Origin of the sequence: Roseateles sp., from assembly GCF_047654805.1 — a bacterium.
Lineage (GTDB): Bacteria > Pseudomonadota > Gammaproteobacteria > Burkholderiales > Burkholderiaceae_C > Pelomonas.
Genome location: NZ_JASGIV010000001.1, coordinates 2846903 through 2901615, shown reverse-complemented (window position 1 = coordinate 2901615; position 54713 = coordinate 2846903). Strand labels below are relative to the sequence as shown.

The following is a 54713-nucleotide window of genomic DNA, read 5'->3' as shown; positions in this document are numbered from 1 at the left end:
CTGCAGCACGGTGAACTCGCGCGACAACTCCTCCAGGTCGCGGTACTGGATCACGCAGACGGAGGAGTCTTCCAGCGCGACGGCGTCACAGTGGTGGTGGTCGCTGCTGATGCCGTCCAGCCCCAGCAGTTCGCCGGCCATCTGGAAGCCGGTGACCTGGTCGCGGCCATCCTCGCTGCCGACGCAGGTCTTGAAGAAGCCGGTGCGCACCGCGTACAGCGCTTCAAAGCGGTCGCCGTTGCGAAACAGGTGGTCGCCACGCGGCACGCTGCGGCGCTTCTCCACCAGTCCGTCCAGCCTCTGCAGTTCGCCAGGGTTCAGGCCCACGGGCAGGCAGAGTTCGCGCAGGTTGCAGCTGGCGCATGCCACGCGCAGCGGCTCGAGCGTGGCGGAACTGGGTTGCCCCGGCATGTCGGGAGTGATCGGCACGCTCATGGCACGAGGCAGTGTGGTCAGCATGAAATGCATTGTTTGCGGCGGCACGCGCAGCGGCCTTGACCTGGATCAACGCCCGGCCCTGTTCGCGCCGGCAAAGTGGCAGCATGCCCGCTGTCACAGACCGCCCCATCGATGCCGACCTGCTGCGCCGCCACGACGTGGCCGGGCCGCGCTACACGTCCTATCCCACGGCCGATCGTTTCGTCGAGGCCCACCAGGCGCCCCAGCACCTCCAGGCGCTGCGCCAGCGCGGCACGGTGCAGCCGCTGTCGATCTACGTGCACATCCCATTCTGCGAGCAGCTCTGCTACTACTGCGCTTGCAACAAGATCATCACCAAGCACCATGAGCGGGCCGCGCCCTACCTGGCGGCGCTGGAAGTGGAGATGGATCTGGTTGCCGAGGCCGTGGGGGGGCCGGCGCCGGTGTCGCAGCTGCACCTGGGGGGCGGCTCGCCGACCTTCCTGTCGGACGCGGAGCTGACGCAGCTGATGGATGCGCTGCGCCGTCGCTTCAAGCTGCTGCCTGGCGCCGAGCTGTCCATCGAGGTGGACCCGCGCACGGTGGACGCCGGGAGGCTGGCGCATCTGCGCGGCCTGGGCTTCAACCGCCTGTCCTTCGGCGTGCAGGACTTCGACCCCGCCGTGCAAAAGGCCGTGCACCGCGTGCAGCCGCTGGAATCCGTTGCGGCGCTGATGAGCGCGGCGCGCGAGCTGGGCTTCGCGTCCATCAGCGTGGACCTCATCTACGGCCTGCCGCTGCAGACGCCGGCTTCATTCGCGCGCACCATCGCCCAGGTCGCCGAGCTGCGGCCGGACCGCGTCGCGATGTACGCCTACGCCCACCTGCCGCAGCGTTTCAAGCCGCAGCGCCGTATCGTGGCCGAACTGCTGCCGCCAGCGGGCGACAAGCTGGCCATGCTGTCAGGCGCGATCAGCGCGCTGCTCGGCGAGGGCTACGCCTACATCGGCATGGACCATTTCGCGCTGCCCGACGACCCGCTGGCCGTCGCCAAGCGCCAGGGGTTGCTGCACCGCAACTTCCAGGGCTATTCCACCCAGCCCGACTGCGACCTCGTGGGCCTGGGTGTGTCGGCCATCAGCCGCGTAGGCCCGACCTATGCGCAGAACGCCAAGACGCTGATCGAGTACGACGACGCGCTGCGCCAGCGCCAGTTGCCCATCCAGCGCGGCCTCGCGCTGACGCGCGACGACCTGCTGCGCCGCGCGGTCATCATGGCGCTGATGTGCCAGGGGCGACTTGAATTCGAGTCCATCGCGGCGTCCTACCTCGTCGACGTCCCCCGCTACTTCGCGGCCGAGCTGGAGCGACTTGTTCCGCTCGCGGAGCAGGGCCTCGTCGTCATCGAGCCGGGCGCCATCCAGCTTACGCCGCTGGGCTGGTATTTCGTCCGCGCCGTGGCGATGGTGTTCGACCGCTACTGCCAGACCGACGCCAGCCGCGAGCGCTTCTCAAAGATCCTCTGAGGGTCGCCGGGTGGATGCCGCGCTGATCGCCTCCGCCGCGCTGATGGGCCTGGCCGGCATGCCGCACTGCGCGGCAATGTGCAGTGCGCCCTGCGCACTGGCCGGTGGCAAGCGGCCGGTGAAGCTGCTCGCCGGGCGGGTGCTCGGCTATACGGCTGGCGGCGCCATCGTGGCGGCATCGGCCGAGGCACTGGCCCGGGCTTCGCAGAGCGCTGCGCTATTGCAGCCAGCCTGGGCGCTGCTGCAGGCGGCCTTGCTGCTGCTGGGGCTGACGCTGCTCGTGCGCGGCCGCATGCCGGTCTGGCTGGGTGCCGTGACCTGGCGCCCCAAGCCGAGCCATGCCTTCGCCACCGGCATGGCCTGGGTCATCATGCCCTGCGGGCTGCTGCACGCGGCGCTGCTGCTGGCGGGCCTGTCCGGCTCGGTGGCCGGGGGGGCGGCGACCATGGCCGGCTTCGCGCTGGCCAGCACCCCGGGCCTGGTCGTGGCGCCGCTGTGGCGGGCGCGGCTGCTCAGGCGTGGCGCGCGTGGAGAGATGCTGGCCCTGCGACTGGCCGGCCTGGCGCTGGTGCTGGGGGCGGCCTGGGCCTTGGGCCATGGGGTTTGGCAGAAGGTCATGCTGGCCTGCTGACGCGGCAAAATCGCCGCGTTTCGTTTTCCCTCTCTCGTCTCTTTGTGAAAGCCCCCAGCCATGTACCAACACATCACGGTGCCCGAAGGCGGCCAGAAGATCACGGTCAATGCCGACTTCTCGCTCAACGTGCCCGATCAGCCGATCATTCCCTACATCGAAGGGGACGGCACCGGCCTGGACATCACGCCGGTCATGCTGAAGGTGGTGGATGCGGCCGTGGCCAAGTCCTATGGCGGCCGGCGCAAGATCCACTGGATGGAGATATTCGCCGGCGAGAAGAGCACGAGGGTCTACGGCCCCGATGTCTGGCTGCCTGCGGAGACGCTGCAGGTGCTCAAGGAGTACGTGGTCTCCATCAAGGGGCCGCTGACCACGCCAGTGGGCGGGGGCATCCGCTCGCTCAACGTCGCGCTGCGCCAGGAGCTGGATCTCTACGTCTGCCTGCGCCCGGTGCAGTACTTTGACGGCGTGCCCAGCCCCGTGAAGGAGCCGCACAAGGTCGACATGGTCATCTTCCGCGAGAACTCGGAGGACATCTACGCCGGCATCGAGTACGAGGCCGAGAGCGACAAGGCGAAGAAGCTCATCGAGTTCCTGCAGCGGGAGATGGGCGTCACGAAGATCCGCTTCCCCGAGACCTCCGGCATTGGCGTCAAGCCCGTCTCGCGCGAGGGCACCGAGCGCCTGGTGCGCAAGGCTATCCAGTACGCGATCGACAACAACAAGCCCAGCGTAACCATCGTGCACAAGGGCAACATCATGAAGTTCACGGAAGGCGCCTTTCGTGACTGGGCCTATGCGCTGGCGCAGAAGGAATTCGGCGCCGAGCCCATCGATGGCGGTCCTTGGTGCCGGTTCAAGAACCCGAAGACGGGCAAGGACATCACCATCAAGGACAGCATCGCCGACGCCTTCCTGCAGCAGATCATCCTGCGTCCTGCCGAGTACAGCGTCATCGCGACGCTGAACCTCAACGGCGACTACGTCTCCGACGCGCTGGCCGCGCAGGTGGGTGGCATCGGCATTGCGCCGGGCGCCAACATGAGTGATTCCATCGCCATGTTCGAGGCCACGCACGGCACTGCACCGAAGTACGCCGGCAAGGACTACGTGAACCCCGGCTCCGAGATCCTGTCGGCCGAGATGATGCTGCGCCACATGGGCTGGACCGAGGCGGCCGACCTCATCATCTCCAGCATGGAAAAGGCCATCCTGAGCAAGAAGGTCACCTACGATTTCGCACGGCTGATGGACGGTGCGACGCAGGTGTCGTGCTCCGGCTTTGGCCAGGTCATGATCGACTGCATGTGAGGCCGCTGCGCCGGCCTCGCGCGATCACTGCGCGTTGCGCCGGCGCCAGCAGATGAACAGCAGCCCCAGGGCCAGCAGGGCCGGCACCGTCGGCTCCGGCACGGGGGCGGCCTGCACCGACCAGGATACCGTGCCGTAGCCGGAGCCAATGCCGGCATGCACGCCATCGTTCAACGGGCCGCCGCTGGATGCCGAGAGCATGAAGTCGGCTTCGGCTCCCGCGCTGTATACGCAGCCATAGCGCAGCAGTCCGCAGGTCGGGGCGCTGTAGCGCCCCCCCAGCGTCCAGTCGACCAGTTGACCCTGCGCGAAGCGCAGGGTGGCGATGCTGGCATTGCCTGCGTCGAACTGCGTGCCAAACCACTCGAAGCTCAGGGCCTGCGTGGGCAAGCCCATGACCAGATTGCCGACCTGGCCTGTGCCGCCTGCCGGCATCAGGGTGTCGTCGAAGCTGAAGCTTCCGTGGCCCGTGGTGCCGATGGTGTAGAAGTCAGCGCTTGCGTTGGTGCTGGTGATGCTGAAGTTCACCGTCACCGTGGCCGCGTCGGCAGTGGTGGGCGTGGCCAGGGAGGCGATCAGCAGGCCGGCCGTCAGGGCGAGGGTGGCCAGCTGTTGGAAGGGACGGGTCATCGAGATGCTCCTAGGGCATTGGTTTCACGGATGCACCCGCGGCGCCTGTGCTCGCGGTGCGAGGCGGCCTCGACGACCGCGGACTCGCAGTCTCCTGAAACTCGGCGCCCCCGCCATCGCCCGAAAGCACCACGGCCGGACCGGCGAAGAGCCACCCGCAGGATTCGCGGGCCAGTGGCCGGCGGCGCGGCGGCTGGCCCGCTGCCCGCGAGCAACAAAAAGGGGCGCCTGAGCGCCCCCGTGTGCTTGCGGTGACGGACTTCGTCAGGCCAGCGACGCCAGTGCGGCGTTGAAGGTCGCGCTCGGGCGCATCACCTTGTCCAGCTTGGCCACGTCCGGCAGGAAGTAGCCACCGATGTCGGTGGGCTTGCCCTGCACGGCCTTGAGCTCGTCAGCGATCTTGGCTTCGCTGCCGGTCAGTGCGGCGGCCACCGGCTTGAAGCGTGCGGCCAGCTCGGCGTCCTCGGTCTGCGCGGCCAGCTCCTGGGCCCAGTACAGCGTCAGGTAGAAGTGGCTGCCACGGTTGTCGATCTCGCCGGTCTTGGGGCTGGGGCCCTTGCCGTTGTCCAGCAGCTTGCCGGTGGCGGCATCCAGCGTCTTGGCCAGCACCTTGGCCTTGGCGTTGTTGTTCTTGAGTCCCAGGTCCTCCAGGCTCACGGCCAGGGCCAGGAATTCGCCCAGCGAATCCCAGCGCAGGTGGTTCTCCTCCACCAACTGCTGCACATGCTTGGGCGCCGAGCCGCCGGCACCCGTCTCGTACATGCCGCCACCCGCCATCAGAGGCACGATGGACAGCATCTTGGCCGAGGTGCCCAGCTCCATGATGGGGAAGAGGTCCGTCAGGTAGTCGCGCAGGATGTTGCCCGTGGCGCTGATGGTGTCCAGGCCGCGGATGACGCGTTCCAGCGTGTAGCGCATCGCGCGCACCTGGCTCATGATCTGGATGTCCAGGCCGTTGGTGTCATGCTCGTGCAGGTACATCTTGACCTTGCGGATCAGCTGCGCCTCGTGCGGGCGGTAGCTGTCGAGCCAGAAGACCACCGGCATGCCGGAGTTGCGGGCACGGTTGACGGCCAGCTTCACCCAGTCGCGGATGGCGGCGTCCTTGACCTGGCACATGCGCCAGATGTCGCCCTGCTCGACGTTCTGGCTCAGCAACACTTCGCCCGTTTCAAGGTCGGTGATGTTGGCCACGCCGTCTTCGGTGATCTCGAAGGTCTTGTCGTGCGAGCCATATTCCTCGGCCTGCTGGGCCATCAGGCCGACGTTGGGCACCGTACCCATGGTGCGCGGGTCGAACGCGCCGTGCCACTTGCAGAAGTTGATCATCTCCTGGTAGATGCGGGCGAAGGTCGACTCGGGCATCACCGCCTTCACGTCCTTGAGGCGGCCATCGGCACCGTACATCTTGCCGCCGCTGCGGATCATGGCCGGCATGGAGGCGTCGACGATGATGTCGTTGGGCGAGTGGAAGTTGGTGATTCCCTTGGCCGAGTCCACCATGGCGAGCTCCGGGCGATGCTCGTGGCAGGCGTGCAGGTCGCGCTTGATCTCTTCTTGCTTGGACGCGGGCAGGGTGGCGATCTTGGTGTAGAGGTCCACCATGCCGTTGTTGACATTGACGCCCAGCTCGTCGAACAGCTTGGCGTGCTTCTCGAAGGCCTCCTTGTAGAAGATCTTCACGCAGTGGCCGAACACGATGGGGTGGGACACCTTCATCATCGTGGCCTTGACGTGCAGCGAGAACATCACCCCGGTCTTGCGCGCGTCCTCGATCTCCTTTTCGTAGAAGGCCAGCAGGGCCTTCTTGCTCATGAACATGGAGTCGATGACCTCACGGTCCAGCAGCGAGACCTTGGGCTTGAGCACGACGGTCTTGCCGCTCTTGGTGATGAGTTCCATCTTCACGTCGCGGGCGCGGTCCAGCGTCAGCGACTTTTCACCGTGATAGAAGTCGCCCGCGTGCATGTGTGAGACGTGCGAGCGCGAGGCCTGGCTCCACTCGTCCATGCGGTGCGGGTTCTTGCGGGCGTATTCCTTGACGGCCTTGGGCGCGCGGCGGTCGGAGTTGCCTTCACGCAGCACCGGGTTGACGGCCGAGCCGATGCACTTGTTGTAGCGGGCGCGGATGTCCTTTTGCTCGTCGGTCTCGGGCTTCTCGGGGAAGTCGGGGATCTTGTAGCCCTTGTCCTGCAGTTCCTTGATGGCTGCCTTCAGTTGGGCCACCGAGGCGCTGATGTTGGGCAGCTTGATGATGTTGGCCTCGGGCTTGAGCGTCAGCTTGCCCAGGGCTGCGAGGTTGTCCGTCACACGCTGCCCTTCGCTCAGCAGCTCCGGGAACTGGCCCAGGATGCGGCCGGCCACCGAGATGTCGCTGGTGACGACATCGATCCCAGCCTGCGCCGCGAAGGCCTTGACGACGGGCAGAAGCGAGGCCGTGGCCAGGCGAGGCGCTTCATCGGTCAGGGTGTAAACGATCTGGGTCTTGTCGGCAGTCATGAAATCTTCCGGTAAAGGTGCAATCCGTGCGGCGCAAAGCGGCAGCGCGCCGGCACGCAGGGCATGAACTCTAGCAAGCCGCTCCAGCAGTTTGCTGACGAGGTGTCGCCGGGGGCGGCCCGACGCCTGCCGGGCGCGCAAGACAAAGCCCCGTGGCCGGCTGGCTCACGGGGCTGGTGGGTGGCGTATCTCAGGAGGCCAGTGGCTGCTGCTGCTCGGCGGCGCGGGCGGCGGCCTCCATGGGGGTGATGTTCTGCGCCAGTTGGCCTTTGGGGCCTTGCACCAGCTCGAACTGCACCTGGCTGCCCTGCTTCAGCGTCCGGAAGCCTTCCATCTGGATCGCCGAGAAGTGGGCGAAAACATCATCGCCGCCGGCGTCCGGCTCGATGAACCCAAAGCCCTTGGCATCGTTGAACCACTTGACTTTGCCCAGTGCCATCGTTTTGTCTCCATTGTTGTGGCACCTCCCGGTGGAGGCGGACACGGATTTTGGTAGCGCAAAAATCAGCGTCAATTCGGGACCTTCCCGCCCGGGTTCACCCTGGGGCGGCTTGCAAAAACGGCCATCGCCGCCAACTGCCCGCGGTCGGCGGGGAGATAACCCCCGTCGATAGAATCGATCCATGCCTGTGCTGTCCGTTTTTTCACCGCGAAACCAGTCGGTCCCGCCTCCGCCCACGCCGCCCCTGAAGCCGGGCCGGGATGAGGGCGAGGGTGCGGTCGTCGTCGAGCGTCAGACGCAGAAGACCGAGCCCCCGCGGCTCTATCAGGTCCTGCTGTTGAACGACGATTTCACGCCGATGGAGTTTGTAGTCATGGTTCTGCAGGAATTTTTCCGGCACGACCTCGATACGGCGACGCAGATCATGCTCAAAATCCACCACGAGGGTCGCGGGGTCTGCGGTGTCTTCACCAAGGACGTCGCCGCGACCAAGGTGGAGCTGGTTTCGGCCGCCTCCCGGCGAGCTGGCCACCCCCTGCAGTGCATTATGGAGGCCGCATGATTGCGCAAGAGCTTGAAGTCAGTTTGCACATGGCGTTCGTCGAGGCGCGCCAGCAGCGGCACGAATTCATCACCGTCGAGCACCTGCTGCTCGCGTTGCTCGACAACCCCAGCGCCGCGGAGGTGCTGCGTGCCTGCGCCGCCAACCTGGATGACCTGCGCAAGAGCCTGACGCAGTTCATCAAGGAAAACACGCCCATGGTGGGCGGCAGTGACGAGGTGGATACCCAGCCCACGCTGGGCTTCCAGCGCGTCATCCAGCGCGCCATCATGCACGTGCAGAGCACCGGCAGCGGCAAGAAGGAGGTGACCGGCGCGAACGTGCTGGTGGCCATCTTCGGCGAGAAGGACTCGCACGCCGTCTACTACCTGCACCAGCAAGGCGTCACGCGCCTGGACGTCGTCAACTTCATCGCCCATGGCATCAAGAAGACCGACCCCGAGCCGCCGAAGAATCCCGAGGGCCAGGGGCCTGGCGCTCAGGAGGGCGAGCGCGAGGAGGGCGAGGGCGGTGCCGCCAAGGCATCGCCGCTGGAGCAGTTCACCCAGAACCTGAACCAGCAGGCCAAGGACGGCAAGATCGACCCGTTGATCGGTCGCGAGGCCGAGGTCGAACGCGTGGTGCAGGTGCTGTGCCGCCGCCGCAAGAACAACCCGCTGCTGGTGGGCGAGGCTGGAGTCGGCAAGACCGCCATTGCCGAGGGCCTGGCTTGGCGCATCACCGAGGGCGAGGTTCCCGAAGTGCTGGCTGACGCCATCGTCTACTCGCTGGACATGGGTGCGCTGCTGGCTGGTACCAAGTACCGCGGCGATTTCGAGCAACGCCTCAAGGCGGTGCTCAAGGCGCTCAAGGAACAGCCCAACGCCGTCCTCTTCATCGACGAGATCCACACGCTGATCGGTGCCGGAGCGGCGTCGGGCGGGACGCTGGACGCGAGCAACCTGCTCAAGCCGGCCCTGTCTAGCGGCGCGATGAAGTGCATCGGTGCGACGACGTTCACCGAGTACCGCGGTATCTTCGAGAAGGATGCGGCGCTGTCCCGCCGGTTCCAGAAGGTGGATGTGGCCGAGCCCTCGGTCGAGCAGACCATTGAGATCCTGAAAGGCCTGAAGAGTCGCTTTGAGGAGCACCACTCCGTGAAGTACGCGCTGGGCGCGCTGCAGGCGGCGGCCGAGCTGTCGGCCAAGTACATCAACGACCGCCATCTGCCCGACAAGGCCATCGACGTCATTGACGAGGCCGGCGCCGCGCAGCGCATCCTGCCCAAGAGCAAGCAGAAGAAGACCATCACCCGTGCCGAGGTGGAGGACATCGTCGCCAAGATCGCGCGCATCCCGCCTGCCTCGGTCAACAGCGACGACCGCAGCAAGCTCAAAACCCTGGACCGCGACCTGAAGAGCGTCGTGTTCGGACAGGATCCCGCCATCGATGCCCTGGCTGCCGCCATCAAGATGGCGCGCTCCGGCCTGGGGCGGCCGGACAAGCCCATCGGCAGCTTCCTGTTCAGTGGCCCCACGGGCGTCGGCAAGACCGAAGTCGCCAAGCAACTCGCCTACATCCTGGGCATCGAGCTGATCCGCTTCGACATGTCGGAGTACATGGAGCGTCACGCCGTGAGCCGCCTGATCGGCGCGCCTCCGGGCTACGTGGGCTTCGACCAGGGCGGCCTGCTGACCGAGGCCGTCACGAAGAAGCCGCACGCCGTGCTGCTGCTGGACGAGATCGAGAAGGCCCACCCTGACGTCTTCAACGTGCTGCTGCAGGTCATGGACCACGGTACGCTGACCGACAACAACGGGCGCAAGGCCGACTTCCGCAACGTCATCATCATCATGACGACGAACGCTGGCGCGGAGGCGCTGAACAAGTCCACCATCGGCTTCACGACCCAGCGCCAGCAGGGCGACGAGATGGCCGACATCAAGCGCCTGTTCACGCCGGAGTTCCGCAATCGCCTGGATGCCATCGTGTCCTTCCGCCCGCTGGACGAGGAGATCATCCTGCGCGTGGTCGACAAGTTCCTGCTGCAGCTGGAAAGCCAGTTGCAGGAGAAGAAGGTCGAAGTCAGCTTCTCCGACGCGTTGCGCAAGCAACTCGCCAAGAAAGGCTTCGATCCGCTGATGGGCGCGCGGCCGATGCAGCGCCTGATCCAGGACACCATCCGCCGCGCCCTGGCGGACGAACTGCTGTTCGGCCGCCTGGTGGACGGTGGCCGCCTCAGCGTGGATGTGGACGACAAGGGCGAGACGGTGCTGGACATCCAGCCCAACGCGAAGCCCAGCAGGGATGGCAAGCCCAAGGCCGAGCCCGCGACGGCCTGAACCTCCGGTGAACTAGTAAAGAAAGCGGCCCACGGGCCGCTTCTTCGTTGGGGATGATTCACTGGGTGGAAATGAAGTGGAAACGCTAGGATGCTTGGCACCCTAATTCCAGAAATTTTCAAGGCTATGGCTTCGCAAACCTCCGGTCCTTCACATGCGCACGAACTGAAATCGGGCGACCGCTACGAGTTCGGCGCCAACTGGGCCAGATTCCTGAAAACTCTCGATGAAAAGAAGATTCAGGAAGCGGAAGATAGTTTGAAGAAGATGCTCGGGGTTTCGGATCTGAGCGGGCGGACATTCCTCGATATAGGAAGCGGCAGTGGGCTTTTCTCCCTCGCGGCGCGGCGCCTGGGGGCTGTGGTTACTTCGTTTGACTACGACCCGCAATCCGTGGCCTGTACGCAGGAGCTGAAGAACAGGTTCTTTGCAGATGATGCGCAGTGGCGGGTCGAGACGGGGTCGATCCTGGATGCGGACTATGTTCGCGGCCTTGGCAAGTTCGACATCGTCTACTCCTGGGGGGTGCTGCATCACACCGGCCATATGTGGCGGGCGCTCGAGAATGCGACGCTGCCGACCCGGCAGGGGAGCACCTTCTTCATCGCCCTCTACAATTACCAGCCCTTTGCGACGACTTACTGGACCAGCATCAAGCGGGCCTACAACAAGCTGAAGATCACCCGGCCGCTGATCTTCGCCGTCCATGCCATCTACCCGATGCTGCCTAGCGTGCTGCTCAGGCTGCTGCGTGGCCAGCGCTATGGACGAGGCATGAACCCCTGGCACGATCTGCGCGACTGGCTGGGAGGCTTTCCCTTCGAGGTGGCCAAGCCGGAAGAGATCTTCGACTTCTACAAGCAGCGGGACTTTCAGCTGGAGAGGTTGCGCACCGTCGGCGGGCGGCTGGGGTGCAATGAATTTGTTTTCAAGAGACTCTGATTCCGAATGGAAATGATAATTGCTTAGAGTTGCTGCATTTACCGGAGGTTCGAGAGTCCCTGGTGCACGCTTCAGAATCCGGCAGCATATTGCCGCGCTGCGTGCTGTCGATGTCGATCTGACGGAGTTCCCCGCTCCGTTGGGGATGTACCCGCCCCGAAGCAAGCTGGTGCGGCCGCTTTGGGGTATGGCGACGTTGGCGTCCCGCTTGCCGGCCATCGCGCAGTCGCATCGGTTTGATGTCACGCTGCTGCAGCGGGAAATGCTTTCCAAATTCGTCACGCTGGAGCCGCTGACCCGGCGTCCACGGGTGCTTGATGTGGATGACGCCATCTGGCTCTATCGTCAGGGCCGATTCGCACCCAGACTGGCCCGGCTGTGTTCCGGCATCATCTGCGGCAATACCTATATTGCCGAGGCGTTTGGCCAGTGGAACCCGAACGTCACCATCATCCCCACGGCGGTCGATACTCGAAGATTCGTGCCGGCGGCGCCCGTCGAGGACTTGGTGATCGGCTGGTCCGGCACGAGTGGTGGCTACGAGTACTTCCTGCCGATCGAGTCGGCCTTCGCGGCCGTGCTGCAGCGATTCCCACGCGCGCGCCTGCGGATCGTGTCCGACAGGCCGCCCGCATTCCGGGGCATTCCCGCTGACCGCATCGAGTTCATCCCCTGGTCGCCGGACAACGAGGTGAGTGCTATCCAGGGCATGAGCGTGGGCATCATGCCGTTGATGGACACGCCCTGGGACCGCGGCAAATGCAGCTTCAAGATGCTGACCTACATGGCCTGCGGCATTCCCGTGGTGGCCACGCCAGTCGGGATGAATGCCGATGTGCTCGCTGCTGGCGAGTGCGGCCTGGGGGCCAGCAGCGTGGACGACTGGGTTGATGCCCTCACGACGCTACTGGAGAGTCCCGGCCTTGCCCAGGCTAGCGGCCGCAGGGGACGGGAGATCGTCGTCGAGCGCTATTCCTCGGATGTCATCGTGCCCGCGCTCAAGCAGGCGCTGACGCGATTCGCAGCGAACTGAGTCAGCTCGCTGCCGGGTCCTGCCCGAAGAAGCCGGCGAGCAACTCATACATCGCCGGCTCCTCGGTTCGCATCGTGGCCGGCGCAACGAAAAAGGCCTCGACGGCGACGGCGAAGAACTCCTCGACGGCTTCGGCGCCGTAAGGGTCGATCAGCGTGGCCTCGCCCGCGTCGACGCGCGCGCAAAAGCGCTCCCATTCGGCGTCGATCACCGCAATCCAGCGGTCGCGCTCCTGTGCACCGCCCAGCGGCGGCACCCCGTCGGCCAAGCCGTCGCGCATGTCGATGACGTGGGCGAACTCGTGGATGACGACGTTGAAGACCTCGTCGACGCCAAACTGCGCCGGGTCGTTGCTGACGGCGATCGCGTTCCAGCTGAGCATCAGCGGGCCGCCTTCCATCGCCTCGCCGGCCAGTTCCTCGTCGTACTCGTGGACGACGCCGTCCTCATCCTCAAAGCGTCGTTGTGCGACCACCTCGCCCGCGTGCATGACGATGCCGACGAAGCCTTCGTACCAGCCCAGGCCCAGCCTCAGCACCGGCAGGCAGGCCTGGGCCGCGACGGCCACCGCGACTTCGTCCGTCACTTCGAAGCCGTCGACACCATGGAATTCCTTGGTCGACAGGAAGAGGCTGCACAGGCGGCGCAGCTCGGCGAGATCGTCAGCGCTGCGTGCCGACAGGAACGGATAGCGCAGCAGCGTGAGCTGCCACAGCTCGTCGGGGATGGCATGGCGGCGGGTGGCGCGCCGCTCGCGCCATCGGCTCAGGGCTTTCAGGATCACGGTGACAGGCGCTCGAGGCCGGCGGCCGACAGGCGGACGACGTCGCCGCGCGGCGGCGTCGTGTCGAAGTCCCAGTCGGACAGCACGATGCGCTCCATGCCGTCGCCCAGGTCGTGCTCGGCGGGGCGGTGAGTGTGGCCATGGATCATCGTCGTCGCGCCCGCCTCGCGCAGCAGCGCGCGGCAGGCCTCGGTGTCGAGGTCCGTGGCCATCAGTTGCGCGGCCTGTGCGGCGCGGCTGCCCGCACGCATCTGGCGCCCCAGCGCCTGGCGAGCCTGCAGCGGCTGCGCCAGCACCTGGGCCTGCCATTCGGGAGAGCGCACCTGGCGGCGAAAGGCCTGGTATGCCGTGTCATCGAGGCATTGGGCGTCCCCGTGCACGAGCAGCCAGTGCCGGCCGAAGGCGTCGAGCACGGTGGGGTCGGGTAGGGCGGTCATGCCGCAGGCGGCCATCATGTCGGCGCTGACGAGGAAATCGCGGTTGCCGTGCATGAAGAAGAGATCAAGCCGCTCGGATGCGGCGTGCAACATCGCCGCAACACCCGCCTCGAAGGGTTCGAAGCGGGCATCGTCGCCCACCCAGACCTCGAAGATGTCACCGAGCAGCAGCACCGCGTGCGCGGAAGTACCGGCCAGGTGCCGCTCAAGCCGGGCCAGCGTGCCCGGCGTGTCCGGCCCGAGGTGCAGGTCGGACAGCAGGTCGATCTGCTGCCAGTGCGCCGGCGCCGCGAGGCGTGGAATCAAACTTCCGCGGCTTTCTCGATCACGACCGCTTCGACCGGCACGTCGGCATGGCCGCCGGAGCGGCCGGTGCGCACCTTCTCGATCTTGTCGACGATGTCCTGACCCTCGATGACCTTGCCGAAGACTGCATAGCCCCAGCCCGAGGGCGACTCGGACTTGAAGTCCAGGAAGCCGTTGTCGACCGTGTTGATGAAGAACTGGGCCGTGGCGGAATGCGGTGCGTTCGTCCGCGCCATGGCCAGTGTGTACTTGGCGTTCTTCAAGCCGTTGTTGGCCTCGTTCTGGATCGCGGCCTCGGTGGGCTTTTGGCTCATGCCGGCATCGAAGCCCCCACCCTGGATCATGAAGCCCTTGATGACGCGGTGGAAGATCGTGCCATCGTAGTGGCCGTTGCGAACGTAGTTCAGGAAATTGGCGGCGGACAGGGGGGCCTTGGCGGCATCCAGCTCGATGAGGATGTCGCCGTGGTTGGTGGTGAACTTGACTTGGCTCATTTTTTGACGGGCTCGACGAGAGCCTTGGTGATGAAGATGGGTTTGACGGGCAGGTTCTGGTGGACGCCCTGGGCCTTCGTGTCGACGGCGCGAATCTTGTCGACGACGTCCATGCCCTCGACGACCTGGCCGAAGACGGCATAGCCGGTGCCGATGCGGCCGACATCGGCGTCGAGGAGGATGTTGTCGACGACGTTGATGAAGAACTGCGACGTGGCCGAGTTCGGGTCGTTGGTGCGCGCCATCGCGACCGTGCCGCGCAGATTGGACAGGCCGTTGTCTGACTCCAGCGGGATGGGCGGCTTGGTTGGCCGCTGGTTCAGCTTGGCGTCATAGCCGCCGGTCTGGATCATGAAGTTCTGGATCACGCGGTGGAAGATGACGCCGTTGTAGTGGCCGGCCTTCACGTACTGCAGGAAGTTGGCGACTGACTTCGGCGCCTTCTCGGCATTGAGCTCGATGCGGATGTCGCCTTCGGTGGTCTGCAGCTTCACGGTCTGCGCCGAAGCGCCGGTAGCGGCCAGCAGGGCGGTGAGCAGCGTGGCGTGCAAAAAGACGGTCTTGGTCATGCGGGCTTAGCGGGGCTTGGTGAGATCGTTGGTCAGCGCCAACGTGCGGCTGATCTTGCTGGCCAGGGCGTCGCTGGGCGCCAGTGCCGCCTTCTGCGCGCGCTGGTAGGCGCGCAGGGCCAGGCGGGTCAGCACGTCGCCGAGGTTCTCCTGGGCCTGGGCATGGTCGGGCTGCAGGCGCAGCGCCTGCTCCAGGGCCGTCTTGGCTTCGTCGAGCTCGCCGGCAGCGGCGTGCAGGACGGCGAGGTTGTTGTAGGGGTCGGCCAGGTCGGGGAAGTCCTGGGTCAATCGCATGAAGATGGCCAGTGCCTTGGCGCGGTCGCCCAGTTCCATACGCATCACGCCGAGGGCGAAGCGCAGTTGGAGATCGTCCGGCGTGCGGGTGAGGGCCTGCTCGACCTGCTCGACGGCTTGGGTCTTCTGGCCGGCCAGCCACAGGCGCTGGGCGCTGGCGAGGTCATCGGCGCGGGCCGGCACGGCGGCCAGCGCTGCGAGCAGCGCTAGGGTGGGGAGAAGCAGGCGCATGAGGGTTGTAGCTGGAGGCGGCGTCAGGGGCGGCCGCTATACTGATTTCATTCTATGAGCCCCGCCTGGCCGAACCCGGTGCGGGGCTTCTTGTTGGTGGCTGTTGCCCCTGGTTTCCGTCTCATGCCCCTGCGCGTCCACAACTCCCTCAGCCGCACCCTCGAAGACTTTCAGCCGCTCGTGCCTGGCCAGGTGCGCATGTATGTGTGCGGCATCACGGTCTACGACTTGTGCCACATGGGGCACCTGCGCATGAACATGGCGTTCGACGTCATCTACCGCTGGCTGCGCGCGAGCGGCTATGCCGTCACCTATGTGCGCAACATCACCGACATCGACGACAAGATCATCAAGCGTGCCGTCGAACGCGGCATCACCATCCGCCAGCTGACGCAGGAGATGTCCGCAGCGATGCACGAGGACTTCGCCGCCGTGGGCCTGCTGCGCCCCGACCACGAGCCGCGTGCGACCGAATACGTGCCGCAGATGCTGTCGCTGATCGAACGCCTGGAAGGTCGGGGGCTGGCCTACCGCGCCGAAGGCGGCGACGTGAACTATGCGGTGCGCAAGTTCGAGGGCTACGGCAAGCTCAGCGGCAAGAGCGTCGACGACCTGCGGGCTGGCGAACGGGTGGCGGTGGACGACGGCAAGCTCGACCCGCTGGACTTCGTGCTGTGGAAAGCCGCCAAGGCCGACGAGCCGGTCGACGCGAAGTGGGCCGCGCCCTTCGGCGAGGGGCGCCCCGGCTGGCATATCGAGTGCTCGGCGATGAGCTGCGCGCTGCTGGGCGAGAGCTTCGATATCCACGGTGGTGGCGCCGACCTGCAGTTTCCCCATCACGAGAACGAGATCGCCCAGAGCCAGGGCGCCGGCTACGACTTTGCCAAGTACTGGCTGCACAACGGCTTTCTCAACGTCGACGGCGAGAAGATGTCCAAGAGCCTGGGCAACTTCTTCACCATCCGCGATGTGCTGCAGAAGTTCGACGGCGAGACGCTGCGCTTCTTCATGCTGCGCACGCACTATCGCAGGCCCTTCAACTTCAGCGATTCGCACCTGGAGGACGCCCGCACGGCACTGACGCGGCTCTACACGGCGCTGGACGCCGTGCCGCCGGCAGTCGTCGACATCGACTGGAGCGAGCCCAGCGCCGCGGCCTTCAAGACGGCCATGGACGAGGACTTCGGCACGCCCGGCGCCGTGGCCGTGCTGTTCGATCTCGTCAACGAGGTCAACCGCGACCGCTCGCCGCAGCGGGCTGGCCTGCTCAAGGCCCTGGCCGGCGTGCTGGGCATCCTGCAGCAGGATCCGCGCGCCTATCTGCAGGGGGGCTCCGGTGACGATGCGGCTTGGATCGAGGAACGCATCGCCGCGCGTGCTGCAGCCAAGGCGGCCAGGGACTTTGCTGGCGCCGACGCGATCCGGGCCGAGCTGTCGGCCAAGGGCATCACGTTGAAGGATGGCGCCGGCGGAACGACCTGGGTGAAGAGCTGATGGCGTTGAAGCCCCCTGTCGAGGTCACGCCGGGCTATTGGGATGAGGCCTGCAAGCACCTGGTCAAGCGCGACCGGGTCATGAGGAAGCTCATCCCGCAGTTCGGTGAGGCACGCCTGCAGAGCCGCGGTGATGCCTTCGCGACGCTGGCCCGCTCCATCGTCGGCCAGCAGATCTCGGTCAAGGCGGCGCAATCGGTCTGGAACCGCTGGGTCGCGCTGGCGCCGAAGTTCCAGCCGGCGGCCGTGCTGGCCCTGGGCGTGGACGAGCAGCGCGCGGCCGGCCTGTCGGCCCGCAAGGTCGAGTACCTGCGCGACTTGGCCGAACATTTCGACTCTGGCCAGGTACATGTGCGCCAATGGGCGCAAATGGACGACGAAGCCATCATCGAAGAGCTGGTTGCCATCCGTGGCATCGGTCGCTGGACGGCCGAGATGTTCTTGATTTTTCACCTGATGCGCCCCAATGTCATGCCGCTGGACGACATCGGTTTGCTGAAGGGCATCAGCGTGAACTACTTTTCCGGCGAGCCCGTGTCACGAGCCGAGGCCCGCGAAGTCGGCGACGCCTGGGCGCCTTTCCGCTCGGTAGCGGTTTGGTACATTTGGCGCAGCCTGGATCCCCTACCGGTGGATTACTGATGAGCAAAAAACATTTTCTGGAATTCGAGCAACCTATCGCGGAGCTCGAGACCAAGATCGAAGAGCTGCGCTATGTGCAGAGCGAGTCGGCCGTCGACATCTCCGAGGAGATCGATCGCCTCTCCAAGAAGAGCCTGCAGCTGACCAAAGAGGTCTATTCCAACGTCGCGCCCTGGCAGGTCTACCAGATCGCCCGCCATCCGCAGCGGCCGCAGACGCTGGACTACTGTTCGGAAGTCTTCACCGAGTTCCAGGAACTGCATGGTGATCGCCACTTCGCGGACGATGCGGCCATCGTGGGAGGCATCGCGCGCTTCAACGGCCAAGCCTGCATGGTCATCGGCCACCAGCGTGGCAGCGATGCCAAGGAACGCACGCTGCGCAACTTCGGCATGCCGCGCCCCGAGGGCTACCGCAAGGCGCTGCGGCTGATGAAGCTGGCGGAGAAGTTCGGCCTGCCCGTCTTCACCTTCATCGACACCATGGGGGCCTATCCGGGCATCGGTGCCGAGGAGCGAAGCCAGAGCGAGGCCATCGGCCGCAACATCCTCGAGATGGCCCAGCTTGAAGTTCCCATCATCGCCACCGTCATCGGCGAAGGCGGCTCCGGCGGTGCGCTGGCCATAGGCGTGGCCGACCAGGTGCTGATGCTGCAGTTCGCGGCCTACTCGGTCATCTCGCCCGAGGGTTGTGCCTCCATCCTGTGGAAGAGCAGCGAACGGGCCTCCGATGCCGCCGAGGCGTTGGGCATCACGGCCCACAGGCTCAAGGCCCTGGGCCTGATCGACAAGATCGTCAACGAACCCGTGGGCGGCGCCCACCGGGACGCCAAGCAGATGGCCTCCAACCTGAAGCGGGCGCTGTCCGACGCGCTGCGCCAGGTCAGCGACCTGAGGACCGGCGAGCTGCTGGACCGTCGCTACGAGCGCCTGCAGGCCTATGGCCGATTCGGCGACACCAAGAACCGTTGATCCCACCCGCGATGCCGTAGCGGTCGCCTTCAGCGGCGGCATGGATTCCACGGCGCTGCTGCACGCCGCCACCCGTGCGGCCACGGGGCAGCGTGTCGTGGCGCTGCACGTTCACCATGGCCTTCAGGCACAGGCCGACGACTGGGCGACGCATTGCGAGAGCATGGCCCGGGACCTGGGGGCCGGGTTCGTGTGCACCTGCCTGGGTGGCAAGCCTGGGGCGGGCGAGAGCATCGAGGCCTGGGCCCGAGGGGGGCGCCATCGCGCCTTGCACGACATGGCGATGGAGGCGGGGGCGGATCTGCTGCTGCTGGCTCATCATCGTCGCGACCAGGCCGAGACCTTTTTGCTGCAGGCCCTGCGGGGCGCCGGCAGCGCCGGCCTTTCCGGCATGCCCAGGACCCAGTGGCGGGCCGGGCTGTGCTGGGCCCGTCCCTGGCTGGACCATCCGCGCGAAGCCATCCACGCTTATGCCGTGCAGCATGGTCTGCAGTGGATCGAGGATCCCAGCAACGACGACATGCGCTTTGCCCGCAACCGGCTGCGCCAGGCCCTTTGGCCGGCGTTCGCGTCGGCCGAGGCGGGGCTGGCTCAGGCTGCGCGTTGGGCGCAACAGGCCGATGCGCTGTCCATCGAAGTCGCGGCACAGGACCTGGCGTGGCTGGCAACTGCGGAGCGCCTGGACCTGGCTGCATTGGCGGGCCTGTCGCCCGCGCGCGCCAGCAATGCGCTGCGCGCCTGGCTGTCGGCGCACACCGCTGCGCCTGCCAGCCTCGTCCAGCGCCTGCTGACCGAATGGCGGCCTGGGGCCACGTTGTCCTGGCCGGCGCCTCACGGCGAGTTGCATGCGTGGCGTGATGGGTTGTTCTGGGCGCCGTTGCCGCCCGAGCCAGCCGCTCGGTCCGAAGTCGACTTCAGCCGCCCGGGCTGCTATCCCCAGGCGGCCTGGCGTGGTGCCTGGCTCGTCGAGCCGGCGCAACAGGGCATCGCTCCGCAGCGCCTCGCCCGGTTGATCCAGCAAGGGCGCAGCGGTGCGGAGCAGTTCCAGCGTGCGCCGGCTTCCGTTCCCCGCAGCCTGAAGAAGGCCTGCCAGGAAGCTGGCCTGCCGCCGTGGCGGCGTGGAGGGCCGCTGCTGCTCGATGCGCAGCAGCGCTTGCTCGCCGTCGCCGGCCTGGGCATGGATGCGCGTGCCTTCGCCAATCAAGATGAGCCCAAGCTTGCTTTGCGCTGGCTGGAGGACGCAGCCTTGCCGCAGAGCGAAGGCGAGGGCGGGGCGGCCGCATAAAATCAGGGGTTTGCGAGCATGCCGTCCTGGCAGCTCCGTCCTCAGCCTTCGCTCAAACACATGGCTCTGATCGTCCACAAGTACGGCGGCACCTCGATGGGGTCCACCGATCGCATCCGCAACGTGGCCAAGCGCGTCGCCAAATGGGTGCGCGCCGGCCACCAGATGGTGGTCGTGCCCTCGGCGATGAGCGGCGAAACCAACCGGCTGCTCGGCCTGGCCAAGGAGTTGTCGCCGGCCAGCATGAGCCCTGAAGTCAACCGCGAGCTGGACATGATCGCCGCCACCGGCGAACAGGTCTCGGTAGGCCTGCTGGCCATCGCGCTGCAGGCTGAAGGCGTGGCTTCGGTCAGCTACACGGGCTGGCAGGTGCCGGTGGCCACCGACTCGTCCTACACCAAGGCCCGCATCGAGAGCATCGACGACAAGCGCGTGCGCGAGGATCTTGCGGCCGGCAAGGTCGTCGTCATCGCGGGCTTCCAGGGCATCGATGCCGACAACAACATCACGACGCTGGGTCGCGGTGGCTCCGACACCTCGGCCGTGGCGATCGCCGCCGCGATGAAGGCCGACGAGTGCCTGATCTATACGGACGTCGACGGCGTCTACACCACCGACCCGCGCATCGTTCCCGAGGCGCGCAGGCTGCACACCATCAGCTTCGAAGAGATGCTGGAGATGGCGTCGCTGGGCTCCAAGATCCTGCAGATCCGCTCGGTGGAATTCGCCGGCAAGTACAAGGTGCCGCTGCGCGTGCTGTCCAGCTTCACGCCCTGGGACATCGACATCAACGAAGAAGCCAAGTCCGGCACCCTGATCAGTTTTGAAGAGGACGAAAACATGGAACAAGCCGTCGTTTCGGGCATTGCCTTCAACCGTGACGAGGCCAAGGTGACGCTGCTCGGCGTGCCCGACAAGCCCGGCATCGCCTTCCAGATCCTGGGCCCGGTTGCCGAGGCCAACATCGACATCGACGTCATCATCCAGAACGTCTCGCAGGACGGCAAGACCGACTTCTCCTTCACCGTGCACCGCAACGACTATGCGCGCACGATGGATCTGCTGCAGAACACCGTCGGCCCGGCCACCAACGCGGCCAAGGTTGCCGGTGATCCGAAGATCTGCAAGGTTTCCATCGTCGGCATCGGCATGCGCTCGCACGTGGGTGTGGCCAGCAAGATGTTCCGCGCGCTGAGCGAAGAGGGCATCAACATCCAGATGATCTCCACCAGCGAGATCAAGACCAGCGTCGTCATCGACGAGAAGTACATGGAACTGGCTGTGCGCGCGCTGCACAAGGCTTTCGATCTGGACCAGGAAGCGGCTGCCGCCTGATTTATCTCCGAGAGTGCTCCGCGTTGGTATAGAATGCGCGGCTGTGCTGGAGTCGTGACCGAGTGGCCGAAGGTGCTCCCCTGCTAAGGGAGTATGTGGGCAAAACCTGCATCGAGGGTTCGAATCCCTCCGACTCCGCCAAAGATCAGTTCCGGGACGTCTTTTGAAGTCCCATAAAGAACTAGAAAAAGCCCGTTTTCCCTAGTGGAGACGGGTTTTTTTGCTTCCTGGCGTCCAACGACGTCCGTTGACTGAGGTTGCCCCAGAAAACCGGAGTGCATAGCCCGATCATCAAGCGGCAGATTTGCGCTGCCGTGGCCCACAAGCTATCGAGGTCGGGCCAACGCCGCCTCACCGTCAGCGTGATGGCTATCGACGTCGATCCGCCCGCATCCGCCCACAGCCGCGGCAGTACGTCCAACAGCGTGGCAACGCCTTTGGGGCAGCGGCTGCAGGCCCGAGACAGTACTGCTGCCTCCGGCAGCGTACTTCGCCAGTTGAGTTCGAAGGACGCTATGCCCAATTGGCTCACGGGCGTACAGGACATCCGGGTCGACCGCGGTGGGCCTCCGGGTCGCACGGTGCAGGTGCAGGTGCAGGGGAATCGGATGCATAACCGCGGCGTGCAGAGCATCGACCGTGGTGTGAGCCTGAACCGTGCGACGTGGATGCTTGCGGAGGGCATGCGCGAACTGAAGCGCTGAGCCGACTTGCTGCGCTGGACTCTGCCGCGAGGCCAGCGCACTGTCTCGTCGCTCGTGTTGAACCAGGGGGGGGGCACGCAGCCCCGGGTCTTCTGAGGGTGCGGCGGCCGGAGATCGCTCGTGGCCACGCCGCGGCATGGCCAGATGCAGCGCATCCCGAGGGTGTCTACAATGCATCGCAATTGCAACGCAAACCGGCTCCGCCATGAAATCAGCGTCCCTGCCATCCCTGCGTGTCGACCCTGAGTTGCGCGAGGCCGCCGAGAGCGTCCTCGCCGAGGGAGAGTCGCTGTCGAGCTTCATCGAGGGAGCAGTCCGCGAGACCATCGAGCGACGCCGTGTGAGAACGGAGTTCATCGCCCGCGGGTTGGCTTCCCGTGACGAAGCGAAGCGGACGGGGGTCTACGTAAGCGCTGAGGCCGTGCTGGCGGAACTGGGCGGAAAGCTGGACAAGGCCAAGGCCGCGCTGGCTGGGAAGGCGCCGAGGAAAGCACGCGCGTGAGCTTCGAGGTCCGGTTCACCGCGCAGGCGCGGGACGATCTGTGGCGCATGTATGAGCATCTGCTGGAGCGCGCCACGGTGCTGGAGGACCTCGCGCAGGCGGATCGTGCACTTGCAGCCATTACCGACGCGCTGGAGAACCTGAAGCGCTCGCCGTTCATCTATCGCAAGGCCGAGGCTGATCCGTTCCTGCGCGAGATGATCATTCCCTTTGCAGGCAGTGGCTACGTGGCGCTGTTTGAAGTTGAGAATGCCGGAACGGTGACCGTGTTGGCCGTCCGCCATCAGCTCGAAGACGACTATCACTAGGGACGTGCTGATCTATGGGCGAGATCATGCGCCTCGATCGCGGTTCTTGGCACTTTGACGGCGCCTGAGCGCCGATTGGCGCGCAAGACGTCTCGGCGCGGCGTCTTGAGCCCCTTTCGGGGCCGTTTTGCCCGTTCAGGACGCACCTGGGCTTGCATCGCGGCGTGGGTCGGAATTGATCGTGTGTTGCCCTCCAGCGCGATCAGCAAGGGATTGATGCGCGCCTCGCGACGGTCGAAAAGGTCGATGAAGTCGGCTGCCAGTCCTGCCGGTCGTCCGCGTTTGAAGCGGCCTCTAGGCTCGCTCAGGGGGACACCGATTTGGGAACCGAAGCCCCGCCGTCGCGGATGGCCAAGCCAGCAGGCAGCCAACCGCCTGGCAACAGCGCGAGGTGCAACGTGGTCATGCGGGGCATGATTTCAGCGGACATCCGGACCTGTGATCCGTGAGCGTCTGGCGCCGCCACCTCGACCTGGCCCGGACGCGCAGCTGCACGACCGTTGCAGTAGATCCGACGAAGGCGATGCACTGCACGAGGTTGAGCGTGGCAAGCGCCAGATACTCCTCAGCCGCGGTACGGACAGCCATGACGCAGCCCCTCCTCATTCGACGGCCGCGGGCTCGTTTTCCGAATGCCTGTCGGGCTCTGTGGTGCGGAGGATCTCGTTCAGAACGGAAGTGGCGTAGTTTCCGGCGGGCAAGGAGAACGTGAGGACCAGTTGATCGGCTTGCTGCCATTCCCATGACATTTCCGCCGGGCTTGCCACAAGGGAGCGGCGCTCCTGATCCAGTCCGGCGTGTTCCATGCCGTCGCACAAGGCCGCATGACGTTCAGCCACTCCGTTTTCCAGGGCCCTCGCTTGATCGGTCGTGATCACGCGGCCCCGTCCCCAGAGTGGTCCCGTGGGCCGGCCGGCCTCGTCCATCACGTCGCCGGCCAGTGTCTTGCCCCAGAGGCCCTGATGAATGCGCAGCGCCAGCACCTCGTTGAAGACGAAAGAGCGTACCGCCGACAGGTAGATGCCCTTTTTCTTCGGGTTGCGCACGCGGATTTCGCGCGCCAGCATGGCTCGACCCTGCTCGACGTTGCCGCCGTCGTGGCCGAAGCGCTGGGCGCCGAAGTAGTTGGGCACGCCATGTGACGCAACGGCCTTGAGATTGGCCTCAATGGTGTCGCGGTCGCCCGTCACGTCACGCAGCACGATGCGGAATCGGTTGCCCTGCAGATCTCCGGGGCGCAGCTTCTTCACGTGGCGGCTCTGACGCAGCACGCTGAATTCCGGGTGCCGGAGCAGGGTCAGGTCGGGCGTCTCACCCTTCGGCAGATAGATGCTGAACCACTGACGGGTGATGGCGTGGCGGTCCTTGAGGCCGGCATAGCCAACGTCCCTTTCATTCACGTTGGTGGCTTCGGCCAGTTGTTGGGCGACGAATGCGGTGTTGGCACCGTTTTTCTCGATGTCCAGCCAGATGTGTTCGCCCTCGCCGGAGGGGAGCTGCAGGGGCAGTTCGGTCACGATGAAGTCCTCGTTGAGGAGTTTCAGGGTGGCACCGGCACCGCTGGCCGGATATGCGTTGGGCCATTGCGGCAAGGTCGTGTATCGAGTGTCGGTCATGGGCATCTGCCGGCCCCAGCTGCAGATCGGGACAGGCTGTCTCGCCGACCCAGGGGCGGTCTGGGCAGCGATTCTCTCCCCACCTACTGCCCCAATGGACCCATGTCAGAAGTGACTTCAGAACGGGGACCCAAGCGCAGGCGGACTTGCCGCCTTGCATCGACGGCTCAACCCCAAAGATTGCCGGCGGATGTGGGGCATCCGGTCCCAGGAGCGTCCTGGCAGTGGCGCGACTGGAGGTGGGGGCGCAGGCAGCCAGACGACACGTTGCAGCCGATGACAATGCCTGTGTCGCGCCAACGGTAGTGAAGTCGCCCCCGGCCAAACCAAGCGGGCGCTGCTGGTGCTGAGGGCGCTGCATGAGCTGCTGTGTTCGGCCACGCTGCCCCTTCTTCGCCGGCGGTGCCAAACGTGAGTGGCAGACGGCAGAAGCCGTCGGCCGGTTCGTCAACGAGGGCGAGGTCGTCAACCATTGGGTTGGCCTGCCAGCAGCCTCTTGGTGGAAGATGGCAGTTTCACCTGATCACAGCAGCCCAATGTCCGCCGTCACTGACAGCGTCAGCACTCCCCAGGTCCAGGCCCTGGTGTCCTATCTGGAGCATGAGGCCCAGCCCATGATCGTGCTGGACCCGGACTACAACATCCTTGCCGCCAACACTGCCTACCAGCGCCAGTTCGGCACCGCCGATCGGCCCTATCTGGGCCACAAGTGCTACCGCGTGTCGCACCGCTACGAGCTGCCTTGCGACCAGGCCGGCGAGCACTGCCCCATGAAGCGCGCCTTCGAGCTCAAAGGCCCCGACCGCGTGCTGCACATCCACCACACGCCGCGCGGCCCCGAGCACGTGGATGTGGAGCTGCGCCCCATCCTCGATGGCGACGGCCATGCGGTGGCCTATGTCGAGCGGCTGGCAACGGTAAAGCATGCCTCCGCCCGCGCCAGCCAGGACGGTCTGGTCGGCCGCTCGGCGACCTTCAACACCGCGCTGGAGGCAGTACAACGTGTGGCCCGGTCCCGCCTGCCCGTACTGCTGCTCGGCGAGTCCGGCACTGGCAAGGAGTTGTTTGCTCGTGCCGTGCACGAGGTCAGCGACCGCCACGACGGCCCCTTCGTCGTCGTCGACTGCTCGGGCCTGCCCGAGACCCTGTTCGAGAGCGAGCTGTTCGGCTACGAGAAGGGGGCGTTCACGGGCGCCCAGCACCGCAAGCCGGGACTGGTGGAGACGGCCGCGGGCGGCACGCTCTTCCTCGATGAGATCGGCGACGTGCCGCTGGGCATGCAGGTCAAGCTGCTGCGGCTGATCGAGTCCGGGACCTTCCGGCGCGTCGGCGCCACCGACACGCAACAGGCCGACTTCCGCCTCGTTGCAGCGACGCACAAGCCGCTGCAGCAGATGGTTGCGGAAGGGAAATTCCGCCAGGACCTCTATTACCGCATCGCCACTTTCCCCATCGTCCTGCCGCCGCTGCGCCAGCGGGCGAGCGACATCCCGTTGCTGGTCGACACATTCCTGCAGCGCGGCGCCAAGGGTGCACAGCGGATCGTCGTCCAGCCCGCGGCGATGGCGCGACTGCAGGCGCATGACTGGCCCGGCAACATCAGGGAGCTGCGCAATGTGCTGGAGCGTGCCAGGCTGTTCGCCGACGACGGTGTCGTGCGACCCGAGCACCTGCCCGAGTGGCTGCAGGGGCTGCAACCGCTTGCGCAGCCTGCACCGGCCGTGTCATCCCAGCAGCTCAGCTCAGACCAGGATGGTGAGATTCGTCGTCTCGTCGCGGACGGCCGGCTGAGTCGGCGCGAGATGGCCGCGCAGTTGGGCCTGAGTGAACGAACCTTCTATCGGCGACTCAAGGCGCTCGGTCTGAGCTGACGTCAGGGCAGGGCGCTATCGATCCAGGCGCTGAGCTGGGCGGCTGACATCGCCCCGCTCTGGCGAGCGACTTCGCGTCCGCCAACGAACAGCAGCGTCGTCGGGATGCTGCGGATTTGCAGCGAGGCACTACTGCGCGGGGCAGCGTCGCTGTCCACCTTCACGAAGCGCAGCTCGGGCCGCGCCGCTGCGAGTTGTTCGAAATGCGGCGCGTAGGAGCGGCAAGGGCCGCACCAGGTCGCCCAGAAGTCGACGACCACCGGCGCTTCGGTGCCTTGCAGGTAGGGGCCGAGGTCGGCGTCGCTCAGCGCGGCAGGCCTGTGCGGGGCGACGGGCTGGCCGCAGTGGCCACAGCTCGGGTCTTCAGCGAGACGTTCGTCGGGGACGCGGTTGCGGGTGCCGCAGTGGGGGCAGACGAGCAGCATGCAGAGGGCTCCGGTTGAGTCTGTTCCCGCATATCGGGCGGCGTCGCCGAACTTAAAGGGCTGGCCGAGCTGGCAGCGGGACTGCCAGGCACGACTGCCACGCTGCCAATGGCAGCCTGCTCCGCCAGGCCGTGGCTGCGCATGTGACGCTGCTGAAGCGGCAAATCTCCTGATGCGACAGGTGGTTAGCGTCGAACGTCGTGCCGCGGGGGCGCAGGCATGGTTCTTGGGATGAATGGGCCATGACACATGACGAACGCCGACTGGTCCGCCACATGGTCTGGGTGGCCGTCATCAAGCTGTTGGTGCTGACGGGACTGTGGTGGGGATTCGTGCGCGGTCAGCGCGTCAGTCCTGACGCTGACGCCACTGCTCAACATCTCGCAGTGCCCGCACCCGACAAAGGAGGATCCCGTTGATCTCGGAACACGTCGTCGACCTGTCGAGGCTGCAGTTCGCAGCCACGGCCATGTACCACTTTCTCTTCGTGCCGCTGACCCTGGGCATGGTCTGGCTGCTCGTCATCATGGAGACGGTCTACGTGATGAGCGGCAAGACGGTCTGGAAGGACATGACCCGTTTCTGGGGCAAGCTCTTCGGCATCAACTTCGCGTTGGGCGTGACCACGGGCATCACCCTGGAGTTCCAGTTCGGCACGAACTGGGCCTATTACTCCCACTACGTGGGAGACATCTTTGGCGCGCCGCTCGCTATCGAGGGCCTGATGGCCTTCTTCCTCGAATCGACCTTCATCGGTCTGTTCTTCTTCGGCTGGGACCGCCTGAGCCGTCCGCAGCACCTTCTGGTGACATTGCTGATGGCCATCGGCACCAACCTGTCGGCGCTCTGGATTCTCATCGCCAACGGCTGGATGCAAAACCCGGTAGGCGCCGAATTCAGCTACCAGACCATGCGCATGGAGATGAGCGACTTCTGGGCCGTGGTTTTCAACCCCGATGCGCAGGCCAAGTTTGTGCACACGGTGTCGGCTGGCTACGTGACCGGCGCCATGTTCGTGCTGTCCATCAGCAGCTGGTACCTGCTCAAGGGCCGGGACGTGGAGTTCGCCAAGCGGAGCTTTCGCGTCGCATCGGCCTTCGGCCTGGCCAGTGTACTGAGCGTCATCGTGCTCGGTGACGAGTCGGGCTACACGGTGGGCGAAGCGCAGCAGACCAAGATGGCCGCCATCGAGGCCATGTGGGAGACCGAGGCGGCGCCGGCCAGCTTCAACGTCGTTGCCTGGCCCAATGAGGCCGCGCAGAAGAACGACTGGTCGGTGGAGATCCCCTACGTGATGGGCTTGATCGGCACGCGCAGCGTCAGCAAGGAGATTCCCGGCATCCGGGACATCAAGGCGAAGAACCGCGAGCGCATCCAGCGCGGCATCGTTGCCGTTACGGCGCTGGAGGCCTTGCGCACCCATCGCGACGATCCAGTCGCGCTACAGGTCTTCGAGCGACACAAGGCCGACTTGGGCTTTGGCCTGCTGCTGAAGAAGTACGTGATCGACGTGCGTCAGGCCACGCCCGAGATCATCGAGCGCGCCGTGCATGACACCGTGCCGCGCGTGGCACCGATGTTCTGGAGCTTCCGCGCCATGGTGGGCCTTGGAATGCTGATGCTGGCGCTCTTCGCGTTGTCGTTCTGGTCCACGCTGAAGGGCGACTGCGCACGCAGGCCCTGGCTGCTGAAGTGGGCACTGTGGATGCTACCCGCTCCATGGATCGCCTGTGAGCTGGGCTGGTTCGTCGCCGAGTACGGTCGCCAGCCCTGGACGATCTACGGTGTGCTGCCCACGCACATGAGTGTCTCCACGATCAGCGCAGAGAGCCTGTACGGCTCCCTGGCCGGCTTTGTGGGCTTTTACACGGTGCTGCTCATCGTTGAGGTCTACCTGATGCAGAAGTTCGCCCGCCAGGGGCCGGGATCCTTGGGAACCGGCCGCTACGACCTCGAACCTGTCCATGCCTGAGGAGAAGTCGTGATCGACTATGCAACCCTGAAGATCATCTGGTGGCTGCTTGTGGGCGTGCTGCTCGTCGGCTTTGCCATCATGGACGGCCATGACATGGGCGTTGGCACGCTGCTGCCTTTCGCCGGCCGCAATGACGAGGAGCGCCGCGTCGTCATCAACACCGTCGGTCCGCACTGGGACGGCAACCAAGTCTGGTTCATCACGGCCGGCGGTGCCATCTTCGCAGCCTGGCCCCTGGTCTACGCGACGGCCTTCAGCGGCTTCTACTGGGCGATGCTCGCCGTGCTCTGGGCGCTGTTCTTCCGGCCTGTCGGATTTGACTACCGGAGCAAGATCCACGACCCGCGCTGGCGAAGTACCTGGGATTGGGGCTTGTTCTTGGGTGGGGCCGTGCCGCCGTTGATCTTCGGCGTGGCATTCGGCAACCTGCTGCAGGGTGTGCCCTTCCAGTTCGACGACTACCTCGTCAGCACTTACTCGGGGAGTTTCTGGCAGTTGCTCAACCCCTTCGCGCTGCTCGCCGGCGTGGTAAGCAGCGCCATGATCACGATGCATGGGGGCGTCTACCTGGCGCACCGCACCGAGGGTGTCATCCAGACACGGGCGGTCGCGGCTGCGCGCGTTGCGGCGTTGGTCGCCGTGCTGTCTTTCGTGGCGGCGGGTCTGTGGCTGCGCTTCGGTGGCATCGACGGCTTTGCGATGGCGCAGGCGCCAGATCCCAATGCGATGCCCGACCCGCTGGCCAAGGTCGTTGTGCGCAGCGCTGATGGCTGGTGGTCGAACTACCGTCTTGTCCCGGCGCTGTGGGTGCTGCCCGGGCTCGCTATCGTCGGCGCGCTGCTGGCGGCTCTGCTGGCTGGTGCCCGTCACACACTGTCGGCGTTTGTCGCGTCGTCGCTCGCGTTGTTGGGCATCATCGGTACGGCCGGTGCTGCGATGTTCCCGTTCGTGATGCCATCGTCCAGCATGCCCAGTGCGAGCCTGACGGTCTGGGACAGTGTCTCCAGCCCAATGACGCTGGCGCTGATGCTGGGCGCGACGGTCCTTTTTATGCCGCTGATCGTGTTCTACACCGGCTGGGCCTATCGCGTCATGCGCGGCAAGGTCACCGTGGAGCAGATCCGCGCCAACGAACACACTGCCTACTGAAGGGGTCTGCCATGTGGTATTTCGCCTGGATCCTCGGCGTCGGCTTTGCCGTGCTGCTGGCCGTCATGAACGCGATGTGGGGCGAGATGGCCGACGAGCGTCGCGCCTCGCGCGGCCGGGCTGACGAGTTGTGACCCCTCAGGCCTCGACTCGCGTGCATTGGCCGTGCCTCCTCGCGGCGGGCGCGCTGATGCTGGCTGCCACGGTCTATCCACTGGTCTTTGCGCGTGTGGATGGACGTGCTGACCATGGCCTGGCGATGTTGGTCTTCTGGGCGATGAGCGCCGGTTTCGTGCGCGGCGTGGGATTCGTGCCGCAGCATCGCGTTTGGCGAGTCTTGTTCTCTGGTTGGGCCTGCCTGGGGGCGCTGGGGCTGGCTGGCGTCGCGCTCTACGCCAGGCCCTGACGACAGGACTTTGCCGGATCGCCAGCGGCCCATCGCATCGGTAGCGTAGTCCTGCTGCCCCGGGGAGGGGCGCAGCTACCTGAGGCAGGCGTGGAGTCCGTGCGGTCATAGGGCCCCTGGACCTCGGTCACCAAGGGCTGCGTCGAGGTCCCGACTTCGTCCAGGGGCCGAGTTCGCCCCCACGAGAGGTTGGCGATGATGCGCCACTCTCGAATAGCGCGAGCTCAGCCATTCATCGGTGTTCAGGTCAACGGTCGTTGGTCGTTGCTGGAGCGGCGTTCGTCTTCGCGCATATGCCGCAGGAAGTAGCGGATGAAGAAGCCGCCCATGCCGAGCATGAATGTGAGTACGGCCAAGCTCATCAGGCCAGAGTCGCTGCTCAGAAGATCCTTGAAGACGGACATGACGTTCTCCTTCGTCAGTGGTGATGAGGCCTATTGCAGGACGGCGTCAGCGCCGCCGCCTTGATCTGCCGCAAGCTCCCATCGGTCGACGTGGTTACGCTTGATCGGCCAGCGAAACTGCACCATGACCCACCGCCAGGAAGCGACTGAGGCCCCTCACGATCCATTGGAGCTTGCCGCGGGATTGTTCAAGGCGCTTGGCAATCGGGATCGCCTCTGTCTGTTGACGGCGTTGCAGCGTGAAGAACTCTGCGTGGGTGAGTTGGAGCGGCAGTTGTGCATCCTTCAGCCAACACTGTCCCAGCAACTGACCGTGCTGCGTCGATACGGGCTTGTGGCCACAAGGCGGGCCGGCAAGCGCGTCTACTACCACCTGGCAGACCGCCACGCCCGGTTCTTGATGACGGCGCTGCAGGGTTTAGCTGAGGCGCGTTGAGTCGGGGGAGTGGCGCTGAGCGGCACCAGGCAAGCCGCTCAGCCGGAGCGGCGGGCGGTCTTGCTGCCCTTCAGAAAGCTGCTGCGCTGGGCTGCTGCCCGTTCCATATGCCGGCCTATGTTGCCGCAGACAAGGTCGCACAGCGCATAGACGGAGTCATCGCCGATGCTGTAGTAAACCGCCGAGCCGCGCGCCTCGCGCGAGACCAGTCCTTGCTGCATGAGCACTGCAAGGTGGCGTGAGATGTTGGCTGATGTGAAGCCGCAGGCCTGCGCGAGTTCGCCCACGTTGAGTTCGCCCTGGCGCAGCAGGTTGAGGATTTGCAGCCGCGTGGGTTCGGACAGCGCCTGGAAATAGGCCGCCACCTGATGCAGCGCTTCTTCGGGTAGATCCTTCATCACGGGGCAGCCTGGAACGTCAACGGCGCCATCATGCCCGATCGTGGAGGGCGCTTCAGTGTTGCTCACCATCGTCGTTGACTTGTTAGCTATGTAGCTAAATAATAGAATAACGATATACAGAAGTCACACACAGGAATGAACATGTCCCGTTGGACCACCTTCCCGCCTATCGCCGCGATGGCGATCCTTATCGGGCTGAACCCCCAATCGGCCCTTGCCGCCGGCGAGCTGTCCACCTGGACCGTCTCGTCTGGCGCCACATTGCCCACGGGAGCGCAGGACGGTACGGTTGAAGCCGTACGGCAGACGGTCGTGTCGGCCCAGGTTCCCGGTGCGGTTCTCGCGTTGTTGGTGAAGGTGGGCGACCATGTGCGGGCCGGCCAGCTGTTGGCGCGTCTTGACGCGCGAGCTGCCGAGCAGCAGGCCGGTGCCGCGGCCGCGCAGGTACAGGCCGCGCGTGCCGCGCAGGAGGCGGCGACGCTGGAGTTCCAGCGTCAACAGCAACTGGCCGAGCGCCGCTACATCAGCCAGGCCGCGCTGGAGCGCGCTGAAGCGCAGTACAAGACCGCCACAGCCCAAGCCCAGGCCCAGCAGGCCGCTGCGCTGGCTGCCCGCACCGAGACGAGCTACTTCCTCATCAAGGCGCCATATGACGCCATCGTCAGCGAAGTCAGCGTGATGCCCGGCGACATGGCCATGCCCGGTCGTCCGTTGCTCACGCTGTATGACCCCGCCGCGCTTCGCGTGGCGGTGGCCGTCCCGGAGTCTGGCGTGACGCGCTTGCGCGCGGCCCAGGCAGAGGCGGTGAGCCTGGAGGTCGGTGGTCAGCGGCTGGCCGCGGCCCGTTGGGAGGTGCTGCCTGCTGCCGACCCAGCCACACATACGGTGACCGTGCGCATCGCGCTGCCGGCTGGCAGCGTGGCCGCTCCCGGCAGCTTCGCCCGCGCCTGGCTACCTGGCGCCGACGCCGCGGCCGCTCGGCTGCTGATACCCAGCAAGGCGCTGGTGCAGCGAGCGGAGCTGAAGGCGGTCTACGTGGTGGGCTCTGACGGCCGGGCACTGCTGCGCCAGGTGCGCGTCGGGCCTGTTGTCGGGGAGCAGACCGAGGTGCTCTCGGGCCTCACCCGCGGTGAGCGCATTGCGCTGGATCCGCAGGCCGCCGCACGGAGGCCGTGATGGAGCTCGGCATCTCAGGCCGCATAGCCCGCTTCTTCCAGTCGGCGCAGATCACGCCGCTGCTGGCCTTGGTTGCACTGCTGCTTGGCGCGTTCGCCGTGCTCGTGACGCCGCGCGAAGAGGAGCCGCAGATCAACGTCACGATGGCCAACGTCATCGTGGGCTTTCCCGGTGCCAGCGTTCGGGATGTGGAGCAGATGGTGGCCACGCCCGCGGAGCAGGTGCTGTCGCAGATGGCCGGCGTGGAGCACGTGATGAGCGTGTCCCGCCCCGGGGTGGCGGTTTTGACGGTGCAGTTCAAGGTGGGGGTTCCGCGCACAGAGGCATTGGTGCGGCTGCACGACACGGTGCGCGCGAACGCGGACTGGCTGCCCACCAATCTGGGCGTGGCCGCACCGTTGATCAAGCCCAAGGGCATTGACGATGTGCCCATCGTGACGCTGGCGCTGCACGCGCAGGACCTACAGATCGGTGCCTTTGATTTGGAGCGCATCGCCCACAGCTTGGAGGCGGACCTCAAGCGTGTGCCGGGCACGCGAGAGGTGGCCACGCTCGGCGGACCGGGACGTGCCATCCGCGTGGAGCTGGATCCTGCGCGCCTGGCCGTGGCAGGCATCGGCGTGGCGGAGCTGCGGCAAGCACTGCAGTCGACCAATGCTGGCGCGTCGGCCGGCCAACTGCTCCAGGGCGACCGCGCCATTGACGTGGAGGCCGGTCCGTTTCTGAATGACGCCCGCGAGCTGGCGCAACTGGTGGTCGGGGTCCGAAACGCACGCCCGGTGTTCCTGGGCGACGTGGCCCAGGTCGTGGATGGCCCGCTGCCCGCGCAGCGCTACGTGTGGTACGGCACGGCTGGCACAAATGCCACCGAGCAGGCGGCCGTCACCATCGCCATCACGAAGAAACCCGGCGAGAACGCCATCGAAGTGGCCGATGCGGTGCTACGCCGCGTAGGAGAACTGCGCAATACGCTGATTCCGCAAGGCGTTGACGTGACCGAGACGCGCAACTACGGTGCCACTGCCAATGACAAGGCGATGAAGCTGATCCAGAAGCTGGCGTTTGCGACGGCCTCCGTCGTGGCGCTGGTGTTTCTGGCGTTGGGCCGGCGCGAGGCAGCCATCGTCGGCAGTGCGGTCGTCTTGACGCTGACCGTCACGCTGTTCGCGTCTTGGGCCTGGGGCTTTACGCTGAACCGTGTGTCACTGTTCGCGTTGATCTTCTCCATCGGCATCCTGGTGGATGACGCCATCGTCGTCGTCGAGAACATCCATCGTCACATGGCGCTCCATCCGAGCAAGTCGCTGCGCGAGCTCATTCCTGGTGCGGTCGACGAGGTGGGTGGACCCACCATCCTGGCCACGCTGACCGTCAGCGCGGCGTTGCTGCCCATGGCCTTCGTCTCGGGCCTGATGGGCCCCTACATGAGTCCCATCCCCATCAATGCCAGCATGGGCATGCTGCTGTCGCTGGCCATTGCGTTCATCGTCACGCCCTGGCTGGCGCGGTTGTGGCTCAAGCGTACGGGCCACGCAGCCAAGGTAGGGTACGGCCTGGGTGCGAAGCTGGGACCGCTGTTCGAGCGCGTGTTCCGGCCACTGCTGGACGATGCCACCGGGGATCGCCATCGCCGCTGGCTGGCGGCCGGCGTGGCTGGGCTTATCGCCCTGTCGTTGGCGCTGCCGGCCATCGGCCTCGTGGTGCTGAAGATGCTGCCTTTCGACAACAAGTCGGAGTTCCAGGTCATCGTTGACATGCCTGCCGGCACGCCGCTTGAGCGCACGGCCGCCGTACTGCGCGAGCTGGGTGCCTACGTGGCCCAGCAGCCCGAAGTGATCGACTACCAAGCCTATGCCGGCACGGCTGCGCCGATCAACTTCAACGGCCTGGTGCGGCAGTACTACCTGCGCGCCGGAGGCGAGGTGGGCGACCTTCAGGTCAACTTGGTGGACAAGCACCGCCGCAGCGCGCAGAGCCACGCCATCGCTACGCGGCTGCGGCCGGCGCTGCAGGAGATTGGCCGCCGTCACGGCGCCAATGTGAAGGTGGTGGAAGTGCCGCCGGGGCCACCGGTGCTGGCGCCGCTGGTGGCAGAGATCTACGGCCCGGACGCCGACGGCCGTCGCCAGGTGGCCGCCGATGTGCGGCGCGTGTTTGAGCGCACGCCCGGCGTCGTCGATGTGGATGATTCCGGCATTGCCACCGCACCCAAGAAGCTGCTGCGCGTGGACCGCAGCAAGGCCGCACTGCTCGGCGTACCGCAGTCGGCTATCGTGGCCACACTGGCCGCTGGCTTGGGCGGGGAGGCCACCACCTGGCTGCACGATGGCAGCAAGTATCCGGCCAGCGCCTGGCTGCAACTGCCAGCGGAGCGGCACGGCGACCTGGGTGCATTGCTGCAACTGGGTGTGCGAAGCGCTGCCGGCGTACTGGTGCCGCTGCGGGAGTTGGTCACGGTGAGTGATGGCCTGCGCGAGCAGCCGATTCATCACAAGGATGGGCTGCCGGTGCACTTCGTCGTTGGTGACATGGCCGGCGCGCTGGATAGCCCGCTGTACGGCATGTTCAAGATGCGCGCAGAGCTCATGCGCCTGGCCACGCCCGGCGGCGGCACGCTGCAGGAAGCCTTCATCCAGCCGCCCAGCGATGGCTGGCGCGAATACACGCTGAAGTGGGACGGCGAATGGCAGGTGACCTATGAGACCTTCCGCGACATGGGCGCCGCCTACGCGGTTGGACTGGTGCTGATCTACTTGTTGGTCGTCGCGCAGTTCGGTTCGTACCTCACGCCGCTCATCATCATGGCGCCGATCCCACTGACGCTGGTGGGGGTGATGCCAGGGCACGCGCTGCTGGGGGCGCAGTTCACCGCCACCAGCATGATCGGGATGATCGCGCTGGCCGGCATCATCGTGCGCAATTCAATCTTGCTGGTGGACTTCATCCGGCTGGAGATCTCGCAAGGCCGGCCGCTGAAGCAAGCCGTGGTGCACTCCGCCGCCACGCGTGCCCAACCGATCGTGCTCACGGGCCTGGCCGCCATGCTGGGGGCCTTCTTCATCCTTGACGACCCGATCTTCAACGGACTGGCCATCTCACTGATCTTCGGCATCCTGGTCAGCACGTTGCTGACATTGGTCGTCATTCCCCTGCTGTACTTCGTGGCGTATCGCCACCAGCCTCCCTCATCCACGCCATCCGAAGCAAGGAGTGCACCATGAGTTCCTGGCAAGTCGTCCGTCTGTTCGCAGGCAGTTTCATCCTGGTTTCCCTGCTGTTGGGCGTGCCTGGCAGCCCCGTCTTCGTCAGCACTTGGTGGCTGGCGTTCACGGCCTTCGTGGGCGCGAACCTGCTACAGAGCGCCATCACACGTTGGTGCCCTCTGGAGATCATCCTGCGCAAGCTGGGTGTCAAGGGCGGTTGCTGATCCGCAGGCGCGACGCCTGCCCCTGTGCCAGATTCGCCGCCGTACCGACCTCGTGCTCGCGTGCCTCTTGGGGCCACGCTGCCGTGCCGCCGGGCGGAGCAGTCCGCATGTCTACGGCTGGTTCCGCCGTTGTCTGGATTGAGCCGCCACGTGCTTGCGAGCCTACTGCCGGCGGTGTTTGGGCTGGTTATGCTCGCCAAGCCACAGCTCAGGCGTTTTCCCTTCGGCTGGGATAGCGCATGGGCCATCCAATCAGGCAGGAATCATCTGTGTCGACACGTTCCACCGCAATCTGCGTCTTGCTCGCAGCCCTGGCCATTCCATCCGTCTCGCAAGCTGGCGTGTACGGCGACACCCTCGGAAGGTGTCTTGTCAGTTCGTCAACGGACGACGACAAACGCAAACTTGTCGAGTGGATTTTTGCGGCGAACGCCCTCTGCGCCGTCCAAGTGACGCAAGTCTCATAGCCATCGACACGCGCCAGAAGTGCGGCGTGTTCGCCCCCTCTCATGCGGAGCTGACAAGCGCTTCAACCAGGACACGTGCCGCTGCAGACTGATGCCGATGAGGGGCGTACACAAGCGAGAACGGCCTTGTGCGCCCACCCAGTTGAGGCAGGAGTTCGACCAGACTTCCTCGATTCAGGTGCTCATGCACGATGAAGTCATAGGTTTGGCAGATGCCAATTCCCTGCTCAGCCAATGAGACCGTTCCAAGGACGTCATCCGAAACCTCAAGGACTGAGCTCGGCTGCCATTCGATGTCCTCCCCGCCTGAGCGGAACGACCAGAGCCCATGCTTGCCCGTGCGCGGGAGAACAAAGGGTAGGCAGACATGCCTACTCAAATCGTCAAGGGTCTGCGGGGTCCCGGCGCGTTTGAGATAGTCAGGCGAAGCGACGAGCCGAAGTTCGGCATCCTCCAGCTTCCGCGCGACAAGTCCGCTGTCGGGCAATTGGCCGAGGCGGATGGCCATATCGAACCCCTCTGCCACCAGATCGACATTCCGATTAGGGCCTGTTAACACTAATTGCACCAAAGCAATTGGGCTGCGACAGTGAGTGCATGGAGATCACAGCAGCCCAATTCGCGCAGATCGAGCACTGCTTGCCGCTGCAACGCGGCAACGTCAGCCTGTCGAATCTGCAGGTGTTGAATGCCATCCTTTACGTTGCTGAGCACGGCTGCAAATGGCGCGGCTTGCCCAAGCGCTTCGGCAACTGGCATACGATCTACACGCGCATGAGCCGCTGGGCAAAGTCGGGCGTTTTGGACCGGACCTTCGAGCAATTGCAGCAGGCGCAGATCGTGCAGATCAAGATTGAAGCGGTGTCGCTGGACAGCACCAGCGTCAAGGTGCACCCCGATGGCACCGGCGCGCCAAAAAAAACGGTCCGCAAGCTATCGGCAAATCCCGTGGTGGGTGGAACACCAAAATCCATCTCGTCGCGGCGGACGCGCGCACGGCCATAACCTTCTCGCTGTCACCAGGGCAGGCGCACGATGCTCCCGAGGGGCGAGCTCTGCTGAAGCGGCTCGGTGCGCCCAATCGGCCTTTGCATCTGTTGATGGATCGCGCCTACGAGGGCAACGAAACTCGGCAGCTCGCACTCGACCTGGGGTTCATCCCTGTCGTGCCGCCCCTGAGCACGCGCATCGAGCCCTGGGAGTACGACCGCGAGATGTACAAGCGCCGCAATGAAGTCGAGCGCCTGTTCCGCCGCCTCAAGGGCTATCGCCGAATCTTCTCCCGCTTCGAGAAGCTCGACATCATGTTCACCGCCTTCATCAGCTTCGCTCTGATCGCTGACGGATTGCGTTTGTGTTAACAGGCCCTAGTGATGTTCAGCTCCAGGCGTACCTGTGGGTGCTGCAGCAGGAAGGGCCTCAGCAACGCCGGTATGCGGAAGTGGCCAAACGTCGTCGGTGCGCTGATGCGCACGCGGCCGCTCAGAGCCGCGCTTCGAGACTGGGCCTCTTGCTCCGCATCCTTCAGGAGCTCGAAAGCGCCCCGCGCTTGGTCCAGATAGCGCCGCCCGGCCTCTGTCAGACCAATGCGCCGAGTCGTCCGGCGCATCAGCTGCTGCCCAAGCCGCGCCTCCAAACGTGCCACCGCTCGACTAAGCACTGACGCCGTCGTCGCCAGCGCCGCCGCGGCCGCAGAGAACGACCCATGCTCCATCACGGCCAGGAAGACCTCGACGTCGCCCAGATATTCAAAGTTGCGCGCCATTTAATCCTCTAGAGAACTAATCATTTTCTTGACAGCAAGTTTATCTCCTTATAAGGCATTAATAGAGTGGAGGCACTGAACTTCAAGCGAGAGCCGCCAGATGACCACCGCAAAGCCCACTCCGATCAAGCCCGTGCTGTTTGTGCTCACGAGCCACGGCGTCAAAGGAAGCACCGGTGAGCCCACCGGCTACTACCTCGGCGAAGTCACCCACCCGCTGGCAGAGCTGGACAAGGCCCAACTGCCGGTCGAATTCGCGTCCATCCAGGGCGGTGAGCCGCCCGTCGATGGGCTGGATCTCAACGACGCCATCAATGCTCGTTACTGGAACGACGCGGCGTTTCGGGCCAAGGTCGCCCATACCAAGCGCCTGGCAGACGTCGAGCCGACGAACTACTCGGCCATCTTCTTCGCCGGCGGCCACGGCGCGATGTGGGACTTCCCCTTCGATGAAGCCGTCCCCAAGACCATCCGCTCGATCTACGAAGCCGGTGGCGTCGTCTCAGCCGTGTGCCACGGTCCCGCGGCACTCGTGAACGCGACACTCAGCGACGGCACGCCGCTCGTCGCAGGCAAGAAGATCGCCGCATTCACCGACAGCGAAGAGCACGCCGTCAAGCTCGGGAAGGTGGTGCCGTTCCTGTTGGCCAGCACGCTCACCGAGCGCGGCGCACTCCATCAGCCCGCCGCAGACTGGACCGCAAACGTCGTTGTCGACGGGCGCCTCGTGACGGGCCAGAACCCGCAGTCGGCAGGTGGCGTCGGCGCGGCCGTGCGCGAGCTGCTCACCGTGGCCTGACAGGCGCTCAGCGCCGCTCCGAACTCCCCAAGTCACACTGGCCAGCCCACCGCCCGGTGGGTGGGCCATCACACGAAAGCCATCTATGGACCTTCAATTGCAAGGCAAGTCAGCCCTGGTCACGGGCGCAACCGCCGGTATTGGACTTGCCATCGCACGCACGCTCGCTGAAGAGGGTGTCGCTGTCACCATGACCGGACGAACGCAGGACAAGCTCGACTTGGCGATGGCGAGCATCCGTGCGGTCGCCCCACAAGCTTTGCTGCGTGGGATCTGCGTCGACCTTGCCCAGGCCGGCGGCGCTGCGCAGCTTGTGTCGACTTTGCCCGACACCGACATCCTGGTGAACAACCTCGGCTTCTACGAAGCGAAGGCCTTCGCCGACATCACGGATGAGGACTGGGCCGCGATGCTCGATGTCAACGTGATGTCCGGCGTTCGGCTCTCCCGCCACTATTTCCCGCGAATGCTGTCGTGCAACTGGGGGCGCGTCATCTTTGTTTCCAGCGAAGTCGCTGCCTTCACGCCGCCGGACATGATCCATTACGGCGTCAGCAAGTCTGCGCAACTTGCTGTGGCTCGCGGCCTTGCCGAGCTGACCAAGGGCACCCGAGTGACCGTCAACAGCGTGCTGCCGGCAGCAACCCGCTCGGAAGGGATCGTCGATTTCCTGCGCCAGACAGCACCGCAGGCGGGCATGAGTGACGCGGAGATCGAGGCGCACTTCTTTGCCGAGCACCGGTCCAGCTCGCTGATCGCCCGAATGATCGAGGCCGACGAAATCGCCGCCATGGTGGCTTTGCTCGCGAGTCCTCTGGGCGCTGCATCCAACGGCGCAGCCGTGCGTGTTGAAGGCGGTAGCTACCGCTCAATTCTCTGATCGCTGATGTTCAACCTCACACCCCCAAAGAAGCTCATGAACACCTTCCGAACGACGAAGCGCGCGCTGGTCGCCGCATCCATGGCTGTCGCCCTGGTTCAATCCGCCTGGAGCGCGGAGAACGCGACTCTCGAACGCTGGCGCAGCTATGCCGGCGTGACCTGGAATACGGACACTGCCGCACAAAGGCCATTCGCTAACTCCGCGAATGCACCCATCGCCGGCATTCATTTCGATGCCAAGGGACGCGCCTTCGTGAGCACGCCTCGATTGATCGCAGCCGATGCGCCGGCCACCTTGAGCATCCTCGACACGACAAGCGCCGATGGTCCTGCTCGCCTCACAGCCTTTCCTTCCGAGCCTGGCAATTCCGTAGTCGCATCGCCGGAAACCAGCCTGCGCAACGTGCTGGGCTTCTACGTCGATCACCGAAACGGTTGGCTTTGGGCCCTGGACATGGGCTTTGTCGCAGGCGAGGCCGAAGCACCTGTCGGTGGGCAGAAGATCGTCATCTATGAGCTGAGCAGCGGTCGTGTCGTCAAGCGCATCCCGCTGGACGCGGTGGCAGACCGAAAGGGCAGCTTCCTCAACGACATCGCAGTCGACGAATCTCGCAAGATTGCCTATATCTCCGACAGCGGCCTGCGCAGCGCACCGAACAATCAGGCTGGCATCATCGTGGCGGATTTCGAGACCGGCGCAAGCCGCCGCGTCTTGAACCGTCACCCCTCCGTGCTGCCTGAGCCGCAGGTGAAAGTTGTCTCTCACGGAGAGGAAGTGTGGAGCGGCAATCCGCTGACGCTGGGCATCAACGGCATCGCGCTGTCGCCGGATGCACGCACGCTGTACTGGACCGTCACCACAGGGACCCACGCCTTCTCGATCTCGACCGACGTGCTCCGCAGCGCAGCGGCGAGCGAGAAGACGCTTGCTTCCAAAGTCCGCACCATCGGCGACGTCGGCGGCAACACGGATGGCATAGTCACCGACGCCCGGGGCCAGCTCTACATCACCGATGTCACCCGCAACGGCATTGTTCGCTTCGATCCGTCGACGCGCGCCATGACGGTCCTCGCGACGAACGATGGGATCTTCTGGCCCGACACCCCGGCAATCACGCCTGACGGCTACCTCGTCCTCACCGCCAGTCAGCTCAATCGGCATTTCGCTGGCGCAGTGAAGGCCGGGAGCGAGCGCTACGACCTGTGGCGAATTCGGCTCAGCAGCCAGCCTGCGAAGGCCAACTGATCGGCCATCGGACAAGAGCTACTGGCGCGCGGCTTACCCATGAACGACTTGTTTGAACCCTATGACCTCGGTGTATTGCACTTGCGCAATCGCATCGTGATGGCGCCGATGACCCGGGCACGCAACCCGGACGGCATCCCGAATGCGCTGAACGCGCTGTACTACCAACAGCGGGCCGGTGCCGGATTGATCATCACCGAGGGCACGCCCATCTCGAAGACGGCCGAAGGATTCGTTTTCATTCCGGGCTTGTACACGTCGGCCCAGGTCGCTGGCTGGCGAGCGGTCACACAGGCCGTGCATGCGCAAGGCGGCGCAATCTTCACCCAGTTGTGGCACGTGGGCCGCGTGTCCCATGTGTCCAACCAGCCAGGCGGGATCGCCCCGGTCAGCTCGACAGCGCAGATTGCAAAAGCCTCTCAGGCTTGGGGTTTCCTCGCCGATGGCAGCGCAGGTCCGGTCGACGTGTCCGCACCGCGCGCGTTGAGTACGGCCGAAGTCCGGGGAGTCATCCGAGACTTCGCCGTGGCCGCCGAGCGAGCCATCGAAGCCGGCTTCGACGGTATCGAGCTCCATGGAGCAAACGGCTACCTCATCGAGCAGTTCTTGAACCCGCTGGTCAACGACCGAACCGACGAGTACCGCAGCGACACAATAGAAAATCGCTCCCGCTTCCTGTTGGAGACCGTGGCTGCGGTTGCCGACAGAATTGGCGCCGATCGCACTGCGGTGCGCCTGTCACCCTACGGCGGTCTGTTTGACATGGGGCTGTACGACGACGTCGATAAGACGTACCTGCATCTGGCCGACGAGCTATCGAAGTTCAACTTGGCCTACGTCCACCTGATGGACCAGCAGTCGCGCGGCAGCACGCCCATTCCGGCCAGTTTCCTGCCGCAGTTTCGGCTGCGCTATCGCGGTACGCTGATCCTTGCCGGCGGCATGACTCGTGCGCATGCTGAGCGCTGCATCCAGGAGGGGCTCATTGACCTTGCCGCGTTTGGCGAACCCTTCATCGCGAATCCGGATTTGGTGGAGCGGTTGCGCAATGGCTGGCCGCTCGAGAAGGCGGATCGATCACGAAGCTTTGGCGGCGGCGCTGAGGGGTACACGGACTACCAGGTCTATCAACCGGCTTGAACGCTCGAATAGGACGCCCGCGACGAGAGCCGAACCGCCAGGCGCAGCGCATCGTGGAGGTGCGCCTCGAAGGTGTCCATGTGGCTCAGGGTGGCTCAGGTGCAGAGTTGCCTGTTGTCAGCCGGGAGACTGGTCTGGCCGATGTGCTGATCGCGCCCGTCATCGCTCCAGCCGGGATGAGTGATGCATCGGGCCGGGAAGCCGCCAGGAGGCGTGGATACGAAGCCGCGACCGGCGCATTGGCCGCCATACGCGGAGCCATGCATGCAGCCCTGCCGCGACGCGCCCTCTCGCGGGAAGGTGATCCTGAAGTCGCGAGCACCGTGACTACGGCATCCTTGCCGCCCTGATGTAGGCGTTGGCGCGGTGCAGTGGCGGTTGGCGACATGACGGTCTCCGACCAGGACCTCGTCGGTATCGATTGCTGTGCTGGTGGCGCATCGGGCGAGTGGACGAAGACGGCTTCGCCACTAAGTTCATGGCCTCTGCACTTCGCATCGACTGCGCATGAACATCATGAGATCTTCGATAGCCGTTCTGATCGCGGCCGGCCTGTTCGCGGGCAATTCAGCATCTGCACAAGACGCATGGAACCTTGCCAAGGACGCCGACGGCATCCAGGTCTATGTGCGGTCGGTTGCGGACTCGCCTTTGCGCGAGTTCCGGGGTGAAGTGCAAGTCAGAGCGAAGCTGGAGCACGTCGTTCTGGCGCTGCGAGACGCCGGCGCCTTTCGCAAGTGGATGCCCGACGTCATCACTTCCGACTTGCTGAAGTCGAGCGACACCGAGCAATACCACTACCTCGAGAACAAGGCTCCGTGGCCTGTGTCGAACCGTGATGGCGTCTACCGCTTCGGCTATTCGCGTCCCGCCGATGGGGTCGTAGTCGTCAGTGTCGAAGCCGTTCCGAATCTCGTCCCGTTGCGCGAGGGCAGGGTGCGCATTCCCTTGGCGGAGGGCCAGTGGCGCCTGGTTTCCAATGCCGATGGGGTCGGCGTGAGCTACCAGATGCATGCCTCCCCGGGCGGTGCCATCCCAAGCTGGCTGGCCAACCAGGCAGTGGTGGACACGCCGTATGGGACGCTCAAGGCCCTCAGGGCGCGCGTCCAGGCAGACCACTGAGGTTGGCGCCGACGGTCGAACAGTTGGCGCCGTTTGCCTGGCAGGTGGCGTGGATCGCCAGGGCTGCACCGGCCCTGGTTTCCTAGAGTTGATGGCACACAAGGCGAGCCAATCGGGGCCGCCACGCCCCTCAACTCTCTGCCCACGATTCCTGCCATGAACTCCAAAGTTGCTCTCGTGACCGGCGCGTCTTCCGGCATCGGCGCCGCTACCGCCGTCAAGCTCAATAGTCTTGGCTACACCGTGTATGCGGCGGCACGGCGCGTGGAACGCATGCGCGATCTGGCAAAGGCCGGGATCACCGTCCTGGCGCTGGACGTGACCGACGATGCCTCGATGCGAGCCTGTGTCGACAGGATCATTTCCCTGTCTGGCCGCATCGACGTGCTGGTCAACAACGCCGGCTACGGCTCCTATGGCGCGGTGGAGGATGTGTCGATCAACGAGGCGCGCGCCCAGTTCGAGGTCAACGTCTTCGGTGCGGTCCGCCTGATCCAACTGGTGTTGCCGCACATGCGTCGCAGCCGCGCTGGCACCATTGTCAACATCACGTCGATGGGCGGCAAGATTCACACGCCGCTGGGCGCCTGGTATCACGGGACGAAGTTCGCCCTTGAGGCCATCAGCGACTGCCTGCGCATGGAGGTTCAGCCGTTTGGCATCGACGTAGTGGTCGTCGAGCCCGGAGGCATCAGGACTGAGTGGGCCGGCATCGCCGCGGACAAGTTGATTGAAGTCTCAGGCAACGGAGCCTACGCCCCTCAAGCGCAGCCGATGGCCGAGTCCATGGTCGGCGCAGCCAGCCGCAAGCGCCAGTCGCTTCCCGAGCTGGTCGCCAGCACCATTGCCGAGGCTGTCAAGGCGCGCCGTCCGAAGACCCGCTATGCGGTTGGCTTCGGTGCCAAGCCGATGATCTTCATGCGGAACCTCCTTTCGGATCGTGCCTTCGACGGCTTCATGCGCATGGCCACCGGGATCTCCGGCAAGCCGGCCTGACGGTTCCCAGGGCCTAGAAGGAGCGGTGAGCTCAGGCTTCGTGTCCGCGGCGTCGTGATGGGCTTGATCGGCATTGGGCGTTCAGGTCTGCCTTGAACGCCGCGCCCCGGCGGGCACACAGTTCTACCTGCATGCATCCCGGCAGATGACCGAGACGGTGCAGCGCAATGCCACTTCGAGCAGTGTGAGAGTGAAGGCTTGGAGGTCGGGGTGGCGGGGTAGGGCGTGTGGTCTCTGGACAGGTGCTTGTCGTGGGATTGACAGGCCGATCGTGCGCGCCTGACGGCCCGCGCGGCTTGCGGTCCGTGCCGCAATGCGCGCATGATCGGAATTCGATCTCAAGCGGAAGTGGCATGAGCGAATCCTTCGACGTCCAAAGGCATGTGCTGGGGCCCACGCTGACGTATGGGCTGTGGTCCTGGAGCCATTACGTCTTCCGGCCGGCTCTCATGTTGAAGAGCCTGGGGCTTTACCGGCCCAACGTGCTGGGCGAGCCGCCGCCGCCGCGCAAGCTGCCGGGCGGCGGTCCGGAGCTGAGCAAACGGCTGGACGCGCCGCAACTGCTGGCCCAGACGCCTGGGCACTACGACTCGGTCGTCGAGTTCGACCATTGCAGTGACGACTACGAGCAGGCCGTAAAACCGTTCTCGCAGCCCGTCTTCGATGAGCTGCTGGGCATGCTGCTGCCGCACCTCGTGCCCGATGCGCGCATCCTGGACCCGTCCTGCGGGCCGGGCATCGAGGCGCTTGCGCTGGCCAGGCTGGTGCCCGAAGGCGAGGTCGTAGCCGCTGATCTTTCGCGCGGCATGGTGGAAACCTCCTGGCGCAACGCGCGCCAGGCCGGAATCACCAACATGGCCTTCGTGCAGGCCGACGTCGGCGACCCGCCGGCGATCTTCGAGGGCTACTTCGACGCGATCAGCTGCTGCCTGGCCTTCCATCACTACCCCGATGGCGCCGCGGCGGTGAGGGCCTGGCGCCGTGTGCTCAAGCCCGGCGGCATGGCCTTCGTGGCCGACCCGGGTCCCAAGTGGTTCAACGACATGAGTCACCCTTGGGCCAAGCTGGCCGATCCCGGATTCGTGCAGCACCGAACTGGCGCGGAGTTCCAGGCGCTGTTCCGGCAGGCCGGCTTCGCCGACGTGTACTGGGTGGAGGCGCTGCCCGGCATCGGCATCACGGTCGCCAGCACCTGAACGGCTGCGCGATGGCTGCCGGCAAGGCTCCCTACGACGCATCCATCATCAACGACGCCCTGTCGGGCGTGCGCGCGGCCATTGCACAGACGATCGGCGGCTACCTTGACGCCCGCGCCGCCGAGCCCGGTGCCTACGGCGCGCTGTACGAGTTGTTGCGCGACTACCCTTTCCGCCAGGGCAAGATGCTACGCCCAGCCATGTGCATCAGCGCCGCGCGAGCAGTAGGGGCGCACGGCGAATCGGCGCTCACTGTGGCCACGGCGCTGGAGTTCTATCACAACGCCTTCCTGATCCACGACGACATCGAGGACGGCTCTGAGAACCGCCGGGGTGCTGAAACACTGCACCGTCGAGTGGGCGTGGCTCGTGCCATCAACGCGGGCGATGCCACCAATGTCATGTCGGTAGGTCTGCTGCTGGAGAACCTCGCCGTCGTGGGTGTGGCCAAGGCGTTGCACCTGCTGCACGAGATCGAGCTGATGGCGCGGCAGTCGGCCGAGGGGCAGGCCATGGAGCTGGACTGGGTGAGCGACAACGTGCCCGCGCTCGCCGATGAAGACTACTTCGCCATGTGCACGAAGAAGACCTGCTGGTACTCATTCATCACGCCGCTGCGCGCCGGGCTCATCGTCGGCTGGCCGCTGGGGCGCGACGCGGAGCTGGCGCCGGCCATGGAGGCAGTCACGAGCTTCGGCGCTGCCATCGGCATCGCGTTCCAGATCCAGGACGACTTGCTCAACCTGGTAGGCGAGACCGAGGCTTACGGCAAGGAGATCCACGGAGACATCTACGAGGGCAAGCGCACGCTGATGCTCAATCACGTGCTGCGCGTGAGCCCCAGGGCCGACGAGATCCTGAGCGTGCTCGCCACGCCGCGCGAGAGCAAGTCGCCGCAGCAGGCGGTAATGGTGTTCGAGGAGATGAAGCGCTGCGGCAGCATCGAGCACGGCTGGCAGGTGGCCCGTGCACATGCCGACTTGGCCGCAGAACTGCTGGCGGCGCTGGCATTCTTTTCGTCCGCCACGCCGCTGCGAGTCGATGAAGCCTGGACGTGCGATGTCGCTGATGGGCGCTTCCTGCGCGAGTTGGTGAACTACGTCATTTACCGTAACCTCTGACGACTCTCCTCCCATCGTCGCCATGCCCGCCATTCCCCGCGTCGATCTTGAGGCTCATCCCGGCATGGCCGTGGCGCTGCGCCTGAAGCTGAGCAATCGAATGATGGCCGCCGTGCTGCTGCGTCCCACCGTGGACGAGTGGGTGGCAAGCGACGGGCAGATCCTGCCGTCTGCGCCCCGTATCGAGCCGGACTACGTTTACCTGCTGCAGGGCGCCGAGGTGCGCCAGACGATTACGGTGCGCGTGCCGTTGCACCTCAAGGGCGGCAGCCGCCTTACCAGCGCGCTGCGTTTTCCCGGAGTCAGCGAAGAAGCCGTGCCCATCACGTTGACGGTGCTGGAGGAAACCGGCGACACGCCTTTGCCCGCACTGGAGTGCCCGCTGTCGGTCTCGCTGCCGTTGGGTGACGAAGGCCCCAAGGCGGGCGGCGGTGACTTCGGCGCCTCGGCGCAGGCGAGCTACAGCCTGGTGGCGGGCCTCGCGGGCCTGGACATGTTGCCGGCGCGCTGGCTCGTGGCCGAGTTGTTGGTGGCGGTTTGCCAGGCCGGCGCCGCCCGTGGCGAATCCCCCGAAGGCAAGCAACTGCTGGAGCGGCTTGGCCGCACCCGCTTCTTCAAGAACGGCGTGGTGGCCTTCGCGTCAGCCCAGGCTCCACGCTGGGTGCTGTCGGGCCTGGCCGCCACGTCGGGGCTCAACGCTGCGCTGGGTGGACAGGTGGGGCAGGGGCAGTTGCTGCACATCTGGGAGCGCTGGTTGCTGGGCCTGGCGGACACCGATGTCGAAGGCGGCGATGCGCCCGCGCCGGACATGCGCATGGCCGACGCCCAGCTTCACGCCTTCGCTGGCACGCTCGGCACGCAGGCCGACCGCTGGTTCGCCAACCTTCTGCTGGGGCTGTGGACGCTGTCGCCCCGCATCGCGCTGGTGCTCGAGCAGATTGCCGCGCGTGCACCCGAGCCGCCACCGACAGAGCCTGAGGTGCCGCGCCCCCCGCCCGATGACGTGCTCGGTGAGCGCGGCCCGCTGGGCCGCTGATCGCCATGACCCCAGCGCTGCGAGACGAGCTGTTCGAGCGCGTCCAGATGCTGCGCATCCCGCCGCAGCCGGAATCGGCACCGCCCAACTGGAAGGACTGGTATCACTTCGTGCTGATGCACCCGGCCAGCGGCTGGCGAGCTCTGGCCAACGTGAGCCTCGCTGGGGGCGGCGGCCGGGCCGAGCTGCAATGCACGCTGGTGATCCACGTGCCGGGCAAGGCGGAGGATCCGCCGCGCGTGCATGGCGCCAGCCGCAGTGTGCCGTGGCTGCCGGGCATGCTGCGCCCGCGCCCGTTGGTCATCCGCGGCGACGAGGTGGAACTGACGCTGCAGGAGCAGGTGTGGCGCCTGCGCCTGCAGCCTGCTGGACTGGACATCGGCCTGGCCTTAGAGGCACGTCCGGACAGCACTGCGATGCTGGTGACGGAAGGATCGTCCTTCGGAAGCGGCTTCATCGGCTGGGGTCTGGTGCCTCGGCTGGTCGCCAAGGGAGAGCTGTGGGCCTGCGGCAAGGGCACCTCCGTCACGCACGATTGGTTCTGCTACCAGGACCACAACTTCGGGCGCTTCCGCTGGGGCGAAGACTTCGGCTGGGAGTGGGCTGTGGCCCACGCGGCCTCGCCGGACGGGCCCGCCGTTACGGTGGTGGTCGACCTGCGTACCGATCGCGCGCACAGCCGCCACGGCCTGCCGTACGTCTTCGTCATCGTGGGGCGGGAGCTGCGCAAAGTGTTTCTCGGTCCAGCGGTGACGCTGCGCTGGGCATGGTCCGAGCGAAGCGTGCTGCCGGCCCGGTTGCCCGGTACCATGGCCACGCTGCTGGCTGACTGTCCGGAGCGCGCGCCGGTGTCGCTTACCGTGCTGGCCGCCGATGAGCGCGACAGCCTGCGGCTGCAGCTCAGTTTCGACACCCACCTGCAGATCGTGGTGCCCGATGAACGGCAGCCGGTACACACGCGCATCAGCGAGGCCAGCGGCGCGGCTGCGATCACCTTGCGCCTGGACGGCCACGTGCAGGATGCCCGAGGTCAGGCCTATGCGGAGTACACGCGATGAGGCCGCCCACCCTCGCCGAGGTCCAGCTCATTGCGTGGTTGCAGCGCCTGGTGCAACTGCTGCTGGCTCAAGAGGGCAGTGCGCGTCAGCTGAGCCGTGTCGTCGCCGGCCGCCGCGCGGTGCTGGTGCTGGACGAAGCCCGTCTGTCGCTGCATGCCGATGCAGGCGAGCCGTTGACGGTGTGCATCGAGCCCGCCGCACCGGATGAGCTGCCCCACGTGCGCACCACTGCCGATACCTTGCGCGACGTCATGAACGGCCGCGCGCTGCTCGACACCACCGTGGCCGATGGGCGCTTGTTTGTTCGTGCCCAGTTGCACGACTTGCTGGCCTTCCACGAGTTGGTGCTGCACGCGCTCTCGTTTGGCACCCGCCACGCCGGCCTGCAAGCGCTGTGGGCCGAGTTCGACCAAAGCTGGCCTGGCGAGTGCCCTCGCTGTGCAGCGCTGGATGGGCAGCGCGCCGTTTTCGGTGCATTGCGGCAAGCTGTTCCGGCCGCGGTTCAGATGGCTCGCAGCCCCCTAGAGGCGCATCCTCTCCAACCTTGACGCTCCCGAGTTCTCGCCTAAGAATTTGGCACCATGGCCGGAGTGGACACGCGGGCGTTCCGCCGTACCTCGTTCGGGTTGAAGCTTGTCGTTCAGCCGGACATCGAGCGCGCCTTCGCCAGCCAGGTCATCGATCGCATCCGTGCCCGGGACTTCGTCCTTGAGATGGGGCCGCTCACCGTCCGGCTGCCGCACAGCTTCGGTCAGTGCCACGGCGTGGAGCGTGCCATCCAGCTGGCCTTCGAAACGCGCGAACGTTTCCCGTCTGCGCGGTTGTTCCTCACTGACGAGATCGTCCACAACCCGGCCGTGAACCGCCGCTTGCAGGCGTTGGGCTACCAGTACCTGGACGGCCAGTACGCCGGTACGCTGGCAGTTCAGGACCTTGGGCCTGATGACGTGGTGTTGCTGCCCGCCTTTGGCGTGGAGGCCGGGCTGCTGGAAGCGCTGCGCCAGCGCGGCGTGCAGATCGTCGATGCCGTCTGCGGCGAGGTGATGCTGGTGTGGAAGCGCGTGCGCGAGTACGCCCGCGACGGATACACAAGCGTCATCCACGGCGCCCCCAGGCACCAGGAGACTCGCGCCACCGTCAGTCGCACGCGGCAGGACGATCCATTCATGCCGCACCAGATCGATGCGCCTGGGGCCTGGATGGTGGTTCGGGGGCTGGACGATGCGGCGCAGGTGGCGCGCTTTGTGCGCGGCCTGTGCAGCGCCGACGAACTGCAGCGGCGCTTCGCTGGCGCTGTGTCGCCGGGCTTCAATGCGCATCACGACTTGGAGCGCATCGGCATCGCCAACCAGACGACCATGCTCGCGAGCGAAACCCTGGCCGTGCAGGAGCTGCTGCGCCGCGCCTATGAAGAGCGTTACGGTGCGGAGGGCGCAGCAGCCCGCGTGCGCCTTGCCGACACGGTGTGTTCGGCCACGCAGGACCGGCAGGACGCGCTGGTGGGCCTACTCGGCGAACCGCTGGACCTGCTGCTGGTCATCGGCGGCTACAACAGCGCCAACACCGGCCATCTGCTGGATCTGGCCTTGTCGCGGGGCCTCGCCGCCTTTCACGTCGAGGGTGCCGAGTGCCTGGAGAGCACACAGTCACTGCAGCACTGGGACCGCGCTGCAGGCCGTATCGCGAACGCGCGGGACTGGTGGCCACACAAGCAGCCGCTGGACGTGGGCATCGCGGCCGGCGCGTCCACGCCCGATGCGCGCATCGGCGAGCTGGTGGTGCGCCTTGCGGAGCTAGCGGGCTGCCCACCGGCAGCCCTCCACTGACCAACCGGAGCCAACCATGGGTGGTGTGACGATCCCGAAGGCCTACGACATCACGTTGCACGGCGGCGCGGACATGGACCTGGACAACATTCACATCAAGGAGATGCCCCAGGTCAATATGGCGATCAAGGAGATCCCCTCGCTGAGCATCGCTGTCACGCAACTGCCCACGATACGGCTGGAGATGGCTGTCAAGGAGCTGCCTACCATCCGGCTGGATGCCGACGTGGGCATCAAACCGACGCGGGTATCCATGCCGATGAACACGCACGTCTGTCTCAAGCTGCTGGGGCTGAAGCTGCTGGACCTGTCGCTTTGCGGCGAGAACATGGTGATCATCGAGCCCTACGTGCCTCGCCGCGCCGAGACGGGCTGTGCCTGAGGGGAACGCCATGGCCGAGACACTTTCCGGCGAGCGCATCGTGCTGATCGGCGCACCGTCGCTGCTCAGCGGGCTTGTGCGCATGAGCAACCGCAGCGCAGAGGCACTCAAGATCAAGAACACGCTGCTGCGTACCCAGGACGGTCGGGAGCTGCAGCTGACGCTTGGCCTGCGGGTGCCGCCCGGCGTGACGGCGCATGCGCGGGCGTCCGTGCAGCTCGACCCTCGCACGCCGCCTGGTGATATCCGCGCCGAGGCGATCGTTGGCGAGGAAGCGCGCGATGTGCTGATCCGCGTGCTGGAGCACCGCGAGGTGGCGCTGTACCCACAGAGCTTTCGCATCCACGGCAGGCCTGGTGCTCAAGTGCCGGTGCCAGCGGTGCTCACCAACCTCGGCAACGTGCCCTTTTCGGTGCCGCGAGTGGCGCTGCTGGCGGTCTCGCAGGCACAGGGGTTTGAGCAGATGTTCCACGTCGCGATGGCGCAGGCCGGCTCCAAGGGGCATCAGGCCGCACTGGACCTCTTCGCGCAGATGCTGGGTGCTAGCGAGGTCGACGCGCCCAAGGTCCTCTTCAACGCGGCCGCTGGCAAGCAGCTCGCCGCAGGTGATTCGGTGGAGACCGAGCTGGGCTTCGAGCTGCCGGCCAAGCTGGCGCGGCATGGCCTGTACATGGGCAGCTTCACACTCGGCGGCGCGCAGTATCCGGTCGAGATCGAAGTGGATGCACCGGGTTCCGACGAGCCCGTCGTGCCTGTGCCCGCGTCCGTGCCTGCCACCCCCGCAGCACGCAAGTCGCGGAGCTGACGAAGAAAGGGTTTGATCATGAGCCAAGCAACCGTCCGCCATCTCTCAAACGGAACCGTTCGGCAAGGCCTGGACGGCCTGCTCACGGACCTGCCCGGCCTGGTGAACACGGCCACCACGCAATACGTGGACCTGTTGCGCCGCGGCCTCAAGCTGGCCGGCGACATCGTGCCGTCCAGTCTCACCTCGAGCCTCACGGATCTCGCCACTTCCGGCAATGACTGCTGCACCGTGCCGACTCAGGACTGTCCGCCCCGCTGCGTTGCTGAGATCGACTGGGAGGCCTGCGGCGGCGAGCCCCAGCGAGCCGTCATCAACGTGAGGAACACCAGCAAGCAGGCTCGCGACTTCAGCTTTGCTGCCGGCAGTATTGGCCCGGCGAAGGTGGAGGTGCAACCCGCGGGGAGCCTGCTTTCACCGGGCGAGGCGGTGGCTGTCCACGTGACCGTGCCGTCCACCGATGGCCTCAAGGCCGGCGAGATCTACACGGGCGAGCTGCTGATCCGAGGTGCCTACGAGCAATGCGTCAAGCTCAGACTCAGGCTGGCGAGCCCGGTCACCGCCACGCTCGACGTGAGTCAGGGCGAGTTGCCGCAGCACATCACGGAGCTGAAGTGGTACCGGCACTGGCAGTGCGTAGATTCCTGCGCCCCCAGCATACGGGGCAACCAGCCAGTGCCGGGAACCCGGGAACCACAGCAACCGCAGGTGGGCTGATCGCGATGCTGGTCGATGAACTCAAGCGTCTGCTGGACACCAGCTTCAAGGCCAACGTGCAGCTCATCGTGGGGGCAGGCGGCGCGTTCAAGGAAGCCGCCCAGGCTGCCCGCGACCCCCTGCGCGCGAGCAAGCCCGACGCGCGTGCACTGCTTGGCGATCTGGCGAAGCTGCAGTTCGAGTACGTCAAGGAACTCTCGCGAGGCAGCACCGAGTACTGGGGCGCCGTGGCTGCCATGGCCAAGGGGGAAGGCACGCCGGAGGACGCCTCAAAGCCCACCAGCACCGCCCACGCCCAGGCCCTGCGCGGAGAGCCCGGCGAGACTGTGGGCTTCCAGTTCCGTATCGACAACCCCAACGCCGAGGCCGTCAACGCCCGCATCGAGTCCCAGCCCTGGAGCAGTCGCGGTGGGGAAACCGTCGATGCTGACAGCCTCGTGTTCCGGCCAGCCGACACGGTGGTCGCACCGGGTAGCCATGTGGTGGTGCTTGGCCAGGTCACCCTCGACGAGCGCTTTGTGCCAGGCCAGACCTACGATACGGTCATCCGCGTCGCCGGCTTTCCTGGCCACCAGGTGGCTTTCAGCCTCTCGGTGGCCAAGTAGCGAAGGCACGCATCAGCAAGGACAGTCGGGGCGAGTCTTCTGAGAGCCGGTCTGCTGGTTTTGCGTGGAGCCCCTTGCAGTCTCGGGTTCGAAGGGGCGCTTGACGGGGGATGTCCCGGCGCTTGCCGTAAGTCCAGAGCCCGCAAAGGCTGGCGCGCGGGGGGGGCTCAGCGTGCCACCGCGGCCGGTCGAGTCGGGGCAGTACCACCGAGGGCCTGCAGCCCTTCGAGCTGCATGTAGCGCCGGGCCAGGCTCCACTCGGCGTTCTGGTCCAGCTTGGCGCCAGTTTTACCTATGAAACGGACGAAAAAAAGCCGTCTCTGGGACGGCTTTGGGCTTCCTGGGAAGTGTGTTCTGGCGGAGAGGGCGGGATTCGAACCCGCGGTGGGCTATTAACCCACACACGCTTTCCAGGCGTGCGACTTAAACCGCTCATCCACCTCTCCTGCAAGCCCGCCATCATAGCGCATTGCTCGGCTCATGCCTGCAAGCTCTGCGCTCGATTTTTGCAGCACCAGCTCAGCGCATCACGCCAGTCCAGTTGGTGGATGACGTTGTTCAGGTGCAGCATGCGTCGTGAACGGGCCAGTGTGTGGCCCTGTCCGTCTATCAGCGCGACATTGCACAGGATGTTCATGGGGTCGAACAGCGCGACGACGTCGGGCTGGATCTCGGTCCACTCCCAGGCGATGTGGATGGGGTCGCCGTCGTTCGGCGTGGCCCAGACCTCCTGTCCAGAACGTAGTCCGGAGCGTGCATCGTGCACTCTGACACTACTTCCGACTTGTCGCAGCTCATGAGTTGCCAATTCGAACTCGTTTACAGTCTTGACGACCGTCTCGCAGGCCATCAGTTGCCAAGCTGCCATCTGCATTCGGGACTCCTCTCATTTGGATGGTTTGCAGTTTGCGTTCACCCGGGCCGAGCTGCTCCTACCAACCCTAGTAGCGCATGAACCTGCAGCGGTACGAGCAAGTCAGTCAAGCGGAGGATCTCGCGTCATTCAGGCGTGGGCTGATCGATTTCGCAAACGACCTGGATTTCGGTCTGGTGGTCGGGATGCTGGCCATCGAGCACCGGGGTCCCGGTGCAAAGACGGAATACGTTGCAGTGGGCAACACGCCCGACGCGTTTCTGGAGATTTCCAGAGACAACGAATACGCCAAGCGCGATCCCGTGCATCAGCGTTTGACGCAGCTGACCAAGCCACTGATTTACGACCAGGACTTCTACGTCGATGCCGGCGCGGGCGAGCTGTGGGAGATGTATGCGCCGTTCGGCTATCGGACGGGCGTCGCCGTCGGCGTGCAGATGCCCGGATATCGCCGGCTGCTGCTCGGCGTGGACCGGGAATCTCCCCTGCCCAAGGATCCGATCAAGCTCAACCGGATCATTGCCGACCTGCAGCTGCTTGCCGTTCACGCCCAGGATGCCGCGGGGCGGTTGCTGGTTTCCCGGAAGGCGGTGCTGCCACAGGTGAAGCTGCCGCCGCGGCAGCTCGAGATCCTGAGGCTGACGATGGAAGGCAAGAGCGCCTGGGTCGTCGGGAGCCTGCTGGGCATCAGCGAGAACACGGTCAATTACCACATGAAGCAGTTGTTCAAGCTGCT

59 protein-coding genes and 2 tRNA genes (2 of these 61 running past the window's edge) are annotated in these 54713 nt (G+C 65.5%); 44 read left to right on the top strand and 17 right to left on the bottom strand.

From position 1 onward, the window contains the following. Positions 1–411 carry the 5' portion of a fumarate/nitrate reduction transcriptional regulator Fnr gene (gene fnr / locus QM732_RS13060; RefSeq protein WP_415659380.1) on the bottom strand. Its footprint begins 327 nt before the window's first position, so the window shows 411 of its 738 coding nt (coding positions 1–411); the start codon lies at positions 409–411; its stop codon lies off the left edge, out of view. Between the two features lie 131 nt (positions 412–542). On the opposite strand from fnr, the gene hemN reads away from it, so the two are divergent. From hemN to icd, 3 genes are read left to right on the top strand one after another with little or no spacing between them, the layout of a single operon-like run. Next, a complete protein-coding gene (hemN, locus tag QM732_RS13055) occupies positions 543–1925 on the top strand; it encodes an oxygen-independent coproporphyrinogen III oxidase (RefSeq protein ID WP_415656561.1) in 1383 nt (460 codons plus the stop codon). Between the two features lie 10 nt (positions 1926–1935). Continuing rightward, the gene (locus QM732_RS13050) at positions 1936–2556 is read left to right on the top strand and encodes a sulfite exporter TauE/SafE family protein (protein WP_415656560.1); all 621 of its coding nucleotides are present in this window, start codon (positions 1936–1938) and stop codon (positions 2554–2556) included. 60 nt (positions 2557–2616) lie between these two features. Further along, a complete protein-coding gene (gene icd, locus QM732_RS13045) occupies positions 2617–3870 on the top strand; it encodes an NADP-dependent isocitrate dehydrogenase (RefSeq protein ID WP_415656559.1) in 1254 nt (417 codons plus the stop codon). 24 nt (positions 3871–3894) lie between these two features. On the opposite strand, the gene QM732_RS13040 is transcribed toward icd, so the two are convergent. The 3 genes from QM732_RS13040 to QM732_RS13030 all read right to left on the bottom strand — a co-directional run bounded on the left by QM732_RS13040 (position 3895) and on the right by QM732_RS13030 (position 7438). Next, complete coding sequence (locus tag QM732_RS13040; RefSeq protein ID WP_415656558.1) at positions 3895–4500, bottom strand: PEP-CTERM sorting domain-containing protein; 606 nt, start codon at positions 4498–4500, stop codon at positions 3895–3897. A 264-nt stretch (positions 4501–4764) separates the two neighbouring features. Further along, positions 4765–6999 carry an NADP-dependent isocitrate dehydrogenase gene (locus QM732_RS13035; protein WP_415656557.1) on the bottom strand — a complete coding sequence of 745 codons (2235 nt, stop codon included), beginning with the start codon at positions 6997–6999 and terminating at the stop codon, positions 4765–4767. Between the two features lie 190 nt (positions 7000–7189). Continuing rightward, positions 7190–7438 (bottom strand): cold shock domain-containing protein, encoded by a 249-nt coding sequence (locus tag QM732_RS13030; protein WP_415656556.1) that lies wholly within the window; start codon positions 7436–7438, stop codon positions 7190–7192. A 184-nt stretch (positions 7439–7622) separates the two neighbouring features. On the opposite strand from QM732_RS13030, the gene clpS reads away from it, so the two are divergent. The 4 genes from clpS (at position 7623) to QM732_RS13010 (ending at position 12299) form a co-directional block, all read left to right on the top strand. After that, the gene (gene clpS / locus QM732_RS13025; protein WP_331174450.1) at positions 7623–8003 is read left to right on the top strand and encodes an ATP-dependent Clp protease adapter ClpS; all 381 of its coding nucleotides are present in this window, start codon (positions 7623–7625) and stop codon (positions 8001–8003) included. After that, a complete protein-coding gene (gene clpA, locus QM732_RS13020) occupies positions 8000–10324 on the top strand; it encodes an ATP-dependent Clp protease ATP-binding subunit ClpA (RefSeq protein ID WP_415656555.1) in 2325 nt (774 codons plus the stop codon). The genes clpS and clpA overlap by 4 nt, the downstream gene beginning before the upstream one ends. 90 nt (positions 10325–10414) lie before the next feature. Beyond that, complete coding sequence (locus tag QM732_RS13015) at positions 10415–11266, top strand: class I SAM-dependent methyltransferase (protein WP_415656554.1); 852 nt, start codon at positions 10415–10417, stop codon at positions 11264–11266. Between the two features lie 208 nt (positions 11267–11474). Continuing rightward, complete coding sequence (locus QM732_RS13010) at positions 11475–12299, top strand: glycosyltransferase family 4 protein (RefSeq protein WP_415656553.1); 825 nt, start codon at positions 11475–11477, stop codon at positions 12297–12299. Between the two features lies 1 nt (position 12300). Here QM732_RS13010 and QM732_RS13005 read toward each other — a convergent pair whose 3' ends face one another. The 5 genes from QM732_RS13005 to QM732_RS12985 are packed head-to-tail and all read right to left on the bottom strand — an operon-like array spanning position 12301 to position 15414. Continuing rightward, the gene (locus QM732_RS13005) at positions 12301–13080 is read right to left on the bottom strand and encodes a zinc-dependent peptidase (protein ID WP_415659379.1); all 780 of its coding nucleotides are present in this window, start codon (positions 13078–13080) and stop codon (positions 12301–12303) included. After that, entirely contained in the window at positions 13080–13826 is a 747-nt protein-coding gene (locus QM732_RS13000) for a UDP-2,3-diacylglucosamine diphosphatase (RefSeq protein WP_415656552.1), read from the bottom strand. The genes QM732_RS13005 and QM732_RS13000 overlap by 1 nt, the downstream gene beginning before the upstream one ends. After that, positions 13823–14320, bottom strand: a complete 498-nt coding sequence (locus tag QM732_RS12995; RefSeq protein WP_415656551.1) for a peptidylprolyl isomerase — start codon at positions 14318–14320, stop codon at positions 13823–13825. Before QM732_RS12995 ends, QM732_RS13000 begins: the two co-directional genes overlap by 4 nt. Next, the gene (locus tag QM732_RS12990) at positions 14317–14889 is read right to left on the bottom strand and encodes a peptidylprolyl isomerase (RefSeq protein WP_415656550.1); all 573 of its coding nucleotides are present in this window, start codon (positions 14887–14889) and stop codon (positions 14317–14319) included. The genes QM732_RS12995 and QM732_RS12990 overlap by 4 nt, the downstream gene beginning before the upstream one ends. Positions 14890–14895: 6 nt before the next feature. After that, positions 14896–15414: a tetratricopeptide repeat protein gene (locus QM732_RS12985; RefSeq protein WP_415656549.1), complete on the bottom strand. Its 519-nt coding sequence runs from the start codon at positions 15412–15414 to the stop codon at positions 14896–14898. 123 nt (positions 15415–15537) lie between these two features. Here QM732_RS12985 and cysS point away from each other — a divergent pair, with 123 nt between their 5' ends. From cysS to QM732_RS12940, 9 genes are all read left to right on the top strand, one after another. Continuing rightward, the gene (gene cysS / locus QM732_RS12980) at positions 15538–16908 is read left to right on the top strand and encodes a cysteine--tRNA ligase (RefSeq protein WP_415656548.1); all 1371 of its coding nucleotides are present in this window, start codon (positions 15538–15540) and stop codon (positions 16906–16908) included. After that, a complete protein-coding gene (locus tag QM732_RS12975; protein WP_415656547.1) occupies positions 16908–17549 on the top strand; it encodes a DNA-3-methyladenine glycosylase family protein in 642 nt (213 codons plus the stop codon). Before cysS ends, QM732_RS12975 begins: the two co-directional genes overlap by 1 nt. After that, on the top strand, positions 17549–18520 hold the full coding sequence (locus QM732_RS12970) for an acetyl-CoA carboxylase carboxyltransferase subunit alpha (protein ID WP_415656546.1): 972 nt from the start codon (positions 17549–17551) through the stop codon (positions 18518–18520). The genes QM732_RS12975 and QM732_RS12970 overlap by 1 nt, the downstream gene beginning before the upstream one ends. Beyond that, complete coding sequence (tilS, locus tag QM732_RS12965; protein WP_415656545.1) at positions 18489–19805, top strand: tRNA lysidine(34) synthetase TilS; 1317 nt, start codon at positions 18489–18491, stop codon at positions 19803–19805. The genes QM732_RS12970 and tilS overlap by 32 nt, the downstream gene beginning before the upstream one ends. A 60-nt stretch (positions 19806–19865) precedes the next feature. Next, positions 19866–21140 carry an aspartate kinase gene (locus tag QM732_RS12960; RefSeq protein ID WP_415656544.1) on the top strand — a complete coding sequence of 425 codons (1275 nt, stop codon included), beginning with the start codon at positions 19866–19868 and terminating at the stop codon, positions 21138–21140. Between the two features lie 48 nt (positions 21141–21188). Beyond that, positions 21189–21281 (top strand) — tRNA-Ser (locus tag QM732_RS12955). A gap of 224 nt (positions 21282–21505) precedes the next feature. After that, entirely contained in the window at positions 21506–21844 is a 339-nt protein-coding gene (locus QM732_RS12950; RefSeq protein WP_415656543.1) for a hypothetical protein, read from the top strand. A 205-nt stretch (positions 21845–22049) separates the two neighbouring features. Beyond that, positions 22050–22346 (top strand): YlcI/YnfO family protein, encoded by a 297-nt coding sequence (locus tag QM732_RS12945; protein ID WP_415656542.1) that lies wholly within the window; start codon positions 22050–22052, stop codon positions 22344–22346. Next, the gene (locus QM732_RS12940; RefSeq protein ID WP_415656541.1) at positions 22343–22654 is read left to right on the top strand and encodes a type II toxin-antitoxin system RelE/ParE family toxin; all 312 of its coding nucleotides are present in this window, start codon (positions 22343–22345) and stop codon (positions 22652–22654) included. The genes QM732_RS12945 and QM732_RS12940 overlap by 4 nt, the downstream gene beginning before the upstream one ends. Before the next feature lie 602 nt (positions 22655–23256). On the opposite strand, the gene truD is transcribed toward QM732_RS12940, so the two are convergent. Continuing rightward, on the bottom strand, positions 23257–24270 hold the full coding sequence (gene truD / locus QM732_RS12935; protein WP_415656540.1) for a tRNA pseudouridine(13) synthase TruD: 1014 nt from the start codon (positions 24268–24270) through the stop codon (positions 23257–23259). A 536-nt stretch (positions 24271–24806) separates the two neighbouring features. Here truD and QM732_RS12930 point away from each other — a divergent pair. Next, entirely contained in the window at positions 24807–26141 is a 1335-nt protein-coding gene (locus tag QM732_RS12930) for a sigma-54 interaction domain-containing protein (protein WP_415656539.1), read from the top strand. Positions 26142–26143: 2 nt separating this feature from the next. On the opposite strand, the gene trxC is transcribed toward QM732_RS12930, so the two are convergent. Next, a complete protein-coding gene (gene trxC, locus QM732_RS12925) occupies positions 26144–26566 on the bottom strand; it encodes a thioredoxin TrxC (protein ID WP_415656538.1) in 423 nt (140 codons plus the stop codon). Positions 26567–26808: 242 nt separating this feature from the next. Here trxC and cydP point away from each other — a divergent pair, with 242 nt between their 5' ends. The 5 genes from cydP to QM732_RS12900 are packed head-to-tail and all read left to right on the top strand — an operon-like array spanning position 26809 to position 30096. Then, entirely contained in the window at positions 26809–26985 is a 177-nt protein-coding gene (gene cydP, locus QM732_RS12920; protein ID WP_415656537.1) for a cytochrome oxidase putative small subunit CydP, read from the top strand. Beyond that, complete coding sequence (locus tag QM732_RS12915; protein WP_415656536.1) at positions 26982–28538, top strand: cytochrome ubiquinol oxidase subunit I; 1557 nt, start codon at positions 26982–26984, stop codon at positions 28536–28538. The genes cydP and QM732_RS12915 overlap by 4 nt, the downstream gene beginning before the upstream one ends. A gap of 9 nt (positions 28539–28547) precedes the next feature. Continuing rightward, positions 28548–29690, top strand: coding sequence for a cytochrome d ubiquinol oxidase subunit II (gene cydB / locus QM732_RS12910; protein WP_415656535.1), 1143 nt, complete (start codon positions 28548–28550; stop codon positions 29688–29690). An 11-nt stretch (positions 29691–29701) separates the two neighbouring features. Then, positions 29702–29824: a cytochrome bd-I oxidase subunit CydX gene (cydX, locus tag QM732_RS12905; RefSeq protein ID WP_415656534.1), complete on the top strand. Its 123-nt coding sequence runs from the start codon at positions 29702–29704 to the stop codon at positions 29822–29824. After that, positions 29821–30096, top strand: a complete 276-nt coding sequence (locus QM732_RS12900; protein ID WP_415656533.1) for a cyd operon YbgE family protein — start codon at positions 29821–29823, stop codon at positions 30094–30096. The genes cydX and QM732_RS12900 overlap by 4 nt, the downstream gene beginning before the upstream one ends. A 242-nt stretch (positions 30097–30338) precedes the next feature. Here QM732_RS12900 and QM732_RS12895 read toward each other — a convergent pair whose 3' ends face one another. Then, positions 30339–30500, bottom strand: a complete 162-nt coding sequence (locus tag QM732_RS12895; RefSeq protein ID WP_415656532.1) for a DUF3149 domain-containing protein — start codon at positions 30498–30500, stop codon at positions 30339–30341. A 124-nt stretch (positions 30501–30624) separates the two neighbouring features. On the opposite strand from QM732_RS12895, the gene QM732_RS12890 reads away from it, so the two are divergent. After that, on the top strand, positions 30625–30936 hold the full coding sequence (locus QM732_RS12890) for an ArsR/SmtB family transcription factor (RefSeq protein ID WP_415656531.1): 312 nt from the start codon (positions 30625–30627) through the stop codon (positions 30934–30936). 38 nt (positions 30937–30974) lie between these two features. On the opposite strand, the gene QM732_RS12885 is transcribed toward QM732_RS12890, so the two are convergent. Further along, a complete protein-coding gene (locus tag QM732_RS12885) occupies positions 30975–31334 on the bottom strand; it encodes an ArsR/SmtB family transcription factor (RefSeq protein ID WP_415656530.1) in 360 nt (119 codons plus the stop codon). Between the two features lie 144 nt (positions 31335–31478). Between QM732_RS12885 and QM732_RS12880 the strand changes: the two genes are divergently transcribed. Genes QM732_RS12880 through QM732_RS12870 form a run of 3 tightly spaced genes read left to right on the top strand, consistent with a single transcriptional unit; the run spans position 31479 to position 35940 of the window. Beyond that, positions 31479–32513 (top strand): efflux RND transporter periplasmic adaptor subunit, encoded by a 1035-nt coding sequence (locus QM732_RS12880; RefSeq protein ID WP_415656529.1) that lies wholly within the window; start codon positions 31479–31481, stop codon positions 32511–32513. Beyond that, the gene (locus QM732_RS12875; RefSeq protein ID WP_415656528.1) at positions 32513–35734 is read left to right on the top strand and encodes an efflux RND transporter permease subunit; all 3222 of its coding nucleotides are present in this window, start codon (positions 32513–32515) and stop codon (positions 35732–35734) included. The genes QM732_RS12880 and QM732_RS12875 overlap by 1 nt, the downstream gene beginning before the upstream one ends. Next, positions 35731–35940 carry a DUF2892 domain-containing protein gene (locus tag QM732_RS12870; RefSeq protein WP_415656527.1) on the top strand — a complete coding sequence of 70 codons (210 nt, stop codon included), beginning with the start codon at positions 35731–35733 and terminating at the stop codon, positions 35938–35940. Before QM732_RS12875 ends, QM732_RS12870 begins: the two co-directional genes overlap by 4 nt. 507 nt (positions 35941–36447) lie before the next feature. Here QM732_RS12870 and QM732_RS12865 read toward each other — a convergent pair. Further along, a complete protein-coding gene (locus tag QM732_RS12865; protein WP_415659378.1) occupies positions 36448–36966 on the bottom strand; it encodes a substrate binding domain-containing protein in 519 nt (172 codons plus the stop codon). Between the two features lie 38 nt (positions 36967–37004). On the opposite strand from QM732_RS12865, the gene QM732_RS12860 reads away from it, so the two are divergent. Then, positions 37005–37768 (top strand): IS5 family transposase gene (locus tag QM732_RS12860; protein WP_415654614.1). Its coding sequence is split into 2 segments (ribosomal slippage): positions 37005–37320 and positions 37320–37768, totalling 765 coding nucleotides; the frame shifts between segments, so codons are not numbered across the junction. Here the strand turns inward: QM732_RS12860 and QM732_RS12855 are convergent. Continuing rightward, entirely contained in the window at positions 37765–38172 is a 408-nt protein-coding gene (locus QM732_RS12855) for a LysR family transcriptional regulator (protein WP_415656526.1), read from the bottom strand. The genes QM732_RS12860 and QM732_RS12855 overlap by 4 nt on opposite strands. Before the next feature lie 100 nt (positions 38173–38272). Here QM732_RS12855 and QM732_RS12850 point away from each other — a divergent pair, with 100 nt between their 5' ends. The 16 genes from QM732_RS12850 (at position 38273) to QM732_RS12775 (ending at position 53103) form a co-directional block, all read left to right on the top strand. Then, positions 38273–38971, top strand: a complete 699-nt coding sequence (locus tag QM732_RS12850) for a type 1 glutamine amidotransferase domain-containing protein (protein ID WP_415656525.1) — start codon at positions 38273–38275, stop codon at positions 38969–38971. Positions 38972–39056: 85 nt separating this feature from the next. Next, positions 39057–39851 (top strand): SDR family NAD(P)-dependent oxidoreductase, encoded by a 795-nt coding sequence (locus tag QM732_RS12845; RefSeq protein WP_415656524.1) that lies wholly within the window; start codon positions 39057–39059, stop codon positions 39849–39851. A gap of 36 nt (positions 39852–39887) precedes the next feature. Beyond that, positions 39888–41099 carry an L-dopachrome tautomerase-related protein gene (locus QM732_RS12840; protein WP_415656523.1) on the top strand — a complete coding sequence of 404 codons (1212 nt, stop codon included), beginning with the start codon at positions 39888–39890 and terminating at the stop codon, positions 41097–41099. A 39-nt stretch (positions 41100–41138) separates the two neighbouring features. Beyond that, positions 41139–42239 (top strand): alkene reductase, encoded by a 1101-nt coding sequence (locus tag QM732_RS12835; RefSeq protein WP_415656522.1) that lies wholly within the window; start codon positions 41139–41141, stop codon positions 42237–42239. Between the two features lie 507 nt (positions 42240–42746). Then, positions 42747–43361: an START domain-containing protein gene (locus tag QM732_RS12830; protein ID WP_415656521.1), complete on the top strand. Its 615-nt coding sequence runs from the start codon at positions 42747–42749 to the stop codon at positions 43359–43361. Positions 43362–43517: 156 nt separating this feature from the next. Continuing rightward, entirely contained in the window at positions 43518–44357 is an 840-nt protein-coding gene (locus QM732_RS12825) for an oxidoreductase (protein WP_415656520.1), read from the top strand. A gap of 353 nt (positions 44358–44710) precedes the next feature. After that, positions 44711–45553: a class I SAM-dependent methyltransferase gene (locus QM732_RS12820; protein ID WP_415656519.1), complete on the top strand. Its 843-nt coding sequence runs from the start codon at positions 44711–44713 to the stop codon at positions 45551–45553. 11 nt (positions 45554–45564) lie between these two features. Further along, entirely contained in the window at positions 45565–46674 is a 1110-nt protein-coding gene (locus QM732_RS12815) for a polyprenyl synthetase family protein (RefSeq protein WP_415656518.1), read from the top strand. Between the two features lie 22 nt (positions 46675–46696). Further along, entirely contained in the window at positions 46697–47710 is a 1014-nt protein-coding gene (locus tag QM732_RS12810; RefSeq protein ID WP_415656517.1) for a hypothetical protein, read from the top strand. 5 nt (positions 47711–47715) lie between these two features. After that, entirely contained in the window at positions 47716–48768 is a 1053-nt protein-coding gene (locus tag QM732_RS12805; RefSeq protein ID WP_415656516.1) for a hypothetical protein, read from the top strand. Beyond that, entirely contained in the window at positions 48765–49316 is a 552-nt protein-coding gene (locus tag QM732_RS12800; RefSeq protein WP_415656515.1) for a hypothetical protein, read from the top strand. The genes QM732_RS12805 and QM732_RS12800 overlap by 4 nt, the downstream gene beginning before the upstream one ends. Positions 49317–49349: 33 nt before the next feature. Then, positions 49350–50594, top strand: a complete 1245-nt coding sequence (ispH, locus tag QM732_RS12795) for a 4-hydroxy-3-methylbut-2-enyl diphosphate reductase (RefSeq protein WP_415656514.1) — start codon at positions 49350–49352, stop codon at positions 50592–50594. Between the two features lie 25 nt (positions 50595–50619). Beyond that, positions 50620–50976, top strand: coding sequence for a hypothetical protein (locus QM732_RS12790; RefSeq protein ID WP_415656513.1), 357 nt, complete (start codon positions 50620–50622; stop codon positions 50974–50976). Positions 50977–50986: 10 nt separating this feature from the next. Then, the gene (locus QM732_RS12785; RefSeq protein WP_415656512.1) at positions 50987–51781 is read left to right on the top strand and encodes a hypothetical protein; all 795 of its coding nucleotides are present in this window, start codon (positions 50987–50989) and stop codon (positions 51779–51781) included. Between the two features lie 18 nt (positions 51782–51799). Continuing rightward, on the top strand, positions 51800–52498 hold the full coding sequence (locus QM732_RS12780) for a hypothetical protein (RefSeq protein WP_415656511.1): 699 nt from the start codon (positions 51800–51802) through the stop codon (positions 52496–52498). A gap of 5 nt (positions 52499–52503) precedes the next feature. Beyond that, positions 52504–53103 carry a hypothetical protein gene (locus QM732_RS12775; RefSeq protein WP_415656510.1) on the top strand — a complete coding sequence of 200 codons (600 nt, stop codon included), beginning with the start codon at positions 52504–52506 and terminating at the stop codon, positions 53101–53103. Positions 53104–53458: 355 nt separating this feature from the next. Here QM732_RS12775 and QM732_RS12770 read toward each other — a convergent pair. Then, positions 53459–53549: transfer RNA gene (locus tag QM732_RS12770), tRNA-Ser, on the bottom strand. 32 nt (positions 53550–53581) lie between these two features. Beyond that, on the bottom strand, positions 53582–53977 hold the full coding sequence (locus tag QM732_RS12765) for a hypothetical protein (RefSeq protein ID WP_415656509.1): 396 nt from the start codon (positions 53975–53977) through the stop codon (positions 53582–53584). Positions 53978–54054: 77 nt separating this feature from the next. Here QM732_RS12765 and QM732_RS12760 point away from each other — a divergent pair, with 77 nt between their 5' ends. Beyond that, a protein-coding gene (locus tag QM732_RS12760; RefSeq protein WP_415656508.1) for an autoinducer binding domain-containing protein crosses the window boundary here: on the top strand, positions 54055–54713 show its 5' portion. Its footprint extends 58 nt past the window's final position; the window shows 659 of its 717 coding nt (coding positions 1–659); it begins with the start codon at positions 54055–54057; its stop codon lies off the right edge, out of view.

Coding starts and splice junctions, on each gene's coding strand:
- hemN (WP_415656561.1), top strand. CDS start 543: ATGCCCGCTGTCACAGACCGCCCCATCGATGCCGACCTGCTGCGCCGC.
- icd (WP_415656559.1), top strand. CDS start 2,617: ATGTACCAACACATCACGGTGCCCGAAGGCGGCCAGAAGATCACGGTC.
- QM732_RS13040 (WP_415656558.1), bottom strand. CDS start 4,500: ATGACCCGTCCCTTCCAACAGCTGGCCACCCTCGCCCTGACGGCCGGC.
- QM732_RS13035 (WP_415656557.1), bottom strand. CDS start 6,999: ATGACTGCCGACAAGACCCAGATCGTTTACACCCTGACCGATGAAGCG.
- QM732_RS13030 (WP_415656556.1), bottom strand. CDS start 7,438: ATGGCACTGGGCAAAGTCAAGTGGTTCAACGATGCCAAGGGCTTTGGG.
- clpS (WP_331174450.1), top strand. CDS start 7,623: ATGCCTGTGCTGTCCGTTTTTTCACCGCGAAACCAGTCGGTCCCGCCT.
- clpA (WP_415656555.1), top strand. CDS start 8,000: ATGATTGCGCAAGAGCTTGAAGTCAGTTTGCACATGGCGTTCGTCGAG.
- QM732_RS13015 (WP_415656554.1), top strand. CDS start 10,415: ATGCTTGGCACCCTAATTCCAGAAATTTTCAAGGCTATGGCTTCGCAA.
- QM732_RS12995 (WP_415656551.1), bottom strand. CDS start 14,320: ATGAGCCAAGTCAAGTTCACCACCAACCACGGCGACATCCTCATCGAG.
- QM732_RS12990 (WP_415656550.1), bottom strand. CDS start 14,889: ATGACCAAGACCGTCTTTTTGCACGCCACGCTGCTCACCGCCCTGCTG.
- QM732_RS12985 (WP_415656549.1), bottom strand. CDS start 15,414: ATGCGCCTGCTTCTCCCCACCCTAGCGCTGCTCGCAGCGCTGGCCGCC.
- cysS (WP_415656548.1), top strand. CDS start 15,538: ATGCCCCTGCGCGTCCACAACTCCCTCAGCCGCACCCTCGAAGACTTT.
- QM732_RS12975 (WP_415656547.1), top strand. CDS start 16,908: ATGGCGTTGAAGCCCCCTGTCGAGGTCACGCCGGGCTATTGGGATGAG.
- QM732_RS12970 (WP_415656546.1), top strand. CDS start 17,549: ATGAGCAAAAAACATTTTCTGGAATTCGAGCAACCTATCGCGGAGCTC.
- tilS (WP_415656545.1), top strand. CDS start 18,489: ATGGCCGATTCGGCGACACCAAGAACCGTTGATCCCACCCGCGATGCC.
- QM732_RS12960 (WP_415656544.1), top strand. CDS start 19,866: ATGGCTCTGATCGTCCACAAGTACGGCGGCACCTCGATGGGGTCCACC.
- QM732_RS12950 (WP_415656543.1), top strand. CDS start 21,506: ATGGCTATCGACGTCGATCCGCCCGCATCCGCCCACAGCCGCGGCAGT.
- QM732_RS12945 (WP_415656542.1), top strand. CDS start 22,050: ATGAAATCAGCGTCCCTGCCATCCCTGCGTGTCGACCCTGAGTTGCGC.
- truD (WP_415656540.1), bottom strand. CDS start 24,270: ATGACCGACACTCGATACACGACCTTGCCGCAATGGCCCAACGCATAT.
- QM732_RS12930 (WP_415656539.1), top strand. CDS start 24,807: ATGTCCGCCGTCACTGACAGCGTCAGCACTCCCCAGGTCCAGGCCCTG.
- trxC (WP_415656538.1), bottom strand. CDS start 26,566: ATGCTGCTCGTCTGCCCCCACTGCGGCACCCGCAACCGCGTCCCCGAC.
- cydP (WP_415656537.1), top strand. CDS start 26,809: ATGACACATGACGAACGCCGACTGGTCCGCCACATGGTCTGGGTGGCC.
- cydX (WP_415656534.1), top strand. CDS start 29,702: ATGTGGTATTTCGCCTGGATCCTCGGCGTCGGCTTTGCCGTGCTGCTG.
- QM732_RS12895 (WP_415656532.1), bottom strand. CDS start 30,500: ATGTCCGTCTTCAAGGATCTTCTGAGCAGCGACTCTGGCCTGATGAGC.
- QM732_RS12890 (WP_415656531.1), top strand. CDS start 30,625: ATGACCCACCGCCAGGAAGCGACTGAGGCCCCTCACGATCCATTGGAG.
- QM732_RS12885 (WP_415656530.1), bottom strand. CDS start 31,334: ATGAAGGATCTACCCGAAGAAGCGCTGCATCAGGTGGCGGCCTATTTC.
- QM732_RS12880 (WP_415656529.1), top strand. CDS start 31,479: ATGTCCCGTTGGACCACCTTCCCGCCTATCGCCGCGATGGCGATCCTT.
- QM732_RS12875 (WP_415656528.1), top strand. CDS start 32,513: ATGGAGCTCGGCATCTCAGGCCGCATAGCCCGCTTCTTCCAGTCGGCG.
- QM732_RS12870 (WP_415656527.1), top strand. CDS start 35,731: ATGAGTTCCTGGCAAGTCGTCCGTCTGTTCGCAGGCAGTTTCATCCTG.
- QM732_RS12855 (WP_415656526.1), bottom strand. CDS start 38,172: ATGGCGCGCAACTTTGAATATCTGGGCGACGTCGAGGTCTTCCTGGCC.
- QM732_RS12850 (WP_415656525.1), top strand. CDS start 38,273: ATGACCACCGCAAAGCCCACTCCGATCAAGCCCGTGCTGTTTGTGCTC.
- QM732_RS12845 (WP_415656524.1), top strand. CDS start 39,057: ATGGACCTTCAATTGCAAGGCAAGTCAGCCCTGGTCACGGGCGCAACC.
- QM732_RS12840 (WP_415656523.1), top strand. CDS start 39,888: ATGAACACCTTCCGAACGACGAAGCGCGCGCTGGTCGCCGCATCCATG.
- QM732_RS12835 (WP_415656522.1), top strand. CDS start 41,139: ATGAACGACTTGTTTGAACCCTATGACCTCGGTGTATTGCACTTGCGC.
- QM732_RS12830 (WP_415656521.1), top strand. CDS start 42,747: ATGAACATCATGAGATCTTCGATAGCCGTTCTGATCGCGGCCGGCCTG.
- QM732_RS12825 (WP_415656520.1), top strand. CDS start 43,518: ATGAACTCCAAAGTTGCTCTCGTGACCGGCGCGTCTTCCGGCATCGGC.
- QM732_RS12820 (WP_415656519.1), top strand. CDS start 44,711: ATGAGCGAATCCTTCGACGTCCAAAGGCATGTGCTGGGGCCCACGCTG.
- QM732_RS12815 (WP_415656518.1), top strand. CDS start 45,565: ATGGCTGCCGGCAAGGCTCCCTACGACGCATCCATCATCAACGACGCC.
- QM732_RS12810 (WP_415656517.1), top strand. CDS start 46,697: ATGCCCGCCATTCCCCGCGTCGATCTTGAGGCTCATCCCGGCATGGCC.
- QM732_RS12805 (WP_415656516.1), top strand. CDS start 47,716: ATGACCCCAGCGCTGCGAGACGAGCTGTTCGAGCGCGTCCAGATGCTG.
- QM732_RS12800 (WP_415656515.1), top strand. CDS start 48,765: ATGAGGCCGCCCACCCTCGCCGAGGTCCAGCTCATTGCGTGGTTGCAG.
- ispH (WP_415656514.1), top strand. CDS start 49,350: ATGGCCGGAGTGGACACGCGGGCGTTCCGCCGTACCTCGTTCGGGTTG.
- QM732_RS12785 (WP_415656512.1), top strand. CDS start 50,987: ATGGCCGAGACACTTTCCGGCGAGCGCATCGTGCTGATCGGCGCACCG.
- QM732_RS12780 (WP_415656511.1), top strand. CDS start 51,800: ATGAGCCAAGCAACCGTCCGCCATCTCTCAAACGGAACCGTTCGGCAA.
- QM732_RS12775 (WP_415656510.1), top strand. CDS start 52,504: ATGCTGGTCGATGAACTCAAGCGTCTGCTGGACACCAGCTTCAAGGCC.
- QM732_RS12765 (WP_415656509.1), bottom strand. CDS start 53,977: ATGCAGATGGCAGCTTGGCAACTGATGGCCTGCGAGACGGTCGTCAAG.